The following is a 56,851-nucleotide window of genomic DNA, read 5'->3' on the forward strand; positions in this document are numbered from 1 at the left end:
TCCCCTGTGGGAGCTGTCGAGCTTTAGCGAGGCTGCGATGGCGGCGGTACAGGCACTGAAGATGTCGCCTGATCCACTGCTAAAGCTGAGATTTCGTAGGTGCCTCCAGTTCCTACAGGCAGCCCTGTCCAACGTCGGGATCGTAGCCAGAGCCCGAGTCGATACTCACCAGACTTTCCAGCAACTTCTGACAATCACCGCTTTATTCATCCTCAAACCGACCTGACCCAACTCCCCTGCACCGACCTCACCCGGTTGCGCCCACTGCTCTTGGCCTCATACAACGCCTGATCCGCATCACTGAGCCAACTGGTTGCATCGTCGTGGGACGGTTGATACGGCGCCAGGCCGATGCTCAGGCTGGCGCGCAGGGTCGGGTCTTGGGCATAGCCCAAGGAGCTGAAGCGATCGCGCAAGGCGTCCATCACCTCAGTGGCGCGGCCCAGGGGCATGTCCGGTAGGATCACGCAGAACTCATCGCCGCCGTAACGCCCCGCCAGGTCGGTGGCGCGCAGGTTCTGGCGCAGGACTTTGCTCAGTTGGCGCAACACGATATCGCCGGTGACATGGCCGTAGGTGTCGTTGATGGTCTTGAAATGGTCGATATCGATCAACGCAATCGCTGCACCTTGCTGGCCGCCACGGCAGCGCTGGAATTCAAGTTCCAGGTGGTCTTTCCAGGCGCCGTGGTTGAGCAGCCCGGACAGGCTGTCGGTGCGACTCAGGGCCAGTAGTTCGCGTTTGTGCTTGGCCAGGGTGATGGCCTGGCGATAACAGATCCAGCCCAGCGCCAGCGGATAGAGCATCAGGATCGGCAAGCAGGCATAGAGCTGGGTCGAGGTGGTCAGGGCGATATAGGCCGGAGCGAATATCAGCATCGCCGCACCCACACCCAGCGCCTGGGCCACCCAGCCCAGCAACATGAACCGCGGCCCGCCGATGGCGACGTTGTTCATGGTCATCATCGACAGTGTGGTGACGCTCGGCAGCGGGTTGAAGTGCATGGCACCAACCCAGAAACCGCCACAAAACGAGTCAAATAATAAATTGCAGCGCTCGGTCCGCAGCGAGTTTTCGGCGCGGCGCGAGCATTGGTAGGCCAGGTGTGGCCAGGCGAAAGCGTTGATGACCATCCACGCCCAGAGCCATGTTGGTGGGGCCAGCGGGTACATGCCGGCAACCACACACACAAACCCGAGCGTCAGCCCCAGGGTCCGCGATTTGTACAGGCGTTTGGCGAGCGGAAGTCCTTTCCCTCCTGCGGCTGGCATGATCTGGCTGATCCTGGATGAATGCTGGAAGTCTATCAGGGCAACGGCAAATAGCCACTACCGCTCAGAGGCTTATCCCGCGTGCAGGCCGCAGTGCCAAAGGCTTGGCGTCATTTCCTACTGGGAGAACCCACGCGCCAGCAGCATCGCCACGGCCAGCAGCAGCACTGCCGTGACCTTCTGCAACAGCACACGCTTGCGCGGCGACTCCAGCACATGCTTGATCCGCTGGCCGAAATAGCAATACAGGCAACCACTGGCGAACTGCAGGATCAGGAATGTCAGGCCAAGGATGGCAATGTCGCCAGCGGCGCTGTCCTGGCCCACGGCGGCAAATTGCGGGAATACCGCGCTGAACAAAATAATGGCCTTGGGGTTGGACAACCCGGTCAGCAGGCCCTTGCCGAACAGGCCACGGCGCGTCTGCGGTGCTTGCCCGGCAGTGTTTATCTGCACGCCGCTGCTGGTCCACTGCTTGTAGGCCAGGTAGAGGATGTAGGCCACGCCCACCAGTTGGATGCCTTGGGTAATCAGCGGGTAGCCCCTGATCAACTCGGAAAAACCCACGGCAAAGATCAGGATCGAAATCAGGTACGACACGCTGGCGCCAAACTGCGCCGGCAGCGAATGGCGCAAGCCGTCCTTCAGGCCAAGGCTCAATAGCAGCAAGGTCATGGGGCCGGGGCTGAAGGCCAACGTGCTGCACAGCAGCAGGAAGTACAGGAAAGATGACAGCGTCAGGGCGGTGACCATGGTGGGCAATTTCACAACAGGGAGGAATGTTGCGCAGTCTAGGGCGCGGATTCGACGGCGGGCAGGTAAACTCTGCGGTTATTCACGCAGACTTTACCGGTAAAGTGACCGGCAAACCTCAGGACGTCGCGATGCCCCTTCCGCAGATACGCTTCCATGACCAAGGCCCCAAGGTCCAGCAAATCGTCGAGGCCTTTGCCCGTGCCATTGAGCAGGGCGAACTGGTCGCCGGCAGCAAATTGCCTTCAGTGCGTGAATTGGGCGAGCAACTGGGCGTCGGCAAATTCACGGTCAATGAAGCCCTCGACCGTCTGCGCGGCCAGCACCTGCTGACCTCGCGCCAGGGCCGTGGGCATTTTGTCGCCCAGCGCCAGGCACAGCCGTCGTCCAGCAACTGGGTCGACCTGCTGCCCCAGGATCTGCTCAGTGTCCTGCGCAGGCCCATGCTCATTGGCCAAGGCGAACTGCGACCCGGTGGTGGTCACCTGCCTGAAGACTGGCTCAACTGCGAAGCCATGCGCCAGGCCATGCGCAGTGTGGTGCGAGCGCCGTCGCTGCGCATAGCCGGCATGGGTACCCCGGCGGGTTTCCTGCCGTTGCGCCAGGCCCTGCAGCAAAAACTGCAGGACGATGGCCTGGCGGTACCGGTGGAACAGATCATCACCACGCCCAGCACCCTGCAGGGGCTGGACATGTTGATGCGTTTGCTGGCCCGCCCCGGCGACACCGTGCTGCTGGATGCGCCGTGTTACTTCAACTTCCACGCCAACCTGGCGCTGCATGGGGTCAAGGTGGTGACGCTGCCACGGGGCCCGGACGGTTTCGACTTGGCGGCCCTGGAACAATTGCTCATCGAAGAGCGGCCCAGCCTGTATCTGACCACCGGTATTTTGCACAACCCCACCGGCCATTCCTTCAGCGCCGCCCAGGCCTTTGGGCTGTTGCAACTGATGCGTCAATACCACTGCCATATCATCGAGGATGACCTCTACGGCGACCTGCACCCCAACCCGCCGCCACGCCTGGCGGCACTCGCCGGCCTGGACCAGGTGACCTACCTGTCGGGCTTCTCGAAAACCCTCAGCGCCAATACCCGCGTCAGCTATGTGGTGGCTGCGCCGCAACTGGCGGCCAACCTGACCAATATGAAGCTGATGAGCGGCGGTGTGACGTCAGAGTTGTTCGAGCAGATTGTCTATCGCTTGCTCAATGAGGGCAGCTATGCCCGGCACCGCAAGCGTATGGCCCAGCGATTGCTCGAAGCCGGCGCACGGGTGGAGCAGTGGCTGCGCCGTTGTGGCTGTGAACTGCCCATCGCCTATACGGCCGGGATGTTTATCTGGGCGCGCCTACCGACTGGGGTCAATGGTGAACAACTGGCCGAGGCGGGGCTCAAGCGTGGCATGGTGTTGGCGCCGGGGGCGCTGTTTGGGTACGAGCCGGGGATGGGGGATTTTATGCGCTTCAATGTGGCCCATTGTGATGACCCACGGGTGTGGGCTGCTATCGAGCAATTGTTGCGCTGAGCCAATGTGGGAGCGGGCTTGCTCGCGAAGGCGGCCGGTCAGCCAATGCATTTATCGACTGATACACCGCATTCGCGAGCAAGCCCGCTCCCACAGTCGCGACCATTGAGTGCACACAAAAACGCAACACTGCACCGCCTCGATTGTGATGGTCGACACCCCGGCAGGTTTATATAGTCCAGATCAACAGCCACCCGCCATGAGCCCCAAGGCCCATCACCAGGAAGCGCTCAATGACCGATCTTCACGACCTCACGGCCGCCCAGTTGCTGGAGCAATTCTCCAGCCGCCAGCTCTCCCCCATCGACTACTACGACCATCTGCTGGCCCACATCGACCGCTGGGAGCCGAAGATCCGCGCCCTGTATGCCTTCGACCCAGAGCAGGTGCGCCAGCAAGCCCAGGCCTCCACCGAGCGCTGGAACAAAGGCCAGCCCAACGGTGTGCTCGATGGCGTGCCCGTGACCATCAAGGAATTGGTCGCCACCGAAGGCACGCCTATTCCCCTTGGCAGCGCCGCCACCCGCCTGACCCCAGCCCTTAGGGACGCACCACCCGCCGCACGGATGCGTGAAGCCGGGGCGATTGTGCTGGCCAAGACCACTGTCCCGGATTTCGGCATGCTCTCCTCCGGCCTGTCGAGCTTCCATGGCATCACGCGCAACCCGTGGAACACCGCCAACAATACCGGCGGCTCCAGCTCGGGCGCCGCCGCTGCCGCTGCTGCCGGTTACGGGCCACTGCATATCGGCACCGATATCGGCGGTTCGGTGCGCCTGCCCGCTGCCTGGTGCGGCCTGGTGGGGTTCAAGCCGACCCTGGGGCGCATCCCGATTGATCCGTACTACACCGGCCGCACCGCCGGGCCCATGACCCGCACGGTGGATGACTGCGTATTGATGATGCAGCACCTGGCCCGCCCCGATGCCCGCGACGCCACCAGCCTGCCGCCGCTCACCCGCGAGTGGAGCAACCAGCCGCTGTCGGTCAAGGGCTTGCGCGTCGGCCTGATGCTGGAGCCCGGTGCAGGCCTGCAACCGGAAGGCTTCGTATGTGAAGCGGTCGAGCAAGCCGCGCGCCTGTTCGAAGCCCATGGCGCCAAGGTCACACTGATCCCGCCGATCATGGACCGCGCCCAACTCGACGGCCTCGACCAGTTCTGGCGCGCCCGGCAATGGGGCGACTTGTCGGCCTTGAGCAGCGAGCAGTTCGATAAGGTCTTGCCGTACATCCGCGACTGGGCCGCGCCCGGTGCCGACATCAGCGGTGTACAGGCGGTGCAGGGTTTCAACCAGACCTTTGAAATGCGCCGCCGTGCTGCCCAGGCCTTCAGCGACCTCGACCTGATCCTGTCACCGACCAACCAGGTCAATGCATTCCCTGCGCAATGGCCGTCACCGAGCAATGATCCGCAACTGCCGTTCGAACACATCGTGTTCACCGTGCCCTGGAACATGGGCGAGCAACCGGCGCTGTCGATCAACTGTGGTTTCGCCGCCGATGGCATGCCCATCGGCCTGCAGATGATCGCACCCCGTTTCGCCGATATCTGGCTGCTGCAAATCGCAAAAACCTATGAGAGCTGGCGTGGCGCAATCCACCAATGGCCGAACCCGAACTGACCTTGACGCTGTAACTGAACTGCCCACCCACACGCCCGCTTCCTGGCCCCAAGGCCGGGGCCTGGGCGACCTATAACTAAAACCGAGGGGCTGGTATGCACACTGAACAATTGACTCGCGAGGGTCCCAAGCACACACCTGAAACGCCATCGCCGGACGCTGGCCGCAAGAGCATCTTCGCCGTGGTGCTGGGCAATGCGGTGGAGTTTTTCGACTTTGGGGTCTACGCGACCTTTGCGGTGATGATCGGCCACACGTTTTTCCCGTCCGACAGCGCCTTCGTCAGCTTGATGCTCTCGGTCACCGCCTTCGGCATCGGTTTTATCGTACGGCCCCTGGGCGCAGTGCTGATTGGCGCCTACGCCGACCGCGTCGGACGCAAGCCGGCGATGTTGCTGACCCTGGTGATGATGGCGGTGGGCACCGGCAGCATTGCGATATTGCCTGGCTACGAGACCATCGGGATTGCCGCACCAATCCTGCTGGTGGTCACGCGCATGATTCAGGGCCTGGCCTGGGGCGGTGAAGCGGGCCCCGCCACCACCTACATCCTCGAAGCCGCACCACCGCACAAGCGTGGCACCTATGCCTGCTGGCAAGTGGTGGCCCAGGGCGTCGCTGCCATGGCGGCCGGGCTGGTGGGTTATACCCTGACCAAAGTGATGTCCCCCGAAGACCTCAACAGCTGGGGCTGGCGCGTGCCGTTCGTGTTCGGCCTGCTGGTATTGCCGATTGGTATCTATATCCGCCGCAACCTGGCCGAGACCTTCCATGGCCAAGGCGAAACCACCAGCACGGGCGACCTGGTGCGCGAAGTCTGCGGCAAGCATCGGCGTGCCCTGGTCCTGGGTTTGCTGATTCTCTCGGGTAGCACCATCACCCAGTACTTCCTCAACTACATGACCACCTTTGCCCTCACCGAGCTGAAGTTGCCCACCAGCATTTCCATGCTCTCGACCCTGGTGGCCGGCGCCGCCATGGCGGTGTGTGCCATTGCCGGTGGCATGTTGTGCGACCGCTTCGGGCGCCGCGCAATCCTGATGACGCCACGGGTAGTGCTGTTGCTGATCCTGTTCCCGGCGCTGCAATTGATGACCGAACACCCCAGCCCCTCGACCTTCCTTCTGACCCTGGCGGTGCTGTCCGGCCTGCATGGCATGAGTGGCGCGGCGTTGATCGTGTTGCTGGTAGAGAGCTTTCCCAAGTCCGTGCGTTCCACCGGGTTCTCGATTGTCTACGCCTTCGGTGTGGCGGCATTTGGCGGCACCGCGCAGATCATCATCACCTGGCTGATCGGCACCACGGGCGACCCGATGTCACCGGTCTGGTACCTGTTGATCGCCAACCTGGTGTGCCTCACCGCCGCCTGGTTCGCCAAGGAAACCCGGCCCGTGCTCCCCGGCACGCCGGCCCGCGAAACCCGGCTCAGAGAAGCCTCGGTTCGCTGAACAGCGCGTATGCACCCTTCATGTAGGAGCGAGCTTGCTCGCGAAGACCGTCAACGATAACGCGCGCATTCTGGATGCACGCGGCGGTCTCCGGCTTTTCGCGAGCAAGCTCGCTCCTACAGTTTCTTCTCTGTGTGGGGATTAACCATGTATCCACGTCTTTTCCTGGCCGCCACCCTGGCGGCCGGCACCCAGGCTTATGCGCAAGAAAACGCCCAGGCCAGCGCTCCCGGTTTTATCGAGGGCAGCAGCCTGGACCTGAACCTGCGTCACTACTATTCCAACCAGCACACCCAGCGCAGTACCTACCTGAGCATCAAGAAACCCGGCGGCATCGAACGCACCCGCGTGCGTGAAACCTGGGTACAGACCGCCATGCTCAAGTACAGCTCCGGCTATACCCAAGGTGTGATCGGCGTGGGTGTGGATGTGGGGGTGTTCAGTGCCGTCAACCTGCAACGCGGGCATGGCAAGGTGGCCAATGGCGGCGACCGCGTGCTGGTGGACAGCGACGGCGACGCGATCCCGACCTGGAGCCGGCTGGGGGTGGGCGATGTGCGGTTTCGCCTGTCCAACACCGAGCTCAAGGCCGGGCGCTTGATGACCGAAAACCCGATCCTGCGCTACAAGGACAACCGCGCCCTGCCCTCAAGCTTCCAGGGCGTGGGCCTGTACAGCAACGAACTGGACTGGCTGTCGATCCAGGGCGGCAGCTTCGACCGTGCAATCCCACGTACCGGTACCGGCGCCGAGCGGCTGACCACCACCTTCGGCAACCGCGCCTACAGCGGCGCACGTATCAGCTACCTGGGGGCCACGCTCAAGCCCGGCTATGGCCTGGAAGCCAGCCTCTATGGCTCGCGCTTCGAGGACATGTGGGACCAGTATTACCTGGGGTTGACCCATCGCGTCGGCGACAAAAATACGCTCGCCCTCAAGACCGCCCTGCACTACTACCACACCCAGGATTCCGGCCAGCAGCGCCTGGGCTACATCGACAACGACGCCGCCAGCCTGGCCGTGACCGCCAACCACCAGGCCCACAGCCTGACCCTGGCCTGGCAACAGGTGTTCGGCAACGAGTACTTCGACTATGTGTGGGAGTCCACCGGCAACTACATGGCCAACTCGTTGTATTCGGACTACAACGGCCCCAACGAAAAATCCTGGCAACTGCGCTACGACATCGACCTGGCCGCCTACGGCGTGCCCGGCCTGACGGCGAGCCTGTGGCACGCCAAGGGCTGGGGCATCGACGGCACGCACTACGAGGGTGATCGCAACGGCCACAACACCGGCTACAACGTGCGCGGGCTGGACAACGCCAAGCACAACGAAAACGGCTTGATGCTGGCCTATGTGGTGCAATCCGGGAAACTGAAGAACACCGTGGTGCGCACCATCGTCTACAACCACCGCGCCAGCGGCGGGCAGATTGATGGCAGCTATGACGAATTCAGGATCGTTGGCAACTTTCCCATCAACCTGTTCTGACACCCGCCCGTCGGCACCAGTCAATGCCGACGGGAAATATTCAGAATTCTTACACCCTGCATAAGACTGCTCCGGCATTGGCTCATCGCCGCACTTGGTAAAAAGTCTGTCCCTATGGACGGTTACCCAGGAATGCGGATGAATCCTTTGAAAACAGCAGCGCTTTGCATCATCAGTGGCTTGATGATGCTCTTGAGTTCACCCGGCCACGCCGCACCGCCGGGTATCGAATGGCTGGTCGATTGCCCGCGCCTGCCCGGGCGGGCCCTGGATCAGGAGGTGGTCGCGCGCACCCAGTGCGGCATTGTCACCGTGCCACTGGATCATCAAGCCCCTGACGCACGCACCTATCGCCTGACCATCACTCGGGTCGGTGCCCGGCAGCCCCTGGAGCGCCGAGGTGTAATCTTCGCCCGCCCCGCCACGCCTCAAGCAGATTTACGCGGAGTCTTTGCGGTGCATCTGGCGACGGTCTGGAAGTACTACAACACTGAGGCGTACCGCACGTTGACGCGTTTCTACGATGTCATCGAGCTAAGCCCACGCAATGGAGCTGCCGACGAACAATCGGCCTGGGACATGGAGTTCGTACGCCTGCAACTGGGGGAGCAACGCATCAGCTTCCTGGGCATCGCCCAAGGCAATTTGCTCGGCGCCGGTTATGCCGCATTGTTTGCCGACCGCGTCGAGCGCATGGTGCTGATCGAGCCCGTCGAAGCCACCGCCCAGGCATTCGAGGCACTGCCCGCCACCCTGCGGCTCAAGGGCCCGTACCTACAGAGCACAACCACGGATGCCAGCCAATGCGTGAACCGCTGGGTCGGCACCTACCTGGCCCAGGGCAGGTTGCCGCCCTCGTCGACCCGTTGCCTGGCCGACTAGTCCACCAGCGCGCAACGCTGCATCGCGCTGGCGAGCATTTCCTGGCACTTGAGTACCGCCACCGAACGCGGCCGGTTGCGGTACCCGCACAGGTCAATGCGAATCCGCCCCAGGTGTTCATCGGCAATCGGCACCGCGACCAGGCCATCGCCCAGGTCGCGGGCATCGGCATCCACCTGGGGCAGGATCAACACCGCCGCCCGTTGCCGGGCCAGGCTTTTCTGCACTTCCAGGGAGCTGGTGGTGAACACCGGCTGGATCGTCACCCCACGCTTTTTCGCCGCAGCCTCCAGGGCCTGGCGCACACCGTACGCCGAGTCGGGGATGGCCAGGGGTTGGCCTTCAAGCTCATGCAGTTCAATGCTGTCGCGCTGGGCAAACGGGTGTTCGGCACTGACCAGCACCCGATGCCACAGCTCGCATTGCGCGGTGACTTCAACATCGGCCCGCTCCTGCAGATAGAACGCCAGGCCCAGGTCGGCCTCACCACTGCACAGGGCATCCAGGGTGGCCGAGGCGCTGGCGATCACAATATTGAACGTGACCTTGGGGTGCGCGCGGTAGAACGCCGCGAGCACCGGCGCCAGCACCGTGGAAACGATACTTTCTGACACATGGATACTGATGTTACCCGCCACCTGGCTTTGCCGGCTGGCGATCACATCGCGCACTTGATCGAGACCACGCAGGGTGCTGGTGACCTGCTCAGCCAGGCACTCACCCTCCACCGTCAGGCGGATGCCACGCGGGCCGCGCTCAATCAGGGCGGCGCCAAAGAAGTGTTCCAGGTGCTCGATCTGCCGGCTGACGGCAGTGGGCGTGACGTACAAACGCTCGGCCGCCTTACGCAACGAGGCACAGCGCGCCACCTCGTGAAAATACCGCAAGGCTCGTAATTGCATGGTCGGTTGCTCCTGCACAAAGACTGGAGCGCTAAGGCACGCAATTACTGCGCCAGGCTCAATCTGCCTAACTCCACAGCTCCCACAGTTGATTTGAGTTGGCCTGCTAGTCCAAAGGTGGTTTACGACCTGTTTTACCTGAAAACGACGCCTGCCGTTGACGCCTCTGCCCAACCCCTATTAAGTGCTATTTATCCGCATTAATACGATAAATAGAAAACCATGCTCAGCCGCCCCCTGCGACGCAAACGCCAGAAGCTTTCCGATGTGATTGTCGAGTCGGTCAAGCGCTCGATCGTCACCGATGCCTTGAAGCCCGGCGACCGCTTGCCCACCGAACGCGAGTTGATGGAAAGTTTCCAATGCTCCAAGGGCTCGGCCCGTGAGGCGCTCAAGGCCCTGGAAGTCGAAGGGCTGGTCAGCACCCGCACCGGCCCCACCGGTGGCGCCTATCTGAACCAGGCCGGCACCGAACCGGCCAGCCGCGCCTTGCGCAACTACCTGCACTTCCAGCACCTGGATGGCGAGCAGGTGTATCAACTGCGCAAGGTGATCGAGGTGGAATTGGCGGTGTCGGTGCTGGGGCGCTTGAGCGAAGACGACTATCGCGCCCTGCAAGACAACGTAGATTTTTGCAGCGCGCCCGAAGACAGCGAAGCCGGCCAGCGTGAGCAGCGCCTGGCGGAGCTGGAATTCCACAACCTGCTGGCCAGGGCCTGCCCCAACCCGCTGCTGAGTTTCATGGCGCAGTTCCTCAACGACCTGCTGCGCGACCTGGTGGTGCTGAAAAAAGCCTACAAGCCCAAGCGCAAGCAATTCGATGCCGCCAACCTGGACTATCACAAGCAACTGCTGAGCGCCTTTCGCGCCGGCGACGAAGCGGCCGTGCGCAGCCTGATGCATGAGCACATGTGCGACGCCGAACACCACATGACCGCGCTGGAAGGCCAGGTCAGCCCGCACTTTCTGCTGGAGTTCGATCACTCCTGAACACACCACTAATCCAATGTGGGAGCGGGCTTGCTCGCGAATGCAGTGGGTCAGCGATGGATATGTCAACTGATACGCCGCATTCGCGAGCAAGCCCGCTCCCACATTTGGACTGCGTTTCACTTCAATAAAAAAGGCCTGCCCACAGGCCGTGCTCCACCGTATCGCCATTGCCACTCCTGCCAATAACTAAACCAGGGAGTCACCCCATGCAGCGTCGTACGTTGTTGAAAGCCAGCCTCACCGCCGCCGCCGCGCTCAGTCTTCCGCTGAGCGTGCGCCACGCATTCGCCGCCGAACCGTTTACCTTTTACGGCCTCAAGTCCATGTCTGGCGCGTTTGCCAGTTATGGCAAATTTGCCGACATGGGTTCACGCCTGGCCGTGGCGCAGTACCCCGACGTGTTGGGGCGCCCGTTGAACTACAAGGTGATCGACACCGAAGGCAACGCCGGCAAGGCGGTGCGCAAGGTCCAGGAGGCGATTGGCCAGGACGGTGCGCGGTTCTTCCAGGGCTGCACCCTGTCTTCCTCGGCGCTGGCGGTGGCCAAGGAAGTGGGCAAAGTCGGTGGCGTGTTCATGACCCCGGTGGGCGCCGATGAAGTCACCGGCAAGGACTGCAACAGCGCGACCTTCCGCTGGTCGGTGCCCACCTATGGTGCGATCCGCGAAACCCTGGTGCCGCTGATCAAGCTGCTGCCGGACGCCAAGCGCTGGTACACCATCACGCCGCAGTACGTGTTTGGTGAAGCCCTGCTCGAAGGCGCCAAGACGGTGCTGGCCGAAAACGGCCTGGAACATGTCGGCAACAGCTACCACTCGTTGCAGGAGCAGGAGTTCTCCGGCTACCTGACCAACGCCATCGCCGCCAAGCCCGATGTGCTGGTGTTGCTCAACTTCGGCAGCCAGTCGTCCAACACCCTGCGCCAGGCGGTGAACTTCGGCATCAAGGAGCGCATGAAAGTGCTGCTGGTATGGTCCGCCGGACTCGACCAGTTCCAAGAACTGGGCAGCGATGTGCTCGAAGGCGTGTACCTCGGCGCGCAGTACTGGCACCAGGTCGACACCCCGCTCAACCGCGAGCTGGTGAAGCTGACCCAGGCCAAGTACGGGATCAACCCCACCTACCCGCTGGCCGCCGATTACATCAGCACCAAGGTCATGCTCGACACCATCAAGGCCACCGGCAGCTTCGACGGCCCCACGGTGGCCAAGGCCATGCAGGGCCTGAGCTACGAGGGCCCGACCGGCAAGGAAACAATCCGTGCCGGCGACCACCAGGTGATCAAGGATTACTACCTGCTGGTGGGCAAGGCCGCAGGCGACATGGCCGACAAGGATGACCTGGCCAAGGTCCTCAGTGCCGGCCAGTCGTTCCCACCGGTAGAAGCCACGGGCTGCACGCTCGGCTGATCCGCCCCTTTCACCGGTAATACACGACAGGGCCGTTGATCGCGGCCGTCTGTTGGAGGATTCCTGCATGCTCAATCTTTACCTGTTCCAGATTCTCAACGGCCTGGGCCTGGGGATGATCTACTTCCTGATCGCGGTCGGGCTGACGATCATTTTCGGCCTGTTGAACTTCGTCAACTTTGCTCACGGCGCGTTTTTCCTGCTGGGTGCTTACATCTGCTACACCGCCGTCAGCCTCACCGACAGCTTCTGGCTGGCCCTGCTGATCGCACCGCTGGTGGTGGCCGCGCTGGCGTGGCTGATCGAGCGATTATTGATCCAGCGGATCTATCACCTGCCGCACATGTTCCAGATCCTGGTGACCCTGGGTATCGCGCTGATCATCCAGGAAGCCAGCGTGATGATCTGGGGCCCGGTGGGCAAGAGCGTCGCCGTGCCGGAATTGCTGCGCGGGGTGCTGGTGGTCGGCGACTTCGTGTACCCCTACTACCGCCTGTTCCTGATTGTGTTTTCTGCGCTGGTGGGCCTGGGCCTGTGGCTGCTGCTGGAGCGCACGCGCTTTGGCGCCCTGGTGCGGGCCGGCAGTGAGAGCACCGAGACCGTCTCGCTGCTGGGCACCAATATTTTCCGCCTGTTTTCCATGACCTTCGCCCTCGGCGTGGCCCTGGCCGGCATCGCTGGGGTGCTGTTTGCCCCCTTGCGCGGCGCCCAGCCCTTTGTCGGTCCGGAAATCCTCGGCATCGCCTTCGTCGTCGTGGTCATCGGTGGCATGGGCTCGTTCGGCGGTGCCCTGGTGGGTGGCCTGCTGGTGGGCGTGGTGCAAAGCCTGATGACCACACTCTGGCCCCAAGGCGCGAGCCTGATGATCTACGGCGCCATGGCCGTGGTGATTCTGGTGCGCCCTTACGGCTTGTTCGGGAGAGTCTGACATGAGCGAGAAAAATCCCCTGCCGTTTGCCAAGACCCAATCCAAGGCCATGTTGCTGTGGGTGCTGGCGGTGCTGATCGGCCTGCCGTTGATATTGCCTTCGGCGACCCTGGCCACCGAGATCCTGATCTTTGCCCTCGCCGCCCTGGCCTGTAACCTGCTGCTGGGCTACACCGGGCTGCTGTCGTTTGGCCAAGGCATCTTCTTCGGCGCCGGCGCCTATTGCGCAGCCTTGCTGATGATCCACCTGCAACTGGGCCTGTTCAGCGCGCTGCTCGGCGCGGCGCTGGCCGGTGGGTTCCTGGCGTTCCTGGTGGGCGCCCTGGCGATCCGTCGCACCGGTATCTACTTCGTGATGCTGACCCTGGCCTTCAGCCAGATGGCTTACTTCATCGCCTACACCCTGAGCGACTGGACCGGTGGCGACAACGGCCTGCTCAGCGTGCCGCGCCCGCAAATCCGTATCGGTGACACCGTACTGCTGTCCCTGGCCGACGCCCGAGTGTTCTACGGTTTTGTCGCGGTGCTGTTCCTGCTGATCTTTATCGGTGCACGCCGGGTGATTGCCTCGCCGTTCGGCAGCACGCTGATGGCGATCCGCGAAAACGAAACCCGCGCCTCGGCCATCGGCTACGACACGCGCCACTTCAAGATCCTCGTGTTTGTGCTGTCTGGCGCGGTCACCGGGATTGCCGGGGCGCTGTACGCCATGCTCCTGCACTTTGTGCCGCTGTCCAATATCGACCTGGTGATGTCGGAGAACATCCTGATCATGACCATCGTCGGCGGCACCGGCTCGCTGTTCGGCTCGTTGCTGGGCGCCGGGTCCATTGTGCTGCTGGGGGATTTTCTCTCCGACCTGTGGCCGCGCTGGCTGATGCTGCTGGGGGTGATCCTGATCCTGGTGGTGATCTTTATGCGCGGTGGTTTGTGGGGCGGCCTGTCGTCGCTGTTCGACCGTGTGCGGGGTAGCCGCAAGGCCGCCGCCGTGACCTAGGAGGAGCTGCTATGAGCATCCTGCTGAAAACCAAAGACCTGGAACTGGCCTACGGTGCATTCCGTGCGGTCAACGGCGTCAACCTCAAGGTCGAAGCCGGCACCATCCATACCATCATCGGCCCCAACGGTGCCGGCAAGACCAGCCTGTTTCACTGCCTGACCGGCGAGCGCCAAGCGACGGCAGGCGCGATTCATTTCGACGGCCAGAACCTGATGCGCAAACCGGCCCACAGCCGCGTCGGCCTGGGCATGGCCCGTTCGTTCCAGCTCACCAGCCTGTTCCAGAACCTCAGCGTGCGCGAGAACCTGCGCCTGGCCGCACAGGGCCGCGACGGCGTCCGCGCCCTGAACTTCTGGCGCCGCGTGGACAGTAAGCGCGAACACCTGGAGATGGCCGACCAAGTCCTGGAACGCCTGCAACTCACCGCCCGCGCCGACACCCTGGCCGGCGAGCTGTCCCATGGTCAGCAACGGGTGCTGGAGGTGGGCATGTCGATCTGCTCCAAACCCAAGCTGTTGATGCTCGACGAGCCCACCTCGGGGATGGGCATCGACGATATCCCAATCATGACCCAACTGATCAGCGACCTCGGTCGTGACCATACGGTGCTGCTGATCGAGCACAACATGAGCATCGTCATGTCTATCAGCCAGCGCATCACCGTGATGAGCCACGGACAGATCCTGGTGGAAGGCACGCCCGAATTCGTGCGTGCCGACGAGCGCGTGCGCACTGCTTACCTGGGAGAAGCCGCCTGATGCTGACCGTCGACAATATCCATTCCTACTACGACAAGAGCCACGTCCTTGAGGGTGTGTCCCTGACCGTCAACCCCGGCGAACTGGTGACCCTGCTCGGCCGTAACGGCGCCGGCAAGACCACCACCCTGCGTAGCATCCTGGGGATTATCTGCCCGCGCCAGGGGCAGATTCATTTCAACGGCCAGCCGCTGGTGGGGCAGAAAATATTTGAGATAGCGCGCCAGGGCCTGGCGCTGGTGCCGGAGAACCGCGGAATCTTCCGCCTGCTGACGGTCGAGGAAAACCTGCGCATCGCCGTGCGCAAGACCAGCCGCTGGCAGATGGAAGACGTGTACGCCATGTTCCCGCGTCTCAAGGAGCGGCGCAAAAATGCCGGCCATGCGTTGTCCGGTGGCGAACAACAGATGCTCGCCATCGCCCGCGCCCTGCTCAACGCCCCCAAGCTGCTGATCCTCGACGAACCCACCGAAGGCCTGGCCCCGGTGATTGTCGACGAGTTGGTAAAGATCCTGCGCAAGATCAAGGACGACGGCCTGCCGGTGCTGCTGGTGGAGCAGAACCTGCTGGTCTGCGACAAGCTCGCCGACCGCCACTACGTGCTCGAACAGGGCCGCGTGGTCTATGAAGGCAGCGCCGAGGCGTTTCGCGCCGACCCGACCATCAAGAACCGCTACCTGGCCCTGAGTGCCTGACCGGAGTTTGCAGATGAATAGTTTTGCGCAACCGCTCAAGAGCAACACCCCGCTGATCAACCGCGACCGTCTGTGGCAATCCTTGATGGACCTGGCCCAGCTCGGCGCCACGGCCAAGGGCGGCGTGTGTCGCCTGGCCCTGACCGACCTGGATCGTCAGGCCCGCGACCTGTTTGTGCAGTGGTGCGAGGCCGCCGGCTGCAGCGTCAGCGTGGATGCCATCGGCAATATCTTCGCGCGCCGCGCCGGACGTAACCCTGACCTGCCACCCGTGATGACCGGCAGTCATATCGACACCCAACCCACGGGCGGCAAGTTCGATGGCTGCTATGGGGTGATGGCCGGCCTGGAAGTGATCCGCACCCTCAATGACTTGCAGATCGAGACCCAGGCACCGATTGAAGTGGTGGTGTGGACCAACGAGGAAGGCTCGCGCTTCCCGCCGTGCATGATGGGTTCCGGGGTGTTTGCCGGCAAATTCGACTTGCAGGAGACCCTCGACAAGCAAGACGAGCAAGGCCTGTCGGTGGGCGCCGAACTGCAACGCATCGGCTACGCCGGCCCACGCGCAGTGCTCGGGCACCCGGTGGGCGCCTACTTTGAGGCGCATATCGAACAAGGGCCAGTGCTCGAAGACCAGGCCATCACCCTTGGCGTGGTCATGGGCTGCCTGGGTCAGAAGTGGTTCGACCTGACCTTCACCGGCGTCGAAGCCCACGCCGGCCCGACACCGATGCGCCTGCGCAAGGACGCCCTGGTGGGCGCCGCGCAGGTGGTCAGCGCGGTCAACCGGATTGCCCATGAACAACAACCCCATGCCTGTGGCACCGTCGGCTGCCTGAGCCTGCATCCGGGTTCACGCAACGTGATTCCCGGCCAGGTGCAGATGACCATCGACCTGCGCCATCTGCATGCCGACAAGCTGCAAGCGATGGTGGATGAAGTACGTGAGGTGATCGAGGCAACGGCCAAGCAGCATGGTCTGAGCTATGAACTGACGCCCACCGCCGACTTCCCGCCGCTGGACTTTCACCCTTCTTGCGTCAACGCCGTGCGCGATGCCGCGAGTGTGCTGGGCCTGAGCCATATGGACATTGTCAGCGGCGCCGGGCACGACGCGATCTTTGTCGCCGAACTGGGCCCGGCCGGGATGATCTTTGTGCCGTGCGAAGGCGGCATCAGCCACAACGAAATCGAAAACGCCGCACCGGACGATCTGGCGGCAGGCTGCGCGGTATTGCTGCGGGCCATGGTCAATGCAGCCCAGGGAGGTCACGCGGCATGAGTGATATCGCCAACCTGACGGCCGTGGAACTGCTGGCACGCTACCGGGATAAAAGCCTGTCGCCGGTGGAAGTGACCGAGGACACGTTGCTGCGCATCGAACGCTACAACCCGGTGGTCAACGCGTACTGCCACGTCGACCCCGAAGGCGCCTTGAACGCCGCGCGGGCCTCGGAACAACGCTGGTTCAAGGGCCAGCCTTGCGGCGCATTGGACGGGGTGCCGGCCTCGATCAAGGACTTGACCCTGACCGTCGGCATGCCCACCCGCAAGGGCTCGCGCACCTCATCCGCTGCCGGGCCGTGGGACGTGGACGCGCCTTTTTCGGCGTTAATGCGCAAGGCTGGCGCGGTGCTGCTGGGCAAGACCACCACCCCGGAATTCGGCTGGAAAGGCGTGACCGACAACCCGCTGTACGGCATCACCCGCAACCCGTGGGACACACGCACCACGGCGGGAGGTTCGTCCGGCGGCGCGGGCGCGGCGGCGGCGCTGAACCTTGGTGTGTTGCACCAGGGCAGCGATGCCGGCGGCTCGATCCGTATTCCCTGCGCGTTCACCGGCACCTTCGGGATCAAGCCGACCTTCGGCTATGTGCCGCAATGGCCGGCCAGTTCGATGACCATCCTCTCGCACCTGGGGCCGATGACCCGCACCGTGGAAGATGCCGTGCTGATGCTGCAAACCGTGGCGCAACCGGATGCCAGGGACGGCCTGATCGGCGCACCACGCAGTGCGCCGTGGCTCACACCGGGCAATGACCTCAAGGGTTTGCGCATCGCCTACAGCCCGGACTTTGGCTATGTGAAGGTCGATCCGCAGGTGGCCAAAGTGGTCGCGCAAGCGGTCGCCGGCCTGGTGCAACTGGGCGCGCAGGTGGAACAGATCGACCCGGGTTTCAGCGATCCGCTGGAGGTGTTCAACACCTTGTGGTGTGCCGGCGCGGCACGCCTGACCGGGCAACTGACCGGCGCCCAGTGCGAACTGCTCGACCCCGGCCTGCTGCGTATCGCGCAACTGGGCGAACGCCTCAGCCTGGGCGACTACAACGCCGCCCTGGAAGCACGGGCAGCGCTGGTGGCGCGCATGGCCGCATTCCATGAGCACTACGACATACTGGTCTCGCCGATGTTGCCGATCACCGCGTTTGAAGCTGGGCACAACGTGCCACCGAGCTCCGGTCTGGGCGAATGGATGGAGTGGACGCCGTTCAGCTACCCCTTCAACCTCACCCAGCAACCGGCGGCCTCTGTACCGTGCGGGCTGGCGGCCAATGGGCTGCCGGTGGGGTTGCATGTGGTCGGCGCGCGATTTGCCGATGAGCAGGTGCTGCGGGTGTGCCAGGCCTATGCCCAGGCATTCCCGACCCAGCACTTGCAAGAACCCCGGACACCCAACTGAAACCTGACTCGCAGGAATCGGCTTGACGATTCCTGCGAGGTGGCGCTGTTGGTTTATTGTTTTATATCAGCCCCTTCTAGAGGCCGCGCACTATCAACCTTGAGTAAGAAGTCGGCACGCCGATCTCCGTCCAGATCAATCTGCAGCGTGGCCTGCTGGCGTTGATAGTCGTAGTCCACGATGGCCTGTCGGCCTTCACCGGTAAACTGGCGGGTAAACGTCATGCGCTTTTTCGCTATGTCACGTCTCGGAATTGATTCGGCGCCATACAAAGCCTCATCAATTGGATTGTAATCATCAGGATCTATATAGGTACTCTGTGGCCCTGTCGCTCGTAGGTTCGATACATCGATCTGGTCCTTACCGGACACAAAGTCGGTAATCCGATCGGGGTTCTCCGGTGTCGACTGCTGCGCGTTCAAGAACAGGTAGCGGTTATTGCCGCCGCCACCGGTCAATATGTTCTGGGTGAGGTTGCTGATAAAGATATCGTTTCCCGGTCCACCCTTGGCATTTTCTATCGTCGTGCCCTTGGCAATGAATACATTTTTTTTCATCCCGCCGATATCCGAAGGTGCGCCTTCGTTGAGGTTGATCAGTTGGTTGTCGCTAAAACCAGAAACGTCCAGGGTGTCTACACCTCCTCCATCCCATATTGTAAACACCGGCGCGTCGCTCGATGAGTTCAAGTGATAGGCCTCACGGCCAGCATTGGAATTGAAGCCATAGGTGGTATCGCCCACCCGGGTTTCGTGGTTGGCCCCGTAGAGTTTTTGGATGGCTGCGATGTCATCGACCATCGGCGTAGAGGGTTGGTGATTGATACCGTTCTTAACGAAGGACTGGCCAGTATGGTGTTCACTCCAGTAGCTCATGAGGCTATGCCCAACCGTGTCCTCGGCGTAGGTTGCAGTACCGTAACTCGAACCTGTAGGACTATTTCTAAAGGGGTGTGACAAACCCAAGGCATGACCAATCTCGTGGATGTTGGTCAGGTGCCCCTCGTTGGTATGACTAGGTGCTGTGTGCGACTCGTCTGTTCCAGCAAGCCATATTTGCGAAACCGCACCAGCCCTCGGATAATGCGGGTTATCCGCCAGGACTCTCTGAGTCGCCTCAGAAGGAAGATGTGTTGCGAAAGCGTTCTGGCCCCCGGTGCTTTCAGTGAAATTGCCAAGGCTGATACTGCCCTCTCCCTGCCCCCCCTGACCTTTTTCTGTGAATCGGACATTTGCCATATCTGACCATTGGTCCATCGCCTGCCGTGCAGAATCCTTTTGTGCCTGATTGAATTCACTGAACCCGCTAAGTCCCAATGCACTAAAGAGCGGTCCAGCCGTCGTTCGAAACTCGTAAGTGACGTCAGTTTTTCCATCGCCATTGGTATCGTACCAACGGTAATTGTCGCGGGTTATCTCATCGGCCGCCTGCTGGACGGTATACGAAGGTTTGCCATTTATTGTGCGTTCACCACCACGCTGATCGTGATGCAGTACACGATCCAACTGAGTAACCGTGCGGCTGGCAAAGGGAGAAATACTAAACGTTGCTGAAGTCGACATATTACGTCTCCTTTTCACTGGTTCAGTGAAATCATGAGAAACGCCTTGTGGATGAACCCACCTAGGCACACCCCAAACTAGCGCGGCACAACGCGAGTCGGCATAGGTCTTTCCTTAACCCACAAGTACACCTGGCACTCTCACACGCAGAGCGTGAGCAACGCATTCATCGAGGATGCCCGTGTTATCGTTCATACTTTCGCGAGCACGCTCGCTCCTGCCTCGGGACCGACATGGACATCGAACTGGCACGCACCTTCCTGGAAATCACCCGCTGCGGCAGCCTGGCCGCAGCCGCCGAGAAACTGCACGTCACCCAGACCGCCATTACCGCACGGGTGCAGAAGCTCGAAAGCCAGCTCGACAGCACGCTGTTCGTACGCAACCGCGCCGGGGCGCGGCTGACCGCCGATGGCGAGGCGTTCGTGGTGTATGCCAATCAACTGGTGCAGACCTGGGAGGCCGCGCGCCGCGACCTGCCGTTGCCCGAAGGCTATCGCAATGTGTTGCATATCGGCGGCGAAGTCAGCCTGTGCAACCCACTGATGCTCGGTTGGGCCAAGGCCCTGCGCGAGCACATCCCCAGCCATGCCCTGCGCACCGAAGTGCGTGACGGTGAATACCTGTTGCGCCAGCTGGAGTTGGGCGTGCTGGACGCCGCGCTGGTGTTCCAGCCGCAGTACTGGCCGGGGTTGCAGGTAGAGCAGGTGCTGGAAGAAAAACTGATCCTGGTACGCCTGGCCGCCCGCCCCGATCCCTATGTGTATATCGACTGGGGCCCGGGCTTTCGCCAGCAACATGACGCCGCCCTGCCCGACAAGGCCCGCGCCGCCGTGAACTTCAACCTCGGGCCGCTGGCCCTGCAGTACATTCTGGAGAACGGTGGCAGCGGCTATTTCCGCACACGGGTGGTGCAGAGCTACCTCGCCAGCGGTGTAATGGAGCGCGTGCCCAAGGCCCCGGAGTTCAGTTTCCCGACCTATCTGGTGTACTCGCGCGAGCGCGATTCGGCGGTATTACAACAAGCCCTGGTGCTGTTGCGTGGTGTGGTCAAGGCCGAGAGCGATTGGTCGCAGCGCTGGGATCCGGTGCTTTGAACCGTGATCGTTAAAGACCATCGCCGGCAAGCCGGCCCCTACAGGCGCACGCTCAGTTCGCAAAATTGGCAGGCCGGACTAAGCTTGGTCTCCAACAAAAAATATAACGAGCGCCGCCATGACCCATCCCACCGAGGCCTTTCGCGAACGCTACCGCGCCGCTGTCCACCCGCGCTACAACCCGTGGCTGCATGCCGGTTTTGTGCTCAGCTACGGTTTGTTCTGCATCATCCTGGCCTGGGGCAGCACCCAGCACATTCAGGCTTGGGAATGGCTGGCCGTGCCCCTGACGCTGGTGTTCTTCAACCTGTGTATCTACCTCGTCCATCGCCACCTGGGCCATCATAAACACGGGTTTTCCAAGCTGTTCTATGCACGCCACACGGGTGATCATCACAGTTTTTTCACCCCCGGCCATATGACTTACGACAGTCCCAGGGACTGGCGGGTGATCCTGTTTCCGGCCTGGCTGATCATCCTCCACAGCCTGGCCGTCACCCTCCCCGCGTGGTGGCTGCTCAAGCAGCTCAACCCCAACGTCGCCGGGTTGTTCGCCGGATGTATGATCCTGGGCTACCTGCTCTACGAAATCTTCCATGCCTGTGAGCACCTGCCACCCGACCATCCCCTGGCCCGCTTGCCGTGGATCCGGCATATGCACCAACTTCACGCGTTGCACCACCGTCGCGAGTTGATGCAAGGCCGCAACTTCAACATCGTGCTGCCGCTGATGGATTATCTGTTCGGCACGTTGCACTGGGAGCCCGCCACGCGCCCCTCCAAAGACTCTCGGGAAGCACCATGAGCCAAAAATTCCGTCATTTGCTGTTGCTGGTACTGATCGCCGTCGTGGCCTTTCTGCTGCTGATGCCCACCGAGGTCCAGCCGGTCAATTGGGCACCGCCCAAGGCACCCTCGATGCAGGATGGGCCTTACAGCGAGAACCTGCGCCTGAAGGATGTCCAGCGCATCGGCGCCCAGGACATTGCCGGGCCCGAGGCATTGCTGGTGGATGCCCAGGGTTGGCTGGTCACCGGCCTGCATGATGGGCGGATCATCCGCACCGCGCCCGACAGCCAGACCCTGGAAGTGCTGGCCAACACCGGCGGCCGCCCGCTGGGCCTGGCACAGCACCCGGACGGGCGCCTGATCATTGCCGATGGGGTCAAGGGCCTGCTGGCGCTGGATGCCCAGCGCAAACTGACCACCCTGAGCACCAGCGCCAATGGCGTGCCTTTGGGTTTCACCGATGATGTGACGGTGGACGCCGCCGGGCGCTACGCCTATTTCAGCGACGCCTCCAGCCGCTGGGGTTATGGCCAGGATGGAGAGGCAGTCATCGAGCATGGCGGCGATGGCCGGCTGCTGCGCTATGACTTTCACAATGGCCAGACCGAGCTGTTGCTCGATCAACTGCAATTCGCCAACGGCGTAGCGCTGGGGCCGGATGAACGTTATGTGCTGGTCAATGAAACCGGAGCCTATCGCATCAGCCGCTATTGGCTCAAGGGCGACAAGGCGGGCACCCATGATCTGTTTATCGACAACCTGCCGGGGCTGCCGGACAACCTCACCTTCAACGGTCGGGACCGGTTCTGGGTGGCGCTGTACTCACCGCGTAACCCACTGCTCGATGGCTTGGCCGGTTACCCCGCGATACGCAAGATGATGGTGCGGGCGCTGATAGTGGTGCCCAAGCCCATCGAGCGCAAAGCCTTTGTGCTGGGGCTGGATGTGCAGGGCCAGGTGGTCGCCAACCTGCAAGATGGCAGCGCGGGCAACTATTCACCGATTACCAGCGCCCGCGAACATGGCGAGTGGCTGTACCTGGGCTCGCTGAAGAACACCAGCATGGCGCGCTTGCCGCTGAAGCTGGCATTGGCTTTGTAGGAAACGACGAAGCCCTCAAGACTTGAGGGCTTCGTCGCCGGCAAGCCGGCGCCTATAGAAGTGGGCGGGGGTTAACGCACGATGGTCTGGCTGCAAATGTGGCCCAGGCTTACGTACTGCGTGATGTTGCCGCCTACGCCCACGCCCGGGAACTCCTTGAGCTCGATGCGCCAGCCGCCCATGTTGAACCAGGTCCGCCAGTTGTACGTCTGGCCGGAGGAGCTGTCCGGGTAGACCACATTCAGATCGCCGGAGCAGGTACCCAGGTCGACACTGCCGGAGGCCGCGCCAGTGATGCCAGTCTTGGCCTCGTAGTCGACCCAGTGGTAGTTGATGGTGTCATCAAAGCGCTTGTCGACCCGCAGCACCGGGGTCACGCCGCGCAGCGGCTCGCCGGTGCTGTCCGACCATTGGGTGCTCCAGCTCAGGCTGCGGGCGGCCTGGGTAGCCAGTTGCATGATTGAGCTGGGGATACGCACCACGTTGTCGCCGTTCACATTGTTCTGGTTCAGTCGTGGCGCCGAGCCAAAGGACAGGATGTAGCGCGCCTGTGGGTTGAGTGCCACTGCCGGGTTGGCCCGTACCCGCACCTTGACGGTATAGCCAGGCGTCAGGCTTGGGTAGGTGGAGGTGTTGTTCGGCTGGATCACCACCCAGTTGTTGCCATCGAAGCGCTCGAAGATCCACTGGTTGCGAGTGCCCTCGCCATCATCGCCCAGGAACATGCCCACGCCCTGGCCACGCAACGAGGTGAAGTCGAAGTAATCGACATCGTTGACGCTGTCCAGGTTACCGGCCACCTGGTTCAGGGCATCCGGCAACACGAACGCGGTCTGCGCGGTGTCATTGGGTTCGAAGGCGTCGATATTGCTGTCCACCGCCACGCCAAAACTGAACTGCCCATTGCTCGCGGTGTTGGCCACCATGTACCAGTAATAGTCGCCGGCGGGCATCACGCCATTGAGGTATTCGTCGGCGCTGCCTGCGTTATCAGAGGTGCCCAGCAGCGTCAGGTTGCCCTGGCCGTCGTCCTGGAACAGGCTCAATGACATGTCGGTGCCGGCGCTCTGGTTCAGCAGTTGCACCTGGATGCGCGCGCTTTGCGCCAGGTTGAAGTGGTAGGCAACTTCCGCCCCGGTTTCCACGCCGGTCACGTTGTACAGGGTGTTGATATCCAGAGTCGGGAACAACGGTGCAAAGGCTGCAATCGCTGCACCTTGCAGTTGTTTCTCGTTGGTTTTTTTCAGCTCGTCAACCAGCGTATCCACCGGCGCGTTGCTGACTGCGGCCTTGCTTGCCGCAGCCTTGGCCTTGCCGGCCTTGGCCGCCTTGAGCGTTTGCTTGAGTTCGGCCGCAAGCTTCGACGGCTCAACCTGGCCACCGACTTTAAGCGCCTGGTCGACCGCATGCTTGACCGCCTGGGCGGACAGTTTGGCAGGGGTTTGCGAAGGGTATTGCTCCGCCAGGGCAAACGCCGAAACAAAGCAGGCCGCCGTCATGGCTGCGCCCAGCATAAAGGCTTTTTTTGATTTCATTTTTTATCCATCCATAGTTAAAAAATTGGTGGCTTTGGTGCGCGGTGAAATCCGTTCACCTGGGATGGACTGTAGGCTGATACTGTATATTTGTACAGTATATTTTGAAATAAATGCGAGAAAGGTGTGCGCAGTGCCGTAGGAAGAAACGACAAAGCCCAGGCAGTGCTGGGCTTTGGAAGACTAGGCTACCACTGGCGCCAAACGTACCAAGACAGCACAGCCGCGACATAGATCATCGAGAAGTAAAACGGCCACGTGACCCAGCGTTTGAGTGTCAACGGGACTGAGTCCAATTCCTCCCTCGTCACTTCGCCACTTTTCACATAGCTGGCAGGCCACACAAAAAACTGCACAAACACGCCCATGCGCATGCTTTTATCAATCGACTTGTTTCGTCCCCAAAAACGCTTGTAGTGCTGGACCGTTTCGTTTTCGCTGAAATAGCTTTCCAACTCATCTAGTTTTTTGTACTCGACGTACAATGTCAGGCCCAAACAAACAAACATTCCAAACGCCAGCGTTATCAGAGTTAACTCATTTAATGACATGTTCATATTCCTGCGGGCTTATATAAAAGGTCGCCCATATCTCCTCCAATAAGCCCACCTATAGTTCCCCCGCTATACCCACCAACAGCACCAGCAACAACTGCGCACATCAATTGTCCTTGCCCTTTCAACGCGACACCTAAGACTATCTTGCAGGGTGGTCCCTGGTCTTTGATTACCACTCACACCAAACGAGCCAGGCAGTCACAGCCAAGCCATATATCAATGACAAGTAAAACGGCCACAGTACCCAGCGCTTAAGCGTCAAAGGAACCGAGTTCAATTCTTCCCACGTCACATCATTGCTCTTTACGTGAGTTTTTGGCTGCATGAAAAAGCCAACAAGTATGCTCACCCGCATGGTTCTATCGATGGCTTGACTCCTACTCCAAAAACGCTTGTTTCGTTGTACCACTTCGTTTTCTGTGAAATAGCTTTCCAATTCATCTAGTTTTCTGTAATCCACGAACAGCTTTAACCCTAGGCAAATAAAAGGCATCACAAATAACAGGATCAGAATGAAGGTGCTTGCAGTCATCATTGCAGCCCTCCAAATTCATATATCAAATCGCCTACTTTTGCACCGACAATGCCACTACCTGTTCCCAAGGACGAGCCACCGAGTGCGCCCCCGACAATCCCACAAAAAAGCTCACCTTTACCTTTAGTTGCTAATCCAAGCACTATCCTGCACCCACGACGCCCTATTTCTGCACCTAGGACTCCACCTACCGCTGCCCCAGGCACCCCACTCGCCAGCCTCCCCCCTTCTACATATTTGACCCTGCTGCACTTTTCGCCCCGATCCTTCATACACGCCTCCTTGATCTCCAACCCCGCCACCCCCACATCCAGCGCCAGCCCCACATACGTGCCATTGCCCAAAAACTTCGACGTCTGGGCAATGCTTTTGATGCGCTGGGTGTAACCGGCGATCTCACTCTTATCCAGATAGCTCCTGGTCGAAATCCCCAGCACTTTTTTCAACGATTTATGGCTCTGCAAACTGGTACCAAAACGTGCCGCACCTTGCAGTTGCACCTCCAGCTTGTTGAACAGAACCTGGCGATGACGCACAAAATTGTTGCGATCCAGCACCCCGTCCTTGAGCTGCCGGTGCAACCGCTCAACCTCCTCCAGCGTGTGCTTGACCTCATCCAGGTGTCGACCCCATGCCGAGGTGGCACTGCCTACACCTAAAGAGCTGTAGCCGAGCAGGCTTTGCAGCAAATCATACTTGCCGACCACCGCTGTCCCGAGCGCCGTGTCCTGTTCCAGGCCTCGATGGATTGCCTCGGCATGGCGCATCAACCAGGCATCATTGAAGGTGCAGGCCATGCCGTAGTCATTGGGAATAATCACCATCTGCCCAGGTGTGACCAGGCCGTGGCGCAAGTGCAGGTTCAACGCATCGAACTGCGCCGACAGTTGGTTGTAGGATTCCTTGAGCAAACTGGATTTCAAGCTGTGAAAATCTATGGTCCGGTCATTGATATACGCCTGCGCCATCGCCCGCATCCCTGATGCAATGAATAGGGCGTAGGAATATAAGTAAGCAGAACGGGCCTGGCACAAGCTCAGGGATGAAAAGCGGCTTGTCGATTACATTTGGGAAGTTGCCTACTATGCGAGTGATCAAGACCTACAGAAAGTCCGCCATAACTCCCCCCCGAATGCCAACTGTGTAGGCGCGAGCTTGCTCGCGAAGCTCTTCAGAACCACCCGATTAATCCAGAATTAACGTGTCGCCTGGAGGTTCTTCGCGAGCAAGCTCGCTCCTACAGTATTAACCGTGCGCAGCGCGATTTTTTCACATTGATTTCACTGCCCGCCCACGCACCGAACTCTAGATTGCCTGCCAACACAAACAGCAATGTATGAGCTCCTCCAGGGTGAACAGTGTGGTTGACATGATCCAGGCCAAGCCCCGCGCAGATCGGGGTTTGGCGAAAACGCTCAGACAGCTGTGGCTGCGGTTCATCGCACTCATCGCCCTGTGTCTGCTAGTGATGGGGGCCATGCTCTGGCCTACTTCACCGCAGAATCTGGGGGCCGACAATCGCCTGATCACTTCAGGGGCCCTGGCGGCCTGGCGCAGTGGCAACCTGATCGTGCTGGTGCGCCATGCAGAACGCTGCGACCGCTCCAGCAATCCGTGCCTGGGCCCCGCGGATGGCCTGACCCGTCCCGGCAGTGTCTCGGCAGCAGCAGTGGGTTCCGCGTTCCATGCCCTGGGCATGTCCCACAGCGATGTGTTGAGCAGTCCTACCACTCGCACCGTGCAAACCTCACAGTTCATGTTCGGCGACGTCCATGTATTACCCGATCGCCTGACCTTGTGTGGCGCCACACTCGCGCACGACCTGCCTGCACGCAAGGTCGCCGGACGCAACCTGCTACTGGTCACCCATAGTGAATGCATCGGCGACCTGGAGCGGGTCCTGGGCTACCCCCATGCTGACGGTGCCGAATACGGCAGTTCGCTGTTTGTCCAGGTGCGCAGCAACGGCAAGCTCAAGGTACTGGGCGTACTCAACAGCCAGGACTGGGCCACCGCCCTTGAGCATCTTTAACGGTCAGCTCACGATATCACTGCGCCGCAGTTCACCCTGCACTTGCAGCACGAAGGTCGGATCGTTGGGCTCCCCAGCAATCTGCAACGTGCTCAGGTTCAACAGCCGGTCATAGGCAACGATGGCTTCACCGCTCGCCCCGGAAAACCGGCTGACAAACTGCAGCGGCTTATCACCCAGTTGCGCCCTGATACCTGATACATCGACTTTATCCTGGCCGCTGACAAAATCCTCGATCCGGTCCGGTGCCGCCGCGCTGGACTCGTTGATCTTGCCATAGACAAAGGTGTCCTTGCCCTTGCCGCCCCACAACCTGTCAGCCCCCTCGGCGCCGTAGAGCACATCGTTCCCGTCACCGCCGCGCAACTCGTTATTCGCGGCGTTACCGATCAGCCAGTCGTTGCCTGACCCGCCAATGGCGTTCTCGATAGTGGTGCCATAAGCAATGGAAACGTTGCCTTTAAGGCCACCCACATCGGAAAACGTACCCTCTTTGAGACTGATTTTTTGATCCTGGACGTAGCCCGAAAAATCTAGCGTGTCATTACCGCCACCGTCCCAAATGGCGGCAAGCATTTTGTCGTCCTTGGTATTGACGCTGAGGAAGTCACGATCGGTATTGGAATTGAAGCCGTAGGTGGTGTCGTCTTTGCGGGTTTGGTGATTGGCGCCATATTTCGATTGGTAGGCAGAAATATCGTCGAGTTGAGGAGCCGATGCCCGGAAACCACCGTGATTGGCATAGGTCGTGCGTTCCCCCCGGTAGCTCATGACACTATGGCTTTGAGAGTCTTCATGGGAGTCAATCTTCGTGCGATCAAGAACGCCATTGTAGTTACCCGGATGCGTAAGCCCCATCGCGTGGCCCAGTTCATGGATGATCGTGTGGCGACCGGCATCACCATGGTGGGCCTTGGGCACGGACATTTCTTCATCATTGTTCACAAACCAGACATCGCCTCCCCGGCCTTTATTATCCGGCAGTACCGTATGGGGTTGAGCGTCGATGGATTTATTATTCTTATCAAATCTCTGACCATAGTTACCAATTGTAATATGCCCTTCACTCTTGGCGGTCCTGGGCCCTTCGTTGAACTTGACGTTCGCGACATCGGCAATTGATTGAAGGCTGAGTTCGGTTTGCTTCCTTTGATTTTCAAGGATCGATGTGAACCCTGTCTTGCCACCCCGCTTCAGGTTTTTGTCAGCCGGCGCAGGTAGAAACTCGTAGCTGACATCGTACGTGCCGTCACCGTTCTTATCCGGCCATCCGGGGCTGCCACGCCACAGCTGCCGTACGGCCTCTTCAGTGGTTTTGGACTGCAATCCGTTGTGCTTGATCGTACCGCCGCGGTCATCGCGATGTCGGAACTGGTCAATATCCTGGAACGCGCTGCTTACTCGTGGTGTAACTGCAGACATAAATACCCTCACTGAGCCAGTAACCCTTTTTCAAAGCTGAACCGAGCAGCGTGGTGCTCGCTTCAAACATGAACTTGAAGGGTTACGGCGGGGCAAGAAATACGATTTGTCTTTGAAACGAGCAGGAAAGAGTAAAGCCCTGCACAAGGCTCACGCCCGCCCTATCACCCCAGCAACGGAATCACCCGCAACGGTCTGACCGATTTGTAGGAAAAACTCGAATAGATTTCCTTCACACACGGCAATGTCTGCAACACCTCGCGGGCAAATTCGCCGAAGGACTCCAGGTCCCTGGCCACCACTTCCAGCAAAAAATCATAGCGCCCGGATACGTTATGGCAGGCGACGATTTCCGGGATGTCCAACAGCCGCTGTTCAAACGCCCGGGCGATTTCCTTGGAGTGGGTGCCCATCATGATGCTGACAAACGCCGTCACCCCGTAGCCCAGGGCCTTGGGCGAAAGAATCGCCTGGTAGCCGCTGATCACACCGCTGTCTTCAAGGTTCTTGACCCGGCGCCAGCACGGCGAGGTGGTCAGGGACACCCGTTCGGCCAGTTCGGCGACGGTCAGGCGCGCGTTGCCTTGCAGGGCGTTGAGCAGGGCTTTGTCGGTACGGTCCAGACTGCTGGGCATGTCTTGCCTCAAATCATTATTTTTATGGGGTTTCATCCTTCGCCACAGGTTTTTCTCGGCAAAGTAGGCAACGTTCGGCCTCGGTTATGAGCATAGCATTGTAGGAAATAAGGAGCGTCCGACATGAAAAATAAACACAACACATTCGGCTTTTCCACCCGTGCCATTCACTACGGCTACGATGCGCAAGACCACCACGGTGCCCTGGTGCCGCCGATCTATCTGTCGGCGACCTTTGCCTTCCCGACCGCCGAGTACGGCGCAGGGTGCTTTGCCGGTGAAGAAAACGGGCACTTTTACACCCGTATCTCCAACCCGACCCTGGCGCTGCTGGAGTCGCGCATGGCCACCCTGGAAGGTGGCGAAGCCGCAGTGGCGTTCAGCTCCGGCATGGGGGCGATTGCGGCAACCTTCTGGACCTTGTTGCGCCCCGGCGATGAAGTGATCGTCAGCCAGACGCTGTACGGCTGCACCTTCGCCCTGTTGCACCACGGCATCGCCGAGTTCGGGATAAAGGTGCGCCATGTCGACCTGTCGGACCTCGACGCCCTGCGCGCCGCACTCTCCCCTGCGACCCGCATGATCTACTGCGAAACCCCGGCCAACCCCAACCTGCAATTGATCGACATTGGCGCCGTGGCCAAGATCGCCCACCAGCAACCCGGCATTACTGTGGTGATCGACAACACCTACTGCACCCCGTACCTGCAACGCCCGCTGGAACTAGGTGCCGACGTGGTGGTGCACTCGGCCACCAAGTACCTCAGCGGCCATGGCGATATCACCGCAGGCATCGCCGTCAGCCGCCACGACCTGGCACAACGGATTCGCCTGCAAGGCTTGAAAGACCTGACCGGTGCCGTGCTGTCGCCCCAGGATGCGTTTTTGCTGATGCGTGGCCTCAAGACCCTGGCCCTGCGCATGGATCGCCATTGCAGCAATGCCCAGGCGGTGGCCGAAGCATTGCAGGCCCACCCGGCAGTGGAGTCGGTGACCTACCCAGGCCTGCGCTCCTTCCCACAATACGAGCTGGCAGCACGTCAGATGAAACTGTCGGGCGGCATGATTGCCTTCGAACTCAAGGGGGGGATCACCACGGGCCGACGCTTCATGAACGCGCTCAAGCTGTTCAGCCGCGCGGTCAGCCTGGGCGATGCCGAATCCCTGGCCCAGCACCCAGCGAGCATGACCCACTCCACCTACACCCCGGAACAACGTGCCCAGCACGGAATTTCTGAAGGCCTGGTGCGGTTGTCGGTGGGGCTGGAGGATATCGCAGACCTGCTGGCCGATATCGAGCAGGCCCTGGCTCATTGCGTCAAGCGTGCTCCCGCGCTCAAACAGGCGACGCACTCTGTGTAATGACGGGTTATTTGACCAGGCGGGTTTCCTTCGACGGCCGATAGCCGAAATAGGCGCTGTAGCATTTACTGAAGTGGCTCGGCGACACAAACCCGCAGGCCACCAGCACATCGACCTGGGACAGTTCGGTGTGCTGCAACAAGCGTCGCGCTTCGGTGATGCGCAACTCCAGGTAATAGCGCTGCGGCGTGGTACCCAATTGCTCGCGGAACAAGCGCTCCAACTGGCGCCGTGACCGCCCGGCATACACCGCCAGTTGCTCCAGGGCCAGGGGCTCTTCGAGGTTGGCATCCATCAGGCGCACCACCTCGCGCAACGGCGCACTGACGCAGATATTTTCTGCGGGCTTGATCCGCCGGTAGCGCGACTCCTCAAAGGCCAGGATATCTTCGATACCTTCCACCAACGCTTTGTCGTGCAGGCTCTTGATCCAGTCCAGGGCCATATGGAACGCCCCCGAAGGACTGGATGCGCTCAGGCGATCGCGGTCGATCACATAGGGCTCGCTACTGACCAGCGTGGCCTTGGCGATTTCCGTCAGGGCCGGGCGATGTTCCGGGTGAATGGCACAGCGATAGCCGTCCAGCACCCCGGCCTTGCCGAGGAACCACGCACCGTTCCATAAGCCGGCAAGGATCACCCCCTGTTGCGCCGCAGCCTTGAGCAGTTCGATGAAGGTTTCGCTGGCCTTGAGCTGGGTGCGATAACCGCCGCAAATCACCAGCAGGTCAAGGTCCGCCAGCGCGCTGTTATCGAGGCGTGCGTCGGGGCGAATCACCAGGCCCAGGTCGCTGATCACCTCCTGGTCGTCCAGGCCGAAGGTGCGCGAGGTGAACAGCCCCGGACGTAACAGATTGGCCGTGATGAAGGTGTCCAGCGCCTGGGTGAAGGCCGGCAGTGAGAAATGCTCCAGCAGCACAAACCCCGCACGGATCAGGCGCGGGGCCTGGCCCGGGGTTTCGTTCAGGTAGCGCAGGTTCTTGCCTTTCATGCCGCCGCTGAATTGCCGTCTTTCCATGATTGTCTGACCTGCCTACGACGCGCCATCGCCAGTCAACCCGGCGTTTACAAGCGATTAAGGCTTGATGTTCTTCAACTGGTTGAGCAGTTCAAGCAACTGCTGCAATTGCTCTTCGCCGAACTGCTCCTGAATCCTCTGGTAATTGCTTTCCATTCCCGCGCTCATCTCGACGAAACACTGCTGCCCCTGCTCGGTGAGGTTCACGAACACGCGGCGCTGGTCTTCGCTGGACTTGCGGCGGCGCACGAGGCCGTCGCGTTCCAGGCGTGCCAGGACGCCGGTCATGCTCGGCTTGAGGATGCAGGCCAGGTGCGCCAGTTGATGGCTTTCCAGTTCGCCTTGCTGGCGCAGGATACGAATCACCCGCCACTGCTGCTCGGTCAATTGATGTTCATTGAGCAACGGCCGGAAAAACGCCATGGCAGCTTCGCGGGCCTGCAGCAGGGTCAGTGTCAGGGAAGGTCTGGGAGTGGACATGGTTCACGCGCAAAAGAGATCGAAGCGTCGAAGCTTAGGGTCGGCTCCATGGGCATGCAAGCCGGCCGCTGCACAAACTCGTTAATCTCGATATGAATTACTTACAAGAATCACAAATTTTCTACCCATAATAAATATAACATGTTAACAATATGCCAATCCCTTCAGCGATCCGAAGGGCGATACCTACAAAAACAACAAAAGGAATCTGTCATGCATTTGCGCCTCCTCCCCTTGGCGGCCAGCGCCGGCCTGTGCGCTACGTTCAGCCCCTTGAGCGCCTACGCCGAGTTTATCCAGGACAGCAAGGCCAGCCTCGACCTGCGCAATTTCTACATGAACCGTGACTTTCGCCAGACCAACGCGCCGCAAAACAAGGCCGATGAGTGGGCCCAGGGTTTTGTGCTGCGCCTGGAGTCGGGCTACACCGAAGGCCTGGTGGGTTTTGGCGTGGATGCCCTGGGCGAGCTGGGGGTCAAGCTCGACTCCAGCCGTGACCGGCGCGGTACCGGCCTGCTGCCTTATGGCGCCAGCCAGCAGCCCGTCGACAACTACAGCGAACTGGGCCTGACTGCCAAGGTGCGGGTGTCGAAAACCGTGCTCAAGGCCGGCACCCTGCAACCGCAGTTGCCCGTCGCCGCCTACAACGACACCCGGCTGCTGCCCTCGACCTACACCGGTGAACTGCTCACCTCCCAGGACATCGCCGGACTGACCCTGAACCTGGGCCGCCTGGAAAAACAAAACCTGCGCGACTCCTCCAGCAACGACCAAATGAGCTACGCCGGCGTCGACAGCAGCCACCTGGACCTCGCCGGTGGCACCTATGCAATCACCCCAACGTTGGCGACGACCTACTACTACGCACAGATGCAGGATATCTACCGCCAGCACTTTATCGGCCTGGTACATGACTTGCCGCTGGCCGAAGGCATCAACCTGCGCAGCGACCTGCGTTACTTCGACACACGCGAGCAAGGCAGCCATGCACTGCGTGGCGCCTCACGGGTGGACGGTGGGCGGATCGACAACCGTTTCTTCAACGGCATGCTGAGCCTGTCGATGGGCGGCCACAAGGTTGGCCTGGGCTATCAGAACCTCTCGGGCGACGGCGATTTCGCCTACCCGGGCCTGGACCCCTACTCGGTCAACCTGGTGACCATCAACGTGTTCACCAAGGCTGAGACTGATGCCTGGCAAGCGCGCTACGACTATAACTTCGCCGCCTTCGGCCTGCCGGGCCTGACCTTCATGACGCGCTATGTCGATGGCAGCCATGTGCAGACCGCCAGCGTGCGCAATGGCCGCGAATGGGAGCGCGATACCGACCTGACCTACACCGTGCAGAGCGGGCCACTGAAGAACGTCAACGTGCGGCTGCGTAACGCAACGCTGCGCTCCAGCAGCGGCCTGACCAGCGATATCGACGAAAACCGCATCATCGTCGGCTACAGCCTGGCGCTGTGGTGATCAACGCAGGCCGGATTGGCGCAAGCGGTATTCCCCTGGTGTGATCTGCGCATAACGCTGGAAAAACCGGCTGAAATAGGCCGGGTCCTTGAAGCCCAGTTGGTAGCAGATTTCATTCGCGGAACTGCCGGTAAACAGCAACAGGCGCTTGGCCTCCTGCATCAGCCGTTCAAGCACCAGGCGCTTGGACGGCAGGTCGGCAATGCGCCGGCATACGTCATTGAGCCGCGCTTCGGTGACGCCGATGGCTTCGGCATAGGCCGACAGCGGCCAGTGCAGCAGATAGTGGTCTTCGATCAGCTCATTGAAGCGATGGAAGATGCGCAGGTCTTCATGACGCGCCGGGCGTGCTTCCAGGGAATTGGCGCTGAGCCTGAGCAAGCTGATCATGATCAACCGGGTCAGGCTTTCCAAGGCCGTTGCACGACCGGCTCCGGCGCTGTTGATTTCGTTGCACAACTCGTCAAACAGCCATTCCAGGCGCTTGATCTCGGGCTGGAACTGCGGCGCCAGACGGGCCAGCGCCACACAGGCCGGCGGCACTTGCGGACCGGGCGCAAGGCTTGGGTCGGCATCGATCAGCGCCCGCACCCGTTGCTGGCGTACGGTCAATACATGGCCGTCGGCGTCGGCTTCGGTGACGAAGGCATGGGCCACCGTCGGTGGCGTCAGGAAAAACATCGGCCCGGATTCCAGGTATTGCTGGTCGTCGAGGTAGACCCGCACCGCGCCACTCTTGACGTAATGCACCTGGAAAAACCGGTCATGGCGATGCACGGGCATGTTGCGCCCGAAAAATCCCGCCAGGTTGCCGAGTCGGTCGTAATGCACGTCGGCATCGCTGTAGCGCTGGTCGTAGACCTGGCCGATGTTGATATTGGGGATCGGTTTCACAGGCATCTCTTTATTGTTTTTTGCACCCGATGATTTTGCCACGCTTGACGGTAGTTAACATATTAATTATAACGTTAACACATTAACGAACTGCCTCGAGAGCAGTCGCCATCGCCAGGAGAAATCCATGAGCCGTACCCTGCATGATGTTGCCAGCGGCACCCTGTTCGGCGTCGCGCTGAACTACCAGGGCTTGCTGAACCAGCGTCTCGCTGAATTCGAACAGCCGCCGTACCAGAAGCCACCGGTCAAGCCGGTGCTGTTTATCAAGACGCCCAATACTCGCAACCGTCATGACGGCGTGGTGTTTCATCCGGCTGGCCAGCGCCTGCAACCTGGCCCGGCGCTGGGCGTGGTAATGGGTAAAAGTGCCAGCCGCGTCAGCGTGGAAAATGCCCTGGATTATGTGGCGGGCTACACCATCGTCAATGAGTTCAGCCTGCCGGAAGACAGCTACTACCGCCCTGCCGTCAAAGCCAAGTGCCGCGACGGGTTCTGCGCCCTCGGCCCGCAACTGGTGGCCCGCGAGCAGATCGCCAACCCTCATCAGTTGAGCCTCAAGCTGTTCGTCAACGGCGAGCTGCGCCAGCAGAACACCACCGCCAACTTTGTGCGTGATATTCCCCGCCTCATCGCCGAAATCAGCGAATTCATGACCCTGCATGAGGGCGATGTGCTGATCACCGGCACGCCTGAAGGCCGGGTGGATGTGCAGCCCGGCGACACCGTCGAAGTCGAGATCAGCGGCCTGGGCCGCCTGGTCAACCACATCCAGGCCGAGGAACACCCATGAAACACGCGCGTATCCGTTTTGAAGGCCAGGTCCATCAAGTCCACGTCGAAGATTTCAATGCTGTGCGCCTGGCTGACGGTCGGTTGCTGGCCCAAGACCAGGTCGAGTGGCTGCCACCGGCCACCGGCACTATGTTCGCCCTGGGCCTGAACTACGCCGACCATGCCGCCGAACTGGCCTTCGCCCCGCCGACCGAACCGCTGGCGTTCGTCAAGTCGCCGGGCACCTACACCGGGCATAACCAGGTCACCTGGCGCCCCGACAACATCGTCTACATGCACTACGAGTGCGAGTTGGTGGCGGTGATCGGCAAGCCGGCGCGCAACGTCAAGCGCGAGGACGCCCTGGAGTACCTGGCCGGCTACACCGTGTGCAACGACTACGCGATCCGCGACTACCTGGAAAACTACTACCGTCCCAACCTGCGGGTGAAAAACCGCGACGCCACCACCCCGGTCGGCCCGTGGATCGTCGATGTGGCCGATGTGCCAGATCCGAGCAACCTGACCCTGCGTACCTGGATCAACGGTGAACTGCGCCAGGAAGGCAGCACCCGCGACATGATTTTCGATATCCCCTACCTGATCGAATACCTGTCCAGCTTCATGACCCTGCAACCCGGCGACATGATCGCCACCGGCACCCCCGAAGGCCTGGCCGACGTGATGCCTGGCGATGAAGTGGTGGTGGAAGTCGAAGGCGTCGGCCGCCTGGTCAACCGAATTGTCAGCGAGGCGGACTTTTTCACCGCCGCCAAAGAGGCTTGAGCACCATGATCAAACATTGGATCAACGGCCGTGAGGTCGAAAGCAAAGACACCTTCATCAACTACAACCCGGCCACCGGCGAGGCGATTGGTGAAGTGGCCAGCGGCGGCGCCGAGGAAGTCGCCCAGGCCGTGGCTGCCGCCAAGGAAGCCTTCCCCAAGTGGGCCAATACCCCGGCCAAGGAACGTGCGCGCCTGATGCGCAAGCTCGGTGAACTGATCGAGCAGAACGTGCCCCGCCTGGCCGAGCTGGAAACCCTGGACACCGGCCTGCCGATCCACCAGACCAAGAACGTGCTGATCCCGCGGGCTTCGCACAACTTTGATTTCTTCGCCGAGGTCTGCACGCGCATGGACGGCCACAGCTACCCGGTGGACGACCAGATGCTCAACTACACCCTCTACCAACCGGTGGGTGTGTGTGGCCTGGTGTCGCCGTGGAACGTGCCGTTCATGACCGCTACCTGGAAGACCGCACCGTGCCTGGCCCTGGGCAACACAGCGGTGCTGAAGATGTCCGAGCTGTCGCCGCTGACCGCCAACGAACTGGGGCGCCTAGCGGTTGAAGCGGGGATTCCCAACGGTGTGCTCAACGTGATCCAGGGCTATGGCGCCACTGCCGGCGATGCCCTGGTGCGCCACCCTGATGTGCGGGCGATTTCCTTTACCGGCGGCACCGCCACCGGCAAGAAAATCATGCAGACCGCCGGCCTGAAAAAATACTCCATGGAGTTGGGCGGCAAGTCGCCGGTGCTGATTTTTGAGGACGCCGACCTCGAACGCGCCCTGGATGCCGCGCTGTTCACCATCTTTTCGCTCAATGGCGAACGCTGCACCGCCGGCAGCCGGGTGTTTATCCAGCAAAGCGTATACCCGCAGTTCGTCGCCGAATTTGCCGCCCGCGCCAAGCGCCTGATTGTCGGTGACCCGCAAGACCCGAACACCCAGGTCGGCTCGATGATCACTCAAGCCCACTATGACAAAGTCACCGGCTACATCAAGATTGGCATCGAAGAAGGCGCAAGCCTGGTTGCAGGCGGCCTGGAACGTCCGGCCAACCTGCCGGCGCACCTGGCACGCGGGCAGTTTATCCAGCCCACCGTGTTCGCCGATGTAAACAACAACATGCGCATCGCCCAGGAGGAAATCTTCGGCCCGGTGGTGTGCCTGATCCCCTTCAAGGACGAAGCAGAGGCACTGCGACTGGCCAACGATACCGAGTATGGCCTGGCGTCCTATATCTGGACCCAGGACATCGGCAAGGCCCATCGCCTGGCCCGTGGTATCGAGGCCGGCATGGTGTTCATCAACAGCCAGAACGTGCGCGACCTGCGTCAGCCGTTCGGCGGGGTCAAGGGTTCCGGTACCGGCCGTGAAGGCGGCCAGTACAGCTTTGAAGTATTCGCAGAGATCAAGAACGTGTGTATCTCCATGGGCAGCCATCACATCCCGCGCTGGGGCGTGTAACTGTAGGCGCGGGCTGGCGCGCGATGGTCGTTAACGATAACGCTGGCTGTCAGGGTTAACGCGGCGACCTTGCGTTTTTCGCGAGCGAGCTCGCTCCTACAGGGTCCGCAGAGCACCAACAAGAATAATGAATTGAGGAGAGTCATCATGGGTGAAGTCGTCCTGGCGGCGAAAATCTGCCACGTCCCTTCCATGTACCTGTCGGAACTGCCGGGCAAGCACCACGGTTGTCGCGCCGCGGCGATTGCCGGGCACAAGGAGATCGGGCGCCGCGCCCGTGAGCTGGGGGCCGACACCGCCGTGGTGTTCGATGTGCACTGGCTGGTCAACAGCGGTTATCACGTCAACGGTGGCGAGCGCTTCCAGGGCACTTACACCAGCAATGAGCTGCCGCACTTCATCAAGAACATGGAGTACGCCTACCCCGGCTGCCCGGAATTGGGTGAACTGATCGCCGCCGAAGCCAACCTGGCCGGGGTGCGCACCATGAACCACAACATCCCGAGCCTGGAACTGGAATACGGCACCCTGGTGCCCATGCGCTACATGCACATGGATGTGCCCGAAGAACAGAAATTCAACGTGGTCTCCATCGCCGCCTGGTGCGCCTGGCATCGCCTGCAAGACAGCTTCGCCTTCGGCGCCGCCGTGCGCCGGGCCATCGAGAAGAGTGATCGCAAGGTGCTGGTGCTGGCCTCAGGATCGCTGTCGCACCGTTTCTCCGACGACCGCGAGGCCGAAGCCAACATCCACAACTGGACCCGCGAGTTCGACAAACAAGTGGACATGCACGTGGTGCAGATGTGGCGCGAAGGCCGCTTCAAGGAGTTCTGCGCGATGCTCCCGGACTACGCCGAACACTGCTTTGGCGAAGGCAAGATGCACGACACCGCGATGCTCCTGGGGTTGCTCGGCGGGCCGGAATACAACCGCCCGGCCGAGATCATCACCGAGCCGTTCGGCAGCTCCGGCACCGGCCAGATCAACGCCATTTTTCCAGTATGAAACAGCTGTAAGCCGCAAGCTGCAAGCCTCCTCTTGCAGCTCATCGCTTGAAGCTCACTGCTGCCGACAACGGAGGCCCTCATGCCACATTTCATCGCCGAATACACCGACAACCTCGAACCCCAGGCCGACCTGCCGGGACTGTTTGAAAAGGTCCACCAGGTGCTGGGAGACAGTGGAGTGTTCCCCCTGGGCGGTATCCGCAGCCGCGCCGTACGCCTGGACACCTGGCGCATGGCCGATGGCAAGCACGACTACGCCTTCGTCCACATGACCCTCAAGGTCGGCCACGGCCGCGACCTGCCGACCCGCCAGGCCGTGGCGCAAACCCTGTTCACGGTGATCACCGAACACTTCGCCGCCTTGCAGGCGCAACGGCTGCTGGCCCTGTCGTTCGAGATGATCGAGCTGCACCCGCAACTGAACTTCAAGCAGAACAACGTCCATGCGTTTTTAAGCAACCAGGCGGGCTGATATCCATCAACTGAACGAGATCACCTGTAGGAGCGAGCTTGCTCGCGAAGATCGTCAACGATAACGCGTGCCTGCTGGATAACCGCGATGGCCTTGAGGTCTTTGCAAGCAAGCTCGCGCCTACAGTGGGTTTCATTCGCTTGACGGTGCAGTCTCGCCTCCACAACGGCCTCTCAGACAAAAAGTACAACACTATGAGCACAGCCAATACCGCCCACAGCGTCACCCTTGCCGAGCATGATCGCACCCACAGCACCGTCACCTGGCGACTGATGCCGTTGTTGCTGATCTGTTATTTGTTTGCCCACCTGGACCGGATCAACATCGGCTTCGCCAAGATGCAGATGAGCACCGACCTGCACTTCAGCGACACGGTGTATGGCTTTGGTGCCGGCCTGTTCTTTATCGCCTACGCGCTGTTCGGCGTGCCCAGTAACATCGCCCTGGACCGCGTCGGCCCACGGCGCTGGATTGCCTGCCTGATGGTGGTGTGGGGCATCCTGTCCACCAGCATGCTGTGGGTCGAAAGCGCCAGCGGCTTCTATGTCCTGCGTTTTCTGCTGGGGGTGGCCGAGGCTGGCTTCTTCCCGGGGATCCTGGTGTTTCTCAACCGTTGGTACCCGGCCCGTCGTCGGGCGCAGATCACCGCCCTGTTCGCCATCGCCGTGCCCATGGCCGGGGTGATTGGCGGGCCACTGTCCGGCGCGATCCTGGAGAATTTCCATGACTTTGGCGGCATGCGCGGCTGGCAGTGGATGTTCTTGATCGAAGGCGCGCCGGTCGTGCTGTTGGGCCTGGTGGTCCTCAAGTGCCTGCCGGACAGCTTTGAAACGGTGAAGTGGCTCAACGACACGCAAAAACAACAGCTGCGCGAGCAGTTGAGTACCGAGGAAAAACGCAAATCCATTACCTCCTTTGGCGGGATCATCCGCGACCCACAAGTCTGGCTGCTGGTCGCGATCTATTTTGCCGTGATGCTGGCAGTCAACACCCTGGCGTTCTGGATGCCCACCCTGATCCATGGCGCCGGTATCGGCCGTGACAGCCAGGTCGGCCTGTTGAGCGCCGTGCCGTACCTGGCCGGGTGCTTCTTCATGATCGGCTGCGGACGCTCCTCGGACCGTAACCGCGAACGCCGCTGGCACTTGTGCGTACCGCTGCTGATGGCCGCCGTGGGCATCGCCATCACCGGCCTGGCGCCGGGCAACCCGCTGTTGGTGATGAGCGGCCTGATCATCGCCGGCATGGGCGCCAGCGCCGCGCTGCCGATGTTCTGGCAACTGCCACCGGCGTTCCTGTCCAACTGCACCCAGGCCGCCGGGATCGCCATGATCAGCTCGTTTGGCAGCATCGCCTCGTTCCTCGCGCCGTACCTGATCGGCTGGATGCGCGACACCACCCAAAGCGCGAGCCTGGCCCTGTATGTGCTGGCGCTGTTTATCGCCCTTGGCGGCCTGCTGGTGTTGCGCACCAACGCCGCCATCGTCAATCCTCAGTAAGAGAGTTTCGTCATGCTTGATCCACAGCTCATCCTGCAAGCCGCCGCCCAACTGGACCACGCCGAACGCAGCCGCGAACAGGTACGCCAGTTTTCCCTCGATCATCCGGACATCACGATCGAGGACGCCTACGCCATCCAGCGCGCCTGGGTCGCCCAGAAGATCAAGGGTGGGCGCAAGCTGGTCGGGCACAAGATCGGCCTGACCTCGCGGGCCATGCAGGTATCGTCGAACATCACCGAACCGGACTACGGTGCGCTGCTCGACGACATGCTGTTTGAGGAAGGCACCGACATTCCTTTCGAGCGTTTTATCGTGCCGCGGGTCGAAGTGGAGCTGGCGTTTATCCTCGGCAAGCCACTCAAGGGGCCCAACTGCACGATCTTCGATGTGCTCGATGCCACCGAGTGGGTGATCCCGGCCCTGGAGATCATCGACGCACGCATCCAGCAGATCGACCCGCACACCAAGGCCACACGCAAGGTGTTCGACACCATCTCGGACAACGCCGCCAATGCCGGCGTGGTCATGGGCGGCCGTGCGGTGCGCCCGACCGAGATCGACCTGCGCAAAGTACCCGCCGTGCTGTACCGCAACGGCGTGATCGAAGAGTCCGGGGTCTCGGCCGCCGTGCTCAACCACCCGGCCAAGGGCGTGGCCTGGCTGGCCAACAAGCTGGCGCCCTACGACGTCACGTTGTTGCCGGGGCAGATCATCCTCGGTGGCTCCTTCACCCGCCCCGTGGCGGCCAGCCCGGGCGATACCTTCCATGTCGACTACGACATGCTCGGCTCGATTTCCTGCCGTTTCGTCTGACCCCAGGAGGACTGTTTCATGGACATGCCTGTCAACCGCTTCAAGCAGCGGCTCAATAGCGGTGAAGCGCAAATCGGCCTGTGGCTCGGGCTGGCCGACGCCTACTGTGCGGAACTGGCGGCCAATGCCGGTTTCGATTGGCTGTTGATCGACGGCGAACACGCACCCAACGACCTGCGCGGCATGCTCGGCCAATTGCAGGCCGTGGCGCCCTACGCCAGCGAGGCGGTGATTCGCCCGGTGATCGGCGATACCGCGCTGATCAAGCAGGTGCTGGATATCGGCGCACAGACCTTGTTGGTACCGATGGTCGAAAGCGCTGCCCAGGCCCGGGAGCTGGTGCGCGCCATGCGTTATCCGCCCCAGGGCATACGCGGGGTGGGCAGCGCCCTGGCGCGGGCTTCGCGCTGGAACAGCATCGACGGCTACCTGGACCAGGCCGATGCGCAGATGTGCCTGCTGGTGCAGATCGAAAGCCTGCAAGGCCTGGCCAACCTGGATGCAATTGCCGCCGTTGAAGGCGTCGATGGGGTGTTTATCGGCCCGGCGGACTTGAGTGCGTCCATGGGGCACCGGGGCAATCCGGGGCACTCGGATGTGCAAGCCGCCATCGAAGATGCCATCGCACGGATTCGCCAGGCGGGCAAGGCCGCGGGGATTCTCAGTGCCGATGAGAAACTGGCCCGGCGTTATATCGAGCTGGGCGCAGGGTTTGTCGCGGTCGGGGTGGATACCACCGTGCTGATGCGTGGGTTGCAGGGGTTGGTGGGGAAATTCAAAGGTACCCAGGCACCGGTCAGCACGGGTGGCGTGTACTGATCCCTTCCAAACACCTCAGGTGCAAAATGTGGGAGCGGGCTTGCCCGCGAAAGCGGTGGTTCAGCCGGCGAATATATCGACTGACACTCAGTCATCGCGGGCAAGCCCGCTCCCACATTTTCGATGTGTGGTGTTTCAGCGCTTGATGTTTTTCAGCTCATCGAGCAGCCCCAGCAAGGTCTGCAATTTCTGCGCCCCCAACTGCTCCTGCAAGCGCTGGTAGTTGGCCTCCATGCACTGGCTCATGGACGCAAAACTCGCCCGGCCCTTGTCCGCCAGGGTCACCAGTACCCGCCGCTGATCCTGCTCGGCCTTGCGCCGGTGGATCATCCCCGCCGCTTCCATGCGCACCAGCACGCCCGTCATGCTCGGCTTGAGAATGCAGGCCAGTTCGGCCAGTTGGTAAATCTCCAGTTCGTCGTGTTGATTGAGGATGCGGATCACCCGCCATTGCTGTTCGGTCAAGCCGTGCTCGTTCAGCGACGGGCGGAAAAAACTCATGGCCGCTTCGCGGGCCTGTAACAGGGTGAGGGTCAGGGATTGCCGGGGTTTGAGCATAAAGTCAGGATCACGTGATATTTAGTTAATGTTTTAACGAAACTCTAACATCCCCGCCCCGCGCTCGCGCTATAACTTAGGGGTCGCGCACGTCCATGGCGCGCTGAATCAAAAGCCCCGGCACGCAGGATCAAGACAATGATCGCGCCAGGGGCCCTAATGAAGACACTGCTTTAGAGCCTTCCTTCACTTTTCAGGCTGCGCCATGATCAACATCGAAACCCCTACGTATTACACCGCTACCAAGAAGTACAACCTGAGCTTTCCCACCCTGGAACAGGACATCGAGGCCGACGTCGTGGTGATTGGCGGCGGCTTTTCCGGGATCAATACCGCCCTGGAACTGGCGGAAAAAGGCATCACCAATATCGTCGTGCTGGAAGCGCGCTACCTGGGCTTTGGCGGCACCGGGCGCAATGGCGGGCAGATCATGGCCGGCATCGGCCACGACCTGGAGAAGATCAAGAAAGACGTGGGCGAGGACGGTCTGCGCCAGGTCTTCGAGATCAGCGACCTGGGCGCCGACATCATCAAGGACCGTATCGCCAAGTACAACATCGATGCCGACTTCTGCCACGGCTACGGTTATATGGGCTTCAACGCCCGCCAGGAAAAGACCCTGCGGGCCTGGGAAAAAGACTTCAAGTCGATCAACAGCAAACATGAAATCCGCTTCCTCGGCGGCTCCGAGGTCAAGCAGATCATCGGTTCCGACGCCTACAGCAGCGCCCTGCTGCACATGGGTGGCGGGCATGTGCATTCGCTGAACCTGCTGCTGGGCGAAGCCACCGCCCTGGCCGGCCATGGCGTGCGAATCTTCGAGAACAGCCCGGCACTGGAAGTCAGCTACGGCGAGCGCATCACCGTGCGCACCGGGCGCGGCTCGGTCAAGGCCAGCAAGTTGTTGTGGGCCTGTGACAGTTTCCTCAACAAGCTGGAGCCGGAGCTGCATCGCTCGACCATCAACACCTACGCCTTCCAGATGATGACCGAACCGTTGAGCGAAGAGCTGATCCAGCGCATCAGCCCGATTCGTGGGGCCTACAGCGATATCCGCCCAGTGATCGACTACTACCGCGTGACCAACGAGAACCGCCTGCTGTTCGGCGCCGCCACGCCGTTGGTGGAACACATTCCCGGCGACTTGAAAGCCTGGAACCGCAAGCTGATGCTGAAGATTTTCCCCTACCTCAAGGACGTGAAGATCGACCTGGCCTGGGGCGGCCCGATGGCCTGCAGCCCGAACCTGTTCCCGCAGATCGGCACGCTGCCGGGACGCAGCAATGCGTTCTTCGTCCAGGGTTATTCGGGTTTCGGTGTCACCCCCAGCCACATCATCTGCAAGGTCCTGGCCGAAGGCATGAGCGAAGGCTCGGCGCGCTATGACCTGGTCAGTTCAGTGCATCGCCCGACGATTATTGGCAAGGACGCAATCCGCCCATTGCTGCTGACCGCCGGTAAATCCTGGCACCAACTGTCCGGCTACTGGAATGGTCGCCGCTAACCCCTTTTTTATCCCTCAGGAGCAACTGCCATGACCCTCGTTACCCTCAAGAAAGATATCCAACTGTCTGAACTCGACGCCTGGGGCACCGTTGCCGACCTCGGCTCCGAAATCCTCGAAGGCGAGCTCAAGGCCTTCGGCAAAATGACCTTTGGTGCGCCCACCGACAAAGTCAGCAGCGCCTATTTCGGCACCACCCAAGGCAAATTCCGCATGGTCTACCCGTTTAACGAACAGGCCACGGTGGTCACCGGCGAGGTGCGCCTGACCGACGAAAACACCGGCCAAACCACCCGCTACAAGGCCGGCGACAGCTGGTTCGTGACCCAGGGCACACCCGTGCTGTGGGAAGTGGTCAGCGAGAGTTTCGTCAAACACTACTTCGCGGTCGTATAACTACTTTGCTTTATGTGGGAGCGGGCTTGCTCGCGAAAGCGGTGGTTCAGTCAGAACATATATTGACTGACCCACCGCTTTCGCGAGCAAGCCCGCTCCCACATTCGGTGTGTGGTGGTTGATGAGTGGAGTTCAGGCCATCCGGCTCGAACGAAATGCCTTGGGTGACAATTCAAACTGCTTCTTGAACGAGCGGCTGAAATGCGCCGAATCGGTAAAGCCCCATTTATAGGCAATCGAGGTGATCGACTCGCTACGCAAGAACGGGTTGGTCAAGTCATCCGCACTGCGTTTGAGCCGCGCACGCTGGATGTAACGGCAGACGCTGTCGTCCTGCTCCTCGAACAGCCGGTATAAATGACGCACCGAGATGTTCAAGCGGCTGGCCAGGCCGACAGGGCTCAGGCCAGGCTGGCTCAGGGACTCATCAATGACTTTCTGCACGTAGCTGCGCAGGTTGTTGCCTTGCAACGCGCAGGTGTCGTCGCGCGCGTCGTCGTCCTGCTCCAGGGCTGAGCCCAGCAGCGACACAAAAGCACGCTGCAACGCCTCGACCTCATCCTCGGCGCCTTCGCTGCCCTTGCACAATTGGTCCATCAATACATGCAACATGCGCCCACAGGCTTTGCTGGAGGAAATCTTGCCAAAGGTCTTCGCTTGGCTGCCCATCTGCTTGCACACCTGGGCACGCGGCAACGACAGCGAGATATGTTCGATCAAGCCGAACGGGGTGATTTCAATGGAGCCCACCGAGTCCATCAGCAGCAGTTCGCCAGGGGCCAGTTGCACCCGCTGGCCGTTCTGCACGACCTGTGAATAGCCGCTGCGCTGGCTGACCAAAAAGCAATCCTGGTCGTTATCATGGTCGGGATTGGTCACTTGGCGCTTGATCAGGCCGGCGTTGGTACGCAGGCTGGCCAAGGGCAAGCCGCCGCTTGAAAGCATGGAAAACTCGCCGATAAACAGCGAACGGTTGAAAGCCAGTTCGGTGTCGAAGTGGCCGCACATCGCACGCAAGTCGCGGTTCCAGGTGTCGAGCCCCTGTTGTGCACTCTGTTGGATACCCATGGGTGTCTCCACAATGGCTTATTGTTTTTGTCGGGCAATAGTTAACATGTTACCTATATGCGCGCAACAAGTACCTGTCTGCCATTGTGTTTGCACTAATGATGCCAATCAGAGCGTGCGCAATACGCGCTGCAAGCCCACCAGCGCAGCCAGCAAGGCATCGCGCTGCACGCGGCTCAAGGCGATGTAGCGCCGAAAGGCCGGCATGCGGTTGACCACCTCGCTGCCGCCCATATGCTCCAGGCGCACGAGCCACTGATGACCGTGCAGCTCGATATGCAGGCGCTTGAAATCCAGGAGCATCAATGCCCCATGCAGGGCACTGTCCTGCTGCAAACACGCCTGCAGCTGCCCCAACAATGCGCGTTCACCGGTACGTTGCCGACAGCAGATTCCCGTACGCCGGATGGCCCCACCATGGTGCAATTCAAAGCGTGCCGCGCCCTCTGTCGACGCAGGCAGGCGCAGGCTGAATTCGGTCATGACCAGGTGCATCAACAGCTGCGACTCGGTGCGCTCGCGGATTTCCAGGTGCAGGCTGTCATCGTCCAGGGTGGCCCGCGCCAGGGTCGGCGAGACCCACTCGAACCGTGCCAGCCCCAGGTTGCGCCGCAGTTGCCCAAGCGTGCGCCCCGGCTGATAGCCTGCCGGCGCCCGTTGTGCGCTGAACAGTTCAGACAGCTTTTGCCGCAGCACTGACATAGCCGTGGTGAGTGTGACCCGGTTCATTGGCAAACTCCTTGGCCAGCACGTCTTCCACCGACGCCGGCATGAATGGATTGACCTTCTGCACCACCAGGGTCCAGAACAGCGCATACGCCGCAGTACCGCCCAGCATCACGCCGAACGGGACGTAGATATCCGCCGGATTCATCCCCGGTGGTGTGATAAACCACATGCCCAAAAGAATGCCGGCGCTGGACAGCAACTGCGGCAGCGGGAACCACGGCGAGCGATAGGCCCGTGGCAAGTCGGGACGACGAATACGCAGGATCACCACCGACACCGTGACCAACAGGTACGCGAAACTCCAGGCACACACCGCCGCCAGCACCAGGTGCATGATGTTGTCGGTGTTGCCACCCAGGTACAGCGCGTGCAGGCAGGGAATCAGCATCGCCACCAGGATGCACAGCACCGGGGTCTTGAAGCGTGGGTGCAGGTAGGTGAACACCTTCGGCAGCGCGCCATCCACCGCCATGCCGTAGAGAATCCGTGGCACACCGGCCATCAAGGTATTGATGGTGGCGGCACCGGCAAACAGAAAACCGACGCCCAGCCACAGCGGCCCGATCTGCCCCATCACCTGTTCGGCGAAGCGTGGGATCGCCATGGGCGTGTCCAGCAAATGCACGCCGCTGGCCGCGTCCAGCACTACGTTTTCCACCTGGCGTTTCATCGCCGCGCCGTAGATAAACATGCACGTCGCCACGCCCATCAGGCCAAGCATCATCGCCCGTGGCATGACCTTGGCCGACTGGCGCAAGTCCGGCGCCAGCGGGGTGACGAATTCGCAGCCGACAAACATGAACATCGCCATGCCCACCAGGGACAACACCGTCACCAGGTCGCTGCCCACCAGGGATTCGCCAAACCAGCCGTCCAGTTGCACCGCCGGCGCGGCGATCAAGCCCAGCACGCCAAACACCATCAAGGTGGTCCACATACCGAAGGTCAGGATGATTTCGGCGCGGCCAAAGGCGCTGACGCCAAACACATTGAGCACGCCAAACACCAGCACGAAGCCGACCCCAAGCAGCCAGGAGCCGCCGGCGGATTCGGCCAGGGTATTGAGGTGTTCGAAGTTCACCAGGGCCATGACCCCGGCGAGGATGGTCTCGGCGGTGCCGGCAAACACATGCACAATCAGGTAGGCCGACAAGGTGCCGGTGATCGCAAAGAAACGGCCCATGCCGCAGTTGATGTAGTCGTACACCGAACCGGTGGTCGGCAGGATCGATGCGGCCTCGGCGAAGGTGGTGGCCTGGGCCAGCATCATCACCACGGCGATCAGCATGGCCAGCGCAAACGCGCTGCCGCCGATGCCAAAGCCCATGGTCGCGGTGAGAATCACCGGGCTTGCCATGATCAGGCCAATGGTGCTGGCCAACGCGGTGGGAAAACCCACCGTGCCCCGGTTCAGGTGCGCGGTAAGTCTGTCATTGATCGACATGGTGCAGATCCTCGAAGGGGATTTTTTAGAAGTGTTTGCACTGTGCGCCCCGCCCAACCTGATCGTCTTGCCCCTGGCTGCCGCTGGTTTTGTTGCTCCCTGCCAGGGCTCGCGGCCTGGCGGCCAGGATCAATTGCCTGGCACGCAGGTGAAAGACTTGCGCTGCCGACGCTCGCCCTAATGCCCCCTCAACTTAACCTTGCTGGGGACTATAACAATGGAGCACACACGCAAAACCCACCACCTGCACCCGGTCGTCGGCCTGGGCCTGGCGCTGTTGATCGGCCAACCTGCGGCCCAGGCAATCGAACTGTATGCCGACGACGACACCACCGTCACCGGCAACTTTCTCGCGGTGTACGGGATGTTCAACAGCCGCAAGAACTACGAGGGCAGCCCGGGCGGTTCGACCTGGCGTGAAGGCTTTATCAAGTATGGCGTGAGCATCGACCAGCGCCTGGGCGACCTGGGCAGTGTGTACGGCACCACCAATCTGGTGAGTTCGGGTACCTGGGGCGATGGCGATGCTTCCCGCGTGACCGACGGCAGCGAACGCACCACCAAGTTCGAGGAAGCCTTTGCCGGCTGGCGCTCGGGCGATCTGTTACCGGCGCTGGGCAAGGATGGGCTGGACCTGTCGTACGGGCGCCAGATCATCACAGTGGGCGACGGCTTTATCATCAATGACGACGGCCCGAACCTGGGCAATGGCGTGGCCGATGGTGAGTTCGATCGCGGTGGCGCCTATTACATCGCGGCGCGGCATGCCTTCGACAAGGCAGCGGTGGTACGCCTGGGCGGCAAGGACGGCCTGCATGGCAGCCTGATGTGGATCGAGTCCGACAACCGCGCCCAGGCCCTGACCGAAATGGCCATCGGCACCCTGGAATACAGCGCCGCACCGGGCACCCTGGGCCTGACGTACCTGCATGGCATTGATGTCGACGAACGCTATGCCAGTGACGTGCAAAAGCAACGCAAGGGCATGAACCTCTACAGCCTGCGCGGCAGCGGGAATGCCGGGATCGACAATGCGCACTTCTCGTTCGAATACGCCTGACAGGACAAGGACCCAGGGCCGGAAAAAGCCTGGTACGCCGAAGCCGGCTATACCTTTGCCGACCTGCCCTGGTCGCCGGACCTGACCTACCGTTATGCGCGCTACTCGAAGAACTGGGATGCACTGTTCGCCGGTTTCAACCGGGGCTTTGGCACCTGGGTCCAGGGCGAAGTGGCGGGCAACTACTCAGGGCCCTACAACACCAACACATCGGTGCAGCATGTGGCACTCAAGGTCAAGCCGCTGGACAACCTGACCCTCGGCGCGCTGTTCTTCGACTACACGACCGTGAGCAAACGCAACATGCTCGACCTCGATGGCCGTGAGCTGGACCTGTATGCCGAATGGGCGGTGAACGAACACCTGATCATCACGCCGTTGATTGGCCTGTACCAACCGGACAAGGACCAGCACACCGGCGGTAACCAGGTCGGCGGCAACGGCACCAATGTGTACAGCCAGTTGGTGGTCGCTGTGCCGTTCTGAGCTATGGATACTTACCGCCATCCCAATGTGGGAGCGGGCTTGCTCGCGAAGGCGGTGCGCCAGTCAATGCATGTACCGACTGACACACCGCCTTCGCGAGCAAGCCCGCTCCCACAGGGGCGCCCATGGCAGCCACAGACATACGCCCCGGCAGGCACAGTCAAGCCGTGACCTGGCGCGTTGGTTAGCCTCAGGCTTTCCTTTTTGATCAGGAACACCCCATGAGCGATATCGCGCTGCTGCCCCAGGTCGAAGCCTTCTTGCGTCGAGACCATGGCCTGTTCATCGACGGTCACTACGTTCCCAGCCAGTCCAGCCAGACCCTGGAGGTAATCAACCCCGCCACCGGCAAGGTCATCGCGACGGTGATCGATGCGCAAGCTGCTGATATTGAGCTGGCCGTAGCGTCTGCCCGGCACGGCTTCAAACAGTGGTCACAAACCGCCCCGGCGGTGCGTGGCAATGTGCTGCTGAAACTGGCTGACCTGCTGGAGCAAAACCGCGAGGAACTGGCGCAGATCGAGACCTGCCAGTCGGGCAAGATCATCCAGATTTCCCGCGCCTTTGAAGTGGACCAGGCCGCGCATTTCCTGCGCTATTACGCGGGCTGGGCAACCAAGATCAGCGGCCAGACCCTCACCCCGTCGCTGCCCTCGTTTGCCGGCGAGCGCTACACCGCCTTCACCCTGCGCGAACCGGTCGGCGTGGTGGTCGGCATCGTGCCGTGGAATTTCTCCACTATGATTGCCATCTGGAAACTCGCCTCGGCCCTGGTGACCGGTTGCAGCATCATCATCAAGCCCAGCGAATTCACGCCGCTGACCCTGCTGCGCATTGCCGAACTGGCGGTGCAAGCCGGCCTGCCCGCCGGTGTGTTGAACGTGCTGACCGGCGGTGGCCAGGTGGGCAAGGGGCTGATCGAACACCCCGGCACCGACAAGGTGTCGTTCACCGGTTCGGTGCCCACCGGCATTGCGGTCGGCCGCGCGGCCATGGGCGCCGGCCTGACGCGGGCGACCCTGGAACTGGGTGGTAAAAACGCGGCGGCGTTCCTGCGCGATGTAAAGCTGGAAACAGCCGTCAACGGCATTATCGAGGCCGGGTTCCTGCACTCGGGGCAAATCTGCGCGGCGGCCGAGCGTTTTTTTGTCCACCGCTCGCAAATCAACTCGGTCATGGAGACCCTGGCCCAGCGCTTGAGCCGGTTGAACATCGGCTCGCCACTGGATGAGCGTACCGAGTTCGGCCCGGTCACTCATCGCCAACACCAGTCGAAGCTGGAAGGTTTTTTTGCCACCGCCCGCGCCGAAAACAACACGATCATCCACGGTGGCCAGCCGATGGATCGCCCCGGCTGCTATGTCGAGCCCACGGTGATCCTCGCCAATAGCATCAACGACACGCTGCTCACCGAAGAAACCTTCGGCCCCATCGCCACGTTCCTGCCCTACGACGACGAGGACGAATTGCTCGCGCTGATGAACCACACCGCCGGCGGCCTGAGCGCCAGCCTGTGGACCAATGACCTGGGCAAGGCGCTGCGCATGGTGCCCGCGATCAACGCCGGCACGGTCTGGGTGAACATGCACACCCTGCTCGACCCGGCCGTGCCGTTTGGTGGTAACAAGTCCTCGGGGATTGGCCGCGAGTTTGGCAGTGCGTTTATCGAGGACTACACCGAACTCAAGTCGGTCATGATGCGTTATTGATCACGTCGGGATCAGCGCCTCCGCCTCGATCTCGATCAACCACTCGGGCAGCGACAAACCGCTGACGATGATCCATGACGACGGCGGCGGGTTGCTCGGGAAACGCTCGCGCAAAGCGGCGGCGATGGGCTCCTGCTGATCGCGGGCGGACTCGACGATGTACAGGCGCAGCATGATCACATGGGACAGATCGCCCTCGACCGCCGCCAGGACCTTTTCGATATTGTCCAGGGCGGTGGCGGTCTGCTCGGCGATGCCTGGGCCGACGGTGCGCTCATCCGCGTCCACGCCGACCTGGCCAGACAAGAGAATACGCCGCCCCTCACGCACTTCCATGGCCTGGCTGAAACCGTATTGCAGGGAGTTGAAGACTGTCGGGGGATTGATGGTTCTTCGTTGCATGACGACTCCTTGTTGTCTGTAGGAAACAAGGCTACCTCAACGGTTTTTCCGGCTCTTGGAGAAGTTGCATATTTCAACATCTGGAAACAGAACGCCTTGCAATCAACCGTGCAAGGGCCGCGCCCAGGACATGCCTGCATACCTCATCACCACGACTCCCAACCTTAAAGCGCGAAAGGTTTGTGCAAGCAGATCGTGCCCGGCCACTTGATGACACGGGAGTGCCAGCCTGGCGAGGCTAATGCCCCTGGCTGAGCATCTGCAGGGTATATCGCAAGGACGCCGGCAACATCGGCCCATGCCCCAACCCGGCAAATGTCAGGTGGCGTACCTGTAGCCCATCCACCTGATGCAGTGTGCCCAGCAGCGCCTTGAATGCCGTGTCACTGGCCTCTTTGGCCGGCGTTGCGGCGGCCGGGCTGGCCGGTTCCTGGTCGCCACGCATCAGCAGCAAGCGGGGCTGGCTGCCCCGCAGGCGTTGCGCCAGGCCGTGGGCCTCTGCCATCACCACCCCTCGGTTCCACCATAACGAAGGACTCGCCGCCGCGTAGTCATCGAAGGCTTGCGGGCGCGTCATCAAGGCATGCAACACCAGCAGGCCACCATAGGAGTGCCCCCATAGCAATTGCCGCTGCGGGGTGATACCCAGGCGCTGATTGACCTGCGGGCGTACCTTCTCGGTCAGCAAGTCCAAAAACACATCCGCACCGCCACTGGGCACCGCAGTCAACGGATCCCGTTGCTCCACGGCACTGCCAACCCTTGGCGTGTAGTCGAAGGTGCGTGCATTGCGCTCGATGCGCAGCGGCGTGGCATAACCCACGGCCACCAACACCGGCGGTGTCGCACTCTGCGCCAATTGATTCAAACCCTGGCTGTCCAGCGCGGCCATCGCGGCGTTGCCATCGAGTAGGTACGCCACCGGGCTGGCGTCACTCACCGCAGGCGGCTGCCCCAGCCAGATCCGGTAATGGCGAGCGCCATCCGCCGACTCCAGCTCCAGGGTGCTGAACCTGTAGGCACTGGCTTCACGCAACACCGGCGCATCCATCAACTGATCAGGTGCAGGTTTGGCGACGGCAGCCTGGGCCATCAGCAACAACGCCAGGCTGATCAGGCGCCCCATCAGAAGGACGCCGTGAGGCTGGTGTACAAGGTGCGACCGGACTGGTTATAGGTCGCGGCGCCTGCCCCTTCGATATTCGCCACACCCTGGGCATTGCCTTCGCGCCACAGGCGTTTGTCGAACAGGTTGTCGACGCCGGCCGTCAGGCTCAGGTTCTGGGTGAAGGCGTACGTACCGCTGACCCCGGCAATGGCATACGGCGACAGCTGGTTGTTGCCCGATCCCGTCACGCGCTCGCCGTGGTAGTCGTATTTTTTCGGGGTTTGCTTGCCGTACCAGGCCACGCTCATTTGCAGGGACAGGTCATCGCTGGCCTGCCAGTCGAGCATCGAGTTCAAGGTGTACTTGGGCGCGACGGACAGCACATCGCCGGTCTGCTTGTTTTTCGATTGCAGCATGTAGGTGAAGTTGTTGGTCCAGTTCAACTGCTCGGTCAACGGCAGGGCCAAGGTGCCTTCCAGCCCTTCGACCAGGGCCTTGGGCACGTTTTCCCACTGGAAGATACTCGCGTTGGCCGTGGTGCCGGTGCCGCCGCTGGCGCTGCCGACCGGAGTCAGGCCCGACTCGATCTTGTTTTTGTAATCGTTACGGAAGTACGTCAGGCCCGCCACAACCCCGTCATTGCGGTACTCGATCCCCAGCTCCTTGTTGACGCTGGTTTCGGCATCCAGGTCGGCATTGCCTTGCAGGTAGCAACTGGTGGTCTGCCCGTAGCAACCCTGGCCATTGCTGTACAGCAAGTAGTTGGGGTTGAGCTGGTAGAGGTTGGGCGCCTTGTAGGAACGGGCGATCCCGGCTTTCAGGGTCAGGGTGTCGGTGAGCACTTGGGACAGGTTCAGCGACGGGCTCCAGTTGTCACCCACCACGTCGTGGTGGTCCATGCGCAGGCCCGGGGTCAGGCGTGTGCCAGGGCGCAGTTCGATATTGTCCTCGACGAACACCGAGAAGATCCGCGCCGAGGACGAGCTGCTGCGGTTGCTCCCGGCCAGCCCAGGCACGCTGCCCCCGGCGGCGGTGGTTTGCACGTTGGAGCTGGGGTCATCCAGTTGCTGCTCGACCCATTCGGTGCCCACGGTCAGCACCTGGTCCACCCCGGCATGCAAGGGCAGGCTGACTTCGCCGTGGGCGGTCAGGTCACGCAATACGCTGGTATTGAAGTCGCTGCTGGAGAAGATCCCTTCGGTGCCCCCCGCCAGGCCCTCGCTGATCCGGCTGTTGCGGGTCTTTTCGTATTGCAGGTAGGCCAGGCTGGTGCCCAGGTCCCAGTCGCCGCGATGGGTCACGGCGTAGGTCTCGCGGTACATCACATTGGTCTCGTGGCCGAGCAGTTTTTTCACGTTGGCGTTGCTGTTGGTGTTCTGGGTGTCACCGGTGTAGATGTTACCCTGGCGGCTGAAACCGGCTTCCAGGTCCAGGGTTTGCTCAGGCGTCATCTTCCAGCTCAACAGGCCGTTGACGTCCTTGTTGCGCACCCCTTCGCGCCCCGCAGGCAAAGTGCCGACCTGGTTACCGGTGCGTTTGGATTCATGGCCGCTGTTGATGTCGGCGTCGTCGGCATTGGTTTTCGCCACGTTGCCGTACACCCGGTAGCTGAGGGTGTCGGTGAGCGGGCCGTTCAGGCCGAAGTTCATGCGCTCGGTCTCGCCTTCGGCGCTGTGCTGGGCGAAGTTGTGGTAGATCGTCGCCGAACCGTGCGTCTCGGTACCGGGTTGTTTGGTGATGATGTTCACCACGCCACCGGCGGCGCCGTTGCCATAGCGGGCGGCAGCCGGGCCACGGATGACCTCGATCCGCTCGACTTGGTCAGCGGGTACCCAGTTGCTGTCACCACGGCTGTCACGCTCGCCGCGCCAGCCATAGCGCACGGAGTTACGGCTGCCCACCGGCTTGCCATCAACCAGGATCAGGGTATTTTCCGGGCCCATGCCACGGATATCGATCTGTCGGTTGTTGCCGCGCTGGCCGCTGCTGGAATTGCCCGTGAGGTTGACGCCAGGCATGGTGCGGATGATGTCCGACAGATCGTTGGCCGGCGGGCGCTTCTTGATGTCTTCGGCGGTGATGATCGACACGCCGGGCGCCTGCTTGATCTCTTCCTGCGCCGTGCCCAGGACGGTCTGGGTTTGCAGCTCAAGACGCGCGGGGGCCTCGGGCTCGGCGGCAAAGCTGCTGGCGGGCAGCAGGCTGCAAATACTCAAGGCAAGCAGGGACAGGGGCGGCAGGCGGTGCATGAGGGGATCTCCGAAACGTCAAGCCCACCGATAGCGGTAGGCCAGCAAAGATCGCAGATGATAATCAGATGCAATTGCGAGTAAAGAACATTAACTTTCTAAACATTTGCCCCAGCCACCCGCAGGTGCATGCACAGACCTTGCCCGCCCTGGCTGGCCCATAACTGGCCGCCCTGCAGTTGGATGGCGCGTCGGGCAATGCTCAAGCCCAGGCCAAACCCGTTACCGGGCGTACCGTCCAGGCGCAGGTAGGGTTCAAAAATCCGCTCCAGGTCGGCCTCGGCAACGCCGGCGCCCTGATCCTCGACGGTCAGCAACCACGTCTCGCCTTCACGTGCCCCGCTCAAGCGGATGACACCGCCTGGGGGGGAATGGCGGATTGCATTGCGCAGGATGTTCTCCAGGGCCTGGGCGAAACTGTTGAGGTGAACCCTGACTTCGCACTCCTCACCGACCTCGCACACCAGCGCCTGCAATGGCCAGTCCGTCTCGAAATGCGCGTCCTGCACCAGCGCCTCCCACACCGAGGCCACTCGCACATCTTCGGCCTGCAACTGCGGCCGTTCAGTATCCAGCCAGGCCAGGTTGAGGGAGTCATCCACCAGGCGCCGCATCTCCTCGACCTCGCGCGCCAGCCGCTGTTCCAACTGCTGGCGCGCCAGGCCGCTTTCGCTGGCGATTTTCAAGCGGGCCAGGGGCGTGCGGATTTCATGGGACAAGGTGCGCAACAATTGGCGTTGCTGTTGCAGGCTTTGCCGCAGGCGCTCGGCCATGTGTTCGTAGGCACGCGCCAACTCGCCCAACTCGTCGCCGCGACGGGTCACGGCACTGCTGGCCAGCGGCGCCAGGTCACCGCCACTCAGGGCGTTCGCGCGCTCGCGCAATTCGTTCAAAGGCACCACCAGGTGGCGATACAGCAACAGGCCCAGGCCCAAGGCCAAAACCACCGGCACCACACCGTGGGTAAACAGATGCGTCCACGGCGTCAGCCCCGGTGGCAGCAAGCGCTCGGGCAATTGCATGACCAAGCGGCCACGCTCCGGGTGTTGGGGGAAGGCGATGCTGACATAGGGCAGCTCATCCTCCAGGCGCTTGCTCATGGGCCAACTGGGCTTGCGCATAAAGGTCAGGTGGCTGACCTCAGCCGCCGTCAGCGGTTGTGTGCCAAGGCTTTGCAGGAACGGATCGAGCACCCCGACCCAGGTCTGCTCGCGTTGCTGCAGGGTCTGGCGCCATTGCTCCACGGCTTTGGCGTCACCGGTTGCGACCACCTCTTCGACCTGCGCGGCATAGGCGGTCAGGGCCGCGCGGTCAGGCCCTGCAAGAAAGTAAGTGCTGCGTTCGACCTGCAAGCCCCAGCCCCAGGCCAACCAGACCAGCAGCAAGCAGAAACACACTTGCAACAGTGCCATTTTCCATAACAGTGGATGCCGACGCTGCATCAGCCCAAGCCTTCACACAGCAGCACATACCCCTGATGACGCACCGCCTCGATGCGCACGCCCTGCAAATTGATCGCCGCCAGCTTGCGGCGCACATTGCACACATGCACATCCAGGCCACGATCCAGCCGCGTATAGGCGCGATGCAACACATGCTGGTACAGGAACGCCTTGGACAAGGGTTCGCCGACGTGCTCATGCA

The 56,851-nt window shown here is 61.3% G+C and carries 53 protein-coding genes and 1 pseudogene (1 of these 54 cut by a window edge); 32 read left to right on the forward strand and 22 right to left on the reverse strand.

All coding sequences use genetic code 11. The features are described 5' to 3' along the window. Positions 1 to 226 (forward strand): hypothetical protein (locus KL786_RS15465; RefSeq protein WP_215518177.1); only part of this gene is annotated, 226 nt, incomplete at its 5' end. On the opposite strand, the gene KL786_RS15470 is transcribed toward KL786_RS15465, so the two are convergent. Continuing rightward, on the reverse strand, positions 213 to 1,271 hold the full coding sequence (locus KL786_RS15470) for a diguanylate cyclase (RefSeq protein WP_215518178.1): 1,059 nt from the start codon (positions 1,269 to 1,271) through the stop codon (positions 213 to 215). The genes KL786_RS15465 and KL786_RS15470 overlap by 14 nt on opposite strands. Before the next feature lie 117 nt (positions 1,272 to 1,388). Continuing rightward, positions 1,389 to 2,024: a LysE family translocator gene (locus KL786_RS15475; protein WP_215518179.1), complete on the reverse strand. Its 636-nt coding sequence runs from the start codon at positions 2,022 to 2,024 to the stop codon at positions 1,389 to 1,391. Positions 2,025 to 2,155: 131 nt separating this feature from the next. On the opposite strand from KL786_RS15475, the gene KL786_RS15480 reads away from it, so the two are divergent. The 5 genes from KL786_RS15480 to KL786_RS15500 all read left to right on the forward strand — a co-directional run bounded on the left by KL786_RS15480 (position 2,156) and on the right by KL786_RS15500 (position 8,996). Further along, positions 2,156 to 3,550: an aminotransferase-like domain-containing protein gene (locus tag KL786_RS15480; protein WP_215518180.1), complete on the forward strand. Its 1,395-nt coding sequence runs from the start codon at positions 2,156 to 2,158 to the stop codon at positions 3,548 to 3,550. A gap of 233 nt (positions 3,551 to 3,783) precedes the next feature. Then, positions 3,784 to 5,172 carry an amidase gene (locus tag KL786_RS15485; protein WP_215518181.1) on the forward strand — a complete coding sequence of 463 codons (1,389 nt, stop codon included), beginning with the start codon at positions 3,784 to 3,786 and terminating at the stop codon, positions 5,170 to 5,172. A gap of 95 nt (positions 5,173 to 5,267) precedes the next feature. Next, complete coding sequence (locus tag KL786_RS15490; RefSeq protein WP_252193746.1) at positions 5,268 to 6,620, forward strand: citrate-proton symporter; 1,353 nt, start codon at positions 5,268 to 5,270, stop codon at positions 6,618 to 6,620. A 147-nt stretch (positions 6,621 to 6,767) separates the two neighbouring features. After that, positions 6,768 to 8,114, forward strand: a complete 1,347-nt coding sequence (locus tag KL786_RS15495) for an OprD family outer membrane porin (RefSeq protein ID WP_215518182.1) — start codon at positions 6,768 to 6,770, stop codon at positions 8,112 to 8,114. Between the two features lie 138 nt (positions 8,115 to 8,252). Continuing rightward, positions 8,253 to 8,996: an alpha/beta hydrolase family protein gene (locus KL786_RS15500; RefSeq protein WP_252193747.1), complete on the forward strand. Its 744-nt coding sequence runs from the start codon at positions 8,253 to 8,255 to the stop codon at positions 8,994 to 8,996. On the opposite strand, the gene KL786_RS15505 is transcribed toward KL786_RS15500, so the two are convergent. Further along, a complete protein-coding gene (locus KL786_RS15505; protein ID WP_215518183.1) occupies positions 8,993 to 9,898 on the reverse strand; it encodes a LysR family transcriptional regulator in 906 nt (301 codons plus the stop codon). The genes KL786_RS15500 and KL786_RS15505 overlap by 4 nt on opposite strands. Positions 9,899 to 10,120: 222 nt before the next feature. Here KL786_RS15505 and KL786_RS15510 point away from each other — a divergent pair, with 222 nt between their 5' ends. The 8 genes from KL786_RS15510 to KL786_RS15545 all read left to right on the forward strand — a co-directional run bounded on the left by KL786_RS15510 (position 10,121) and on the right by KL786_RS15545 (position 18,366). Continuing rightward, positions 10,121 to 10,888 carry a FadR/GntR family transcriptional regulator gene (locus KL786_RS15510; RefSeq protein ID WP_029293293.1) on the forward strand — a complete coding sequence of 256 codons (768 nt, stop codon included), beginning with the start codon at positions 10,121 to 10,123 and terminating at the stop codon, positions 10,886 to 10,888. Positions 10,889 to 11,097: 209 nt separating this feature from the next. Further along, complete coding sequence (locus tag KL786_RS15515) at positions 11,098 to 12,300, forward strand: ABC transporter substrate-binding protein (protein ID WP_065943739.1); 1,203 nt, start codon at positions 11,098 to 11,100, stop codon at positions 12,298 to 12,300. 67 nt (positions 12,301 to 12,367) lie between these two features. Beyond that, positions 12,368 to 13,228, forward strand: coding sequence for a branched-chain amino acid ABC transporter permease (locus KL786_RS15520; RefSeq protein ID WP_032863683.1), 861 nt, complete (start codon positions 12,368 to 12,370; stop codon positions 13,226 to 13,228). A 1-nt stretch (position 13,229) separates the two neighbouring features. Continuing rightward, complete coding sequence (locus KL786_RS15525) at positions 13,230 to 14,225, forward strand: branched-chain amino acid ABC transporter permease (RefSeq protein WP_215518184.1); 996 nt, start codon at positions 13,230 to 13,232, stop codon at positions 14,223 to 14,225. Positions 14,226 to 14,236: 11 nt separating this feature from the next. Continuing rightward, on the forward strand, positions 14,237 to 14,986 hold the full coding sequence (locus tag KL786_RS15530; RefSeq protein ID WP_215518185.1) for an ABC transporter ATP-binding protein: 750 nt from the start codon (positions 14,237 to 14,239) through the stop codon (positions 14,984 to 14,986). Beyond that, on the forward strand, positions 14,986 to 15,681 hold the full coding sequence (locus KL786_RS15535) for an ABC transporter ATP-binding protein (protein WP_215518186.1): 696 nt from the start codon (positions 14,986 to 14,988) through the stop codon (positions 15,679 to 15,681). The genes KL786_RS15530 and KL786_RS15535 overlap by 1 nt, the downstream gene beginning before the upstream one ends. Positions 15,682 to 15,694: 13 nt before the next feature. Beyond that, a complete protein-coding gene (locus tag KL786_RS15540) occupies positions 15,695 to 16,966 on the forward strand; it encodes a Zn-dependent hydrolase (protein WP_215518187.1) in 1,272 nt (423 codons plus the stop codon). Then, complete coding sequence (locus KL786_RS15545; RefSeq protein ID WP_215518188.1) at positions 16,963 to 18,366, forward strand: amidase; 1,404 nt, start codon at positions 16,963 to 16,965, stop codon at positions 18,364 to 18,366. Before KL786_RS15540 ends, KL786_RS15545 begins: the two co-directional genes overlap by 4 nt. Before the next feature lie 53 nt (positions 18,367 to 18,419). Here KL786_RS15545 and KL786_RS15550 read toward each other — a convergent pair whose 3' ends face one another. Continuing rightward, a complete protein-coding gene (locus KL786_RS15550) occupies positions 18,420 to 19,928 on the reverse strand; it encodes a M10 family metallopeptidase C-terminal domain-containing protein (protein WP_215518189.1) in 1,509 nt (502 codons plus the stop codon). 233 nt (positions 19,929 to 20,161) lie between these two features. On the opposite strand from KL786_RS15550, the gene KL786_RS15555 reads away from it, so the two are divergent. The 3 genes from KL786_RS15555 (at position 20,162) to KL786_RS15565 (ending at position 22,915) form a co-directional block, all read left to right on the forward strand. Continuing rightward, positions 20,162 to 21,025: a LysR family transcriptional regulator gene (locus KL786_RS15555; RefSeq protein WP_215518190.1), complete on the forward strand. Its 864-nt coding sequence runs from the start codon at positions 20,162 to 20,164 to the stop codon at positions 21,023 to 21,025. A 118-nt stretch (positions 21,026 to 21,143) separates the two neighbouring features. After that, positions 21,144 to 21,830, forward strand: coding sequence for a sterol desaturase family protein (locus KL786_RS15560; RefSeq protein ID WP_215518191.1), 687 nt, complete (start codon positions 21,144 to 21,146; stop codon positions 21,828 to 21,830). After that, positions 21,827 to 22,915, forward strand: a complete 1,089-nt coding sequence (locus KL786_RS15565) for an SMP-30/gluconolactonase/LRE family protein (protein ID WP_215518192.1) — start codon at positions 21,827 to 21,829, stop codon at positions 22,913 to 22,915. Before KL786_RS15560 ends, KL786_RS15565 begins: the two co-directional genes overlap by 4 nt. A 71-nt stretch (positions 22,916 to 22,986) precedes the next feature. On the opposite strand, the gene KL786_RS15570 is transcribed toward KL786_RS15565, so the two are convergent. From KL786_RS15570 to KL786_RS15585, 4 genes are all read right to left on the reverse strand, one after another. Then, positions 22,987 to 24,450, reverse strand: a complete 1,464-nt coding sequence (locus KL786_RS15570; RefSeq protein ID WP_215518193.1) for a hypothetical protein — start codon at positions 24,448 to 24,450, stop codon at positions 22,987 to 22,989. A gap of 188 nt (positions 24,451 to 24,638) precedes the next feature. Continuing rightward, positions 24,639 to 25,001 carry a hypothetical protein gene (locus tag KL786_RS15575; protein ID WP_215518194.1) on the reverse strand — a complete coding sequence of 121 codons (363 nt, stop codon included), beginning with the start codon at positions 24,999 to 25,001 and terminating at the stop codon, positions 24,639 to 24,641. A 175-nt stretch (positions 25,002 to 25,176) separates the two neighbouring features. Then, positions 25,177 to 25,542, reverse strand: a complete 366-nt coding sequence (locus tag KL786_RS15580; protein WP_353844669.1) for a hypothetical protein — start codon at positions 25,540 to 25,542, stop codon at positions 25,177 to 25,179. Next, the gene (locus tag KL786_RS15585; RefSeq protein WP_215518195.1) at positions 25,539 to 26,510 is read right to left on the reverse strand and encodes a hypothetical protein; all 972 of its coding nucleotides are present in this window, start codon (positions 26,508 to 26,510) and stop codon (positions 25,539 to 25,541) included. The genes KL786_RS15580 and KL786_RS15585 overlap by 4 nt, the downstream gene beginning before the upstream one ends. Positions 26,511 to 27,019: 509 nt before the next feature. Here KL786_RS15585 and pmrG point away from each other — a divergent pair. Then, entirely contained in the window at positions 27,020 to 27,574 is a 555-nt protein-coding gene (gene pmrG, locus KL786_RS15590; protein WP_252193748.1) for a lipopolysaccharide core heptose(II)-phosphate phosphatase PmrG, read from the forward strand. 3 nt (positions 27,575 to 27,577) lie between these two features. Here pmrG and KL786_RS15595 read toward each other — a convergent pair whose 3' ends face one another. Next, positions 27,578 to 28,996, reverse strand: a complete 1,419-nt coding sequence (locus KL786_RS15595; protein ID WP_215518197.1) for a serralysin family metalloprotease — start codon at positions 28,994 to 28,996, stop codon at positions 27,578 to 27,580. 164 nt (positions 28,997 to 29,160) lie between these two features. Next, a complete protein-coding gene (locus KL786_RS15600; RefSeq protein ID WP_215518198.1) occupies positions 29,161 to 29,631 on the reverse strand; it encodes an Lrp/AsnC family transcriptional regulator in 471 nt (156 codons plus the stop codon). Positions 29,632 to 29,754: 123 nt separating this feature from the next. On the opposite strand from KL786_RS15600, the gene KL786_RS15605 reads away from it, so the two are divergent. Next, entirely contained in the window at positions 29,755 to 30,993 is a 1,239-nt protein-coding gene (locus KL786_RS15605) for a methionine gamma-lyase (RefSeq protein ID WP_215518199.1), read from the forward strand. A gap of 7 nt (positions 30,994 to 31,000) precedes the next feature. On the opposite strand, the gene souR is transcribed toward KL786_RS15605, so the two are convergent. After that, positions 31,001 to 32,011 carry a transcriptional regulator SouR gene (souR, locus tag KL786_RS15610; RefSeq protein ID WP_215518200.1) on the reverse strand — a complete coding sequence of 337 codons (1,011 nt, stop codon included), beginning with the start codon at positions 32,009 to 32,011 and terminating at the stop codon, positions 31,001 to 31,003. Between the two features lie 57 nt (positions 32,012 to 32,068). After that, entirely contained in the window at positions 32,069 to 32,491 is a 423-nt protein-coding gene (gene hpaR / locus KL786_RS15615; protein WP_215518201.1) for a homoprotocatechuate degradation operon regulator HpaR, read from the reverse strand. A 213-nt stretch (positions 32,492 to 32,704) separates the two neighbouring features. Between hpaR (KL786_RS15615) and KL786_RS15620 the strand changes: the two genes are divergently transcribed. Further along, a complete protein-coding gene (locus KL786_RS15620) occupies positions 32,705 to 33,961 on the forward strand; it encodes an OprD family porin (RefSeq protein WP_215518202.1) in 1,257 nt (418 codons plus the stop codon). Here KL786_RS15620 and hpaA read toward each other — a convergent pair whose 3' ends face one another. Next, on the reverse strand, positions 33,962 to 34,861 hold the full coding sequence (gene hpaA / locus KL786_RS15625; protein WP_215518203.1) for a 4-hydroxyphenylacetate catabolism regulatory protein HpaA: 900 nt from the start codon (positions 34,859 to 34,861) through the stop codon (positions 33,962 to 33,964). It abuts the gene before it with no gap. 121 nt (positions 34,862 to 34,982) lie between these two features. On the opposite strand from hpaA, the gene KL786_RS15630 reads away from it, so the two are divergent. From KL786_RS15630 to hpaI, 8 genes are all read left to right on the forward strand, one after another. Beyond that, the gene (locus KL786_RS15630) at positions 34,983 to 35,648 is read left to right on the forward strand and encodes a fumarylacetoacetate hydrolase family protein (protein ID WP_215518204.1); all 666 of its coding nucleotides are present in this window, start codon (positions 34,983 to 34,985) and stop codon (positions 35,646 to 35,648) included. Next, positions 35,645 to 36,415: a fumarylacetoacetate hydrolase family protein gene (locus KL786_RS15635; protein ID WP_215518205.1), complete on the forward strand. Its 771-nt coding sequence runs from the start codon at positions 35,645 to 35,647 to the stop codon at positions 36,413 to 36,415. The genes KL786_RS15630 and KL786_RS15635 overlap by 4 nt, the downstream gene beginning before the upstream one ends. A gap of 5 nt (positions 36,416 to 36,420) precedes the next feature. Beyond that, positions 36,421 to 37,881, forward strand: a complete 1,461-nt coding sequence (hpaE, locus tag KL786_RS15640) for a 5-carboxymethyl-2-hydroxymuconate semialdehyde dehydrogenase (protein ID WP_215518206.1) — start codon at positions 36,421 to 36,423, stop codon at positions 37,879 to 37,881. Positions 37,882 to 38,028: 147 nt separating this feature from the next. Further along, the gene (hpaD, locus tag KL786_RS15645; protein ID WP_215518207.1) at positions 38,029 to 38,886 is read left to right on the forward strand and encodes a 3,4-dihydroxyphenylacetate 2,3-dioxygenase; all 858 of its coding nucleotides are present in this window, start codon (positions 38,029 to 38,031) and stop codon (positions 38,884 to 38,886) included. An 81-nt stretch (positions 38,887 to 38,967) separates the two neighbouring features. After that, positions 38,968 to 39,360: a tautomerase family protein gene (locus KL786_RS15650; RefSeq protein ID WP_215518208.1), complete on the forward strand. Its 393-nt coding sequence runs from the start codon at positions 38,968 to 38,970 to the stop codon at positions 39,358 to 39,360. Between the two features lie 194 nt (positions 39,361 to 39,554). Further along, complete coding sequence (locus tag KL786_RS15655; RefSeq protein ID WP_032863789.1) at positions 39,555 to 40,859, forward strand: MFS transporter; 1,305 nt, start codon at positions 39,555 to 39,557, stop codon at positions 40,857 to 40,859. Positions 40,860 to 40,871: 12 nt separating this feature from the next. After that, positions 40,872 to 41,675, forward strand: a complete 804-nt coding sequence (gene hpaH, locus KL786_RS15660; protein WP_029294342.1) for a 2-oxo-hept-4-ene-1,7-dioate hydratase — start codon at positions 40,872 to 40,874, stop codon at positions 41,673 to 41,675. Between the two features lie 18 nt (positions 41,676 to 41,693). Further along, a complete protein-coding gene (gene hpaI / locus KL786_RS15665; RefSeq protein WP_215518209.1) occupies positions 41,694 to 42,494 on the forward strand; it encodes a 4-hydroxy-2-oxoheptanedioate aldolase in 801 nt (266 codons plus the stop codon). A gap of 135 nt (positions 42,495 to 42,629) precedes the next feature. Here the strand turns inward: hpaI and hpaR (KL786_RS15670) are convergent, their stop codons facing one another. Further along, positions 42,630 to 43,052, reverse strand: coding sequence for a homoprotocatechuate degradation operon regulator HpaR (gene hpaR, locus KL786_RS15670; protein WP_029294338.1), 423 nt, complete (start codon positions 43,050 to 43,052; stop codon positions 42,630 to 42,632). Positions 43,053 to 43,257: 205 nt separating this feature from the next. Here hpaR (KL786_RS15670) and KL786_RS15675 point away from each other — a divergent pair, with 205 nt between their 5' ends. Then, positions 43,258 to 44,556: an NAD(P)/FAD-dependent oxidoreductase gene (locus KL786_RS15675; protein ID WP_215518210.1), complete on the forward strand. Its 1,299-nt coding sequence runs from the start codon at positions 43,258 to 43,260 to the stop codon at positions 44,554 to 44,556. A 30-nt stretch (positions 44,557 to 44,586) separates the two neighbouring features. Then, positions 44,587 to 44,952 carry a cupin domain-containing protein gene (locus KL786_RS15680; RefSeq protein ID WP_215518211.1) on the forward strand — a complete coding sequence of 122 codons (366 nt, stop codon included), beginning with the start codon at positions 44,587 to 44,589 and terminating at the stop codon, positions 44,950 to 44,952. A gap of 132 nt (positions 44,953 to 45,084) precedes the next feature. Here the strand turns inward: KL786_RS15680 and feaR are convergent, their stop codons facing one another. The 3 genes from feaR to KL786_RS15695 all read right to left on the reverse strand — a co-directional run bounded on the left by feaR (position 45,085) and on the right by KL786_RS15695 (position 48,193). Further along, the gene (gene feaR / locus KL786_RS15685; protein WP_215518212.1) at positions 45,085 to 46,020 is read right to left on the reverse strand and encodes a transcriptional regulator FeaR; all 936 of its coding nucleotides are present in this window, start codon (positions 46,018 to 46,020) and stop codon (positions 45,085 to 45,087) included. A 108-nt stretch (positions 46,021 to 46,128) separates the two neighbouring features. Then, positions 46,129 to 46,749 carry a DUF3156 family protein gene (locus KL786_RS15690; protein ID WP_215518213.1) on the reverse strand — a complete coding sequence of 207 codons (621 nt, stop codon included), beginning with the start codon at positions 46,747 to 46,749 and terminating at the stop codon, positions 46,129 to 46,131. Further along, entirely contained in the window at positions 46,694 to 48,193 is a 1,500-nt protein-coding gene (locus tag KL786_RS15695) for an APC family permease (RefSeq protein WP_215518214.1), read from the reverse strand. Before KL786_RS15695 ends, KL786_RS15690 begins: the two co-directional genes overlap by 56 nt. Before the next feature lie 217 nt (positions 48,194 to 48,410). Between KL786_RS15695 and KL786_RS15700 the strand changes: the two are divergent. Further along, positions 48,411 to 49,739 (forward strand): annotated as a pseudogene (locus KL786_RS15700) (alginate export family protein). Positions 49,740 to 49,960: 221 nt separating this feature from the next. Next, positions 49,961 to 51,448, forward strand: coding sequence for an aldehyde dehydrogenase family protein (locus tag KL786_RS15705; protein ID WP_215518215.1), 1,488 nt, complete (start codon positions 49,961 to 49,963; stop codon positions 51,446 to 51,448). Here the strand turns inward: KL786_RS15705 and KL786_RS15710 are convergent, their stop codons facing one another. The 5 genes from KL786_RS15710 to KL786_RS15730 all read right to left on the reverse strand — a co-directional run. Next, positions 51,449 to 51,850 (reverse strand): RidA family protein, encoded by a 402-nt coding sequence (locus tag KL786_RS15710; protein ID WP_215518216.1) that lies wholly within the window; start codon positions 51,848 to 51,850, stop codon positions 51,449 to 51,451. A 238-nt stretch (positions 51,851 to 52,088) separates the two neighbouring features. After that, positions 52,089 to 52,976 carry an alpha/beta hydrolase gene (locus tag KL786_RS15715; protein WP_215518217.1) on the reverse strand — a complete coding sequence of 296 codons (888 nt, stop codon included), beginning with the start codon at positions 52,974 to 52,976 and terminating at the stop codon, positions 52,089 to 52,091. After that, positions 52,976 to 55,207: a TonB-dependent siderophore receptor gene (locus KL786_RS15720; protein ID WP_215518218.1), complete on the reverse strand. Its 2,232-nt coding sequence runs from the start codon at positions 55,205 to 55,207 to the stop codon at positions 52,976 to 52,978. The genes KL786_RS15715 and KL786_RS15720 overlap by 1 nt, the downstream gene beginning before the upstream one ends. Before the next feature lie 98 nt (positions 55,208 to 55,305). Beyond that, a complete protein-coding gene (locus KL786_RS15725) occupies positions 55,306 to 56,649 on the reverse strand; it encodes a HAMP domain-containing sensor histidine kinase (protein ID WP_215518219.1) in 1,344 nt (447 codons plus the stop codon). Beyond that, a protein-coding gene (locus KL786_RS15730; RefSeq protein ID WP_215518220.1) for a response regulator transcription factor crosses the window boundary here: on the reverse strand, positions 56,649 to 56,851 show its 3' end. It continues 496 nt past the right edge of the window; only the last 203 of its 699 coding nucleotides appear in the window; its start codon lies beyond the right edge, outside the window; its stop codon occupies positions 56,649 to 56,651. The genes KL786_RS15725 and KL786_RS15730 overlap by 1 nt, the downstream gene beginning before the upstream one ends.

The sequence above is a fragment of the Pseudomonas sp. TAE6080 genome, assembly GCF_018732265.1.
Lineage (GTDB): Bacteria > Pseudomonadota > Gammaproteobacteria > Pseudomonadales > Pseudomonadaceae > Aquipseudomonas > Aquipseudomonas brenneri.

Bases quoted from the DNA above. Each gene is read 5' to 3' on its own strand.
- hpaD (WP_215518207.1), top strand. From the start codon at position 38,029: ATGGGTGAAGTCGTCCTGGCGGCGAAAATCTGCCACGTCCCTTCCATG.
- KL786_RS15545 (WP_215518188.1), top strand. From the start codon at position 16,963: ATGAGTGATATCGCCAACCTGACGGCCGTGGAACTGCTGGCACGCTAC.
- KL786_RS15480 (WP_215518180.1), top strand. From the start codon at position 2,156: ATGCCCCTTCCGCAGATACGCTTCCATGACCAAGGCCCCAAGGTCCAG.
- KL786_RS15500 (WP_252193747.1), top strand. From the start codon at position 8,253: ATGAATCCTTTGAAAACAGCAGCGCTTTGCATCATCAGTGGCTTGATG.
- KL786_RS15520 (WP_032863683.1), top strand. From the start codon at position 12,368: ATGCTCAATCTTTACCTGTTCCAGATTCTCAACGGCCTGGGCCTGGGG.
- KL786_RS15505 (WP_215518183.1), bottom strand. From the start codon at position 9,898: ATGCAATTACGAGCCTTGCGGTATTTTCACGAGGTGGCGCGCTGTGCC.
- KL786_RS15530 (WP_215518185.1), top strand. From the start codon at position 14,237: ATGAGCATCCTGCTGAAAACCAAAGACCTGGAACTGGCCTACGGTGCA.
- KL786_RS15585 (WP_215518195.1), bottom strand. From the start codon at position 26,510: ATGGCGCAGGCGTATATCAATGACCGGACCATAGATTTTCACAGCTTG.
- KL786_RS15550 (WP_215518189.1), bottom strand. From the start codon at position 19,928: ATGTCGACTTCAGCAACGTTTAGTATTTCTCCCTTTGCCAGCCGCACG.
- KL786_RS15555 (WP_215518190.1), top strand. From the start codon at position 20,162: ATGGACATCGAACTGGCACGCACCTTCCTGGAAATCACCCGCTGCGGC.
- KL786_RS15650 (WP_215518208.1), top strand. From the start codon at position 38,968: ATGCCACATTTCATCGCCGAATACACCGACAACCTCGAACCCCAGGCC.
- KL786_RS15470 (WP_215518178.1), bottom strand. From the start codon at position 1,271: ATGCCAGCCGCAGGAGGGAAAGGACTTCCGCTCGCCAAACGCCTGTAC.
- KL786_RS15635 (WP_215518205.1), top strand. From the start codon at position 35,645: ATGAAACACGCGCGTATCCGTTTTGAAGGCCAGGTCCATCAAGTCCAC.
- KL786_RS15605 (WP_215518199.1), top strand. From the start codon at position 29,755: ATGAAAAATAAACACAACACATTCGGCTTTTCCACCCGTGCCATTCAC.
- KL786_RS15630 (WP_215518204.1), top strand. From the start codon at position 34,983: ATGAGCCGTACCCTGCATGATGTTGCCAGCGGCACCCTGTTCGGCGTC.
- KL786_RS15540 (WP_215518187.1), top strand. From the start codon at position 15,695: ATGAATAGTTTTGCGCAACCGCTCAAGAGCAACACCCCGCTGATCAAC.
- KL786_RS15705 (WP_215518215.1), top strand. From the start codon at position 49,961: ATGAGCGATATCGCGCTGCTGCCCCAGGTCGAAGCCTTCTTGCGTCGA.
- KL786_RS15490 (WP_252193746.1), top strand. From the start codon at position 5,268: ATGCACACTGAACAATTGACTCGCGAGGGTCCCAAGCACACACCTGAA.
- KL786_RS15525 (WP_215518184.1), top strand. From the start codon at position 13,230: ATGAGCGAGAAAAATCCCCTGCCGTTTGCCAAGACCCAATCCAAGGCC.
- KL786_RS15710 (WP_215518216.1), bottom strand. From the start codon at position 51,850: ATGCAACGAAGAACCATCAATCCCCCGACAGTCTTCAACTCCCTGCAA.
- KL786_RS15565 (WP_215518192.1), top strand. From the start codon at position 21,827: ATGAGCCAAAAATTCCGTCATTTGCTGTTGCTGGTACTGATCGCCGTC.
- KL786_RS15655 (WP_032863789.1), top strand. From the start codon at position 39,555: ATGAGCACAGCCAATACCGCCCACAGCGTCACCCTTGCCGAGCATGAT.
- KL786_RS15515 (WP_065943739.1), top strand. From the start codon at position 11,098: ATGCAGCGTCGTACGTTGTTGAAAGCCAGCCTCACCGCCGCCGCCGCG.
- KL786_RS15715 (WP_215518217.1), bottom strand. From the start codon at position 52,976: ATGGGGCGCCTGATCAGCCTGGCGTTGTTGCTGATGGCCCAGGCTGCC.
- hpaH (WP_029294342.1), top strand. From the start codon at position 40,872: ATGCTTGATCCACAGCTCATCCTGCAAGCCGCCGCCCAACTGGACCAC.
- KL786_RS15580 (WP_353844669.1), bottom strand. From the start codon at position 25,542: ATGATGACTGCAAGCACCTTCATTCTGATCCTGTTATTTGTGATGCCT.
- KL786_RS15475 (WP_215518179.1), bottom strand. From the start codon at position 2,024: ATGGTCACCGCCCTGACGCTGTCATCTTTCCTGTACTTCCTGCTGCTG.
- KL786_RS15680 (WP_215518211.1), top strand. From the start codon at position 44,587: ATGACCCTCGTTACCCTCAAGAAAGATATCCAACTGTCTGAACTCGAC.
- KL786_RS15725 (WP_215518219.1), bottom strand. From the start codon at position 56,649: ATGCAGCGTCGGCATCCACTGTTATGGAAAATGGCACTGTTGCAAGTG.
- KL786_RS15535 (WP_215518186.1), top strand. From the start codon at position 14,986: ATGCTGACCGTCGACAATATCCATTCCTACTACGACAAGAGCCACGTC.
- KL786_RS15495 (WP_215518182.1), top strand. From the start codon at position 6,768: ATGTATCCACGTCTTTTCCTGGCCGCCACCCTGGCGGCCGGCACCCAG.
- KL786_RS15600 (WP_215518198.1), bottom strand. From the start codon at position 29,631: ATGCCCAGCAGTCTGGACCGTACCGACAAAGCCCTGCTCAACGCCCTG.
- KL786_RS15560 (WP_215518191.1), top strand. From the start codon at position 21,144: ATGACCCATCCCACCGAGGCCTTTCGCGAACGCTACCGCGCCGCTGTC.
- feaR (WP_215518212.1), bottom strand. From the start codon at position 46,020: ATGGGTATCCAACAGAGTGCACAACAGGGGCTCGACACCTGGAACCGC.
- hpaA (WP_215518203.1), bottom strand. From the start codon at position 34,861: ATGCCTGTGAAACCGATCCCCAATATCAACATCGGCCAGGTCTACGAC.
- KL786_RS15620 (WP_215518202.1), top strand. From the start codon at position 32,705: ATGCATTTGCGCCTCCTCCCCTTGGCGGCCAGCGCCGGCCTGTGCGCT.
- KL786_RS15720 (WP_215518218.1), bottom strand. From the start codon at position 55,207: ATGCACCGCCTGCCGCCCCTGTCCCTGCTTGCCTTGAGTATTTGCAGC.
- souR (WP_215518200.1), bottom strand. From the start codon at position 32,011: ATGGAAAGACGGCAATTCAGCGGCGGCATGAAAGGCAAGAACCTGCGC.
- KL786_RS15510 (WP_029293293.1), top strand. From the start codon at position 10,121: ATGCTCAGCCGCCCCCTGCGACGCAAACGCCAGAAGCTTTCCGATGTG.
- KL786_RS15570 (WP_215518193.1), bottom strand. From the start codon at position 24,450: ATGAAATCAAAAAAAGCCTTTATGCTGGGCGCAGCCATGACGGCGGCC.
- hpaE (WP_215518206.1), top strand. From the start codon at position 36,421: ATGATCAAACATTGGATCAACGGCCGTGAGGTCGAAAGCAAAGACACC.
- pmrG (WP_252193748.1), top strand. From the start codon at position 27,020: ATGCTCTGGCCTACTTCACCGCAGAATCTGGGGGCCGACAATCGCCTG.
- KL786_RS15675 (WP_215518210.1), top strand. From the start codon at position 43,258: ATGATCAACATCGAAACCCCTACGTATTACACCGCTACCAAGAAGTAC.
- hpaR (WP_215518201.1), bottom strand. From the start codon at position 32,491: ATGTCCACTCCCAGACCTTCCCTGACACTGACCCTGCTGCAGGCCCGC.
- KL786_RS15575 (WP_215518194.1), bottom strand. From the start codon at position 25,001: ATGTCATTAAATGAGTTAACTCTGATAACGCTGGCGTTTGGAATGTTT.
- KL786_RS15485 (WP_215518181.1), top strand. From the start codon at position 3,784: ATGACCGATCTTCACGACCTCACGGCCGCCCAGTTGCTGGAGCAATTC.
- hpaI (WP_215518209.1), top strand. From the start codon at position 41,694: ATGGACATGCCTGTCAACCGCTTCAAGCAGCGGCTCAATAGCGGTGAA.
- hpaR (WP_029294338.1), bottom strand. From the start codon at position 43,052: ATGCTCAAACCCCGGCAATCCCTGACCCTCACCCTGTTACAGGCCCGC.
- KL786_RS15695 (WP_215518214.1), bottom strand. From the start codon at position 48,193: ATGTCGATCAATGACAGACTTACCGCGCACCTGAACCGGGGCACGGTG.
- KL786_RS15595 (WP_215518197.1), bottom strand. From the start codon at position 28,996: ATGTCTGCAGTTACACCACGAGTAAGCAGCGCGTTCCAGGATATTGAC.
- KL786_RS15690 (WP_215518213.1), bottom strand. From the start codon at position 46,749: ATGAACCGGGTCACACTCACCACGGCTATGTCAGTGCTGCGGCAAAAG.